At 33.5% G+C, this 57,671-nt stretch carries 54 protein-coding genes and 7 tRNA genes (2 of these 61 running past the window's edge); 35 read left to right on the top strand and 26 right to left on the bottom strand.

Annotated elements, in window-relative coordinates; genetic code table 11:
* The 8 genes from dnaE to QY322_00960 form a co-directional block, all read left to right on the top strand.
* Positions 1–2,845, top strand: partial view of a DNA polymerase III subunit alpha gene (gene dnaE / locus QY322_00995; GenBank protein ID WKZ25867.1) — the 3' portion only. 620 nt of this gene lie to the left of the window's left edge; only the last 2,845 of its 3,465 coding nucleotides appear in the window; the start codon falls outside the window, past its left edge; it ends in the stop codon at positions 2,843–2,845.
* Positions 2,846–3,067 carry a hypothetical protein gene (locus tag QY322_00990; GenBank protein ID WKZ25866.1) on the top strand — a complete coding sequence of 74 codons (222 nt, stop codon included), beginning with the start codon at positions 2,846–2,848 and terminating at the stop codon, positions 3,065–3,067.
* A gap of 106 nt (positions 3,068–3,173) precedes the next feature.
* Complete coding sequence (gene rplS / locus QY322_00985; protein ID WKZ25865.1) at positions 3,174–3,566, top strand: 50S ribosomal protein L19; 393 nt, start codon at positions 3,174–3,176, stop codon at positions 3,564–3,566.
* A gap of 20 nt (positions 3,567–3,586) precedes the next feature.
* On the top strand, positions 3,587–4,123 hold the full coding sequence (ruvC, locus tag QY322_00980; GenBank protein WKZ25864.1) for a crossover junction endodeoxyribonuclease RuvC: 537 nt from the start codon (positions 3,587–3,589) through the stop codon (positions 4,121–4,123).
* A 5-nt stretch (positions 4,124–4,128) separates the two neighbouring features.
* Positions 4,129–4,395, top strand: coding sequence for a hypothetical protein (locus tag QY322_00975; protein ID WKZ25863.1), 267 nt, complete (start codon positions 4,129–4,131; stop codon positions 4,393–4,395).
* Positions 4,334–4,756: a putative metallopeptidase gene (locus QY322_00970; GenBank protein WKZ25862.1), complete on the top strand. Its 423-nt coding sequence runs from the start codon at positions 4,334–4,336 to the stop codon at positions 4,754–4,756. The genes QY322_00975 and QY322_00970 overlap by 62 nt, the downstream gene beginning before the upstream one ends.
* A gap of 10 nt (positions 4,757–4,766) precedes the next feature.
* Positions 4,767–5,336, top strand: a complete 570-nt coding sequence (locus QY322_00965; protein WKZ25861.1) for a hypothetical protein — start codon at positions 4,767–4,769, stop codon at positions 5,334–5,336.
* Between the two features lie 11 nt (positions 5,337–5,347).
* Positions 5,348–7,567 (top strand): hypothetical protein, encoded by a 2,220-nt coding sequence (locus tag QY322_00960; GenBank protein ID WKZ25860.1) that lies wholly within the window; start codon positions 5,348–5,350, stop codon positions 7,565–7,567.
* Between the two features lie 7 nt (positions 7,568–7,574).
* Here QY322_00960 and QY322_00955 read toward each other — a convergent pair whose 3' ends face one another.
* A complete protein-coding gene (locus tag QY322_00955) occupies positions 7,575–8,351 on the bottom strand; it encodes an HAD hydrolase family protein (GenBank protein ID WKZ25859.1) in 777 nt (258 codons plus the stop codon).
* Between the two features lie 37 nt (positions 8,352–8,388).
* Between QY322_00955 and QY322_00950 the strand changes: the two genes are divergently transcribed.
* The 4 genes from QY322_00950 to gpmI are packed head-to-tail and all read left to right on the top strand — an operon-like array spanning position 8,389 to position 14,709.
* Positions 8,389–9,426, top strand: coding sequence for an SIS domain-containing protein (locus QY322_00950; GenBank protein ID WKZ25858.1), 1,038 nt, complete (start codon positions 8,389–8,391; stop codon positions 9,424–9,426).
* A gap of 16 nt (positions 9,427–9,442) precedes the next feature.
* Positions 9,443–11,716 (top strand): phosphoenolpyruvate synthase, encoded by a 2,274-nt coding sequence (gene ppsA / locus QY322_00945; protein WKZ25857.1) that lies wholly within the window; start codon positions 9,443–9,445, stop codon positions 11,714–11,716.
* Between the two features lie 46 nt (positions 11,717–11,762).
* Complete coding sequence (gene eno / locus QY322_00940; GenBank protein ID WKZ25856.1) at positions 11,763–13,043, top strand: phosphopyruvate hydratase; 1,281 nt, start codon at positions 11,763–11,765, stop codon at positions 13,041–13,043.
* A gap of 13 nt (positions 13,044–13,056) precedes the next feature.
* A complete protein-coding gene (gene gpmI / locus QY322_00935; GenBank protein WKZ25855.1) occupies positions 13,057–14,709 on the top strand; it encodes a 2,3-bisphosphoglycerate-independent phosphoglycerate mutase in 1,653 nt (550 codons plus the stop codon).
* A 28-nt stretch (positions 14,710–14,737) separates the two neighbouring features.
* On the opposite strand, the gene lexA is transcribed toward gpmI, so the two are convergent.
* Positions 14,738–15,373, bottom strand: a complete 636-nt coding sequence (gene lexA / locus QY322_00930; protein ID WKZ25854.1) for a transcriptional repressor LexA — start codon at positions 15,371–15,373, stop codon at positions 14,738–14,740.
* Between the two features lie 61 nt (positions 15,374–15,434).
* Between lexA and uvrB the strand changes: the two genes are divergently transcribed.
* Positions 15,435–17,459, top strand: coding sequence for an excinuclease ABC subunit UvrB (gene uvrB, locus QY322_00925; protein WKZ25853.1), 2,025 nt, complete (start codon positions 15,435–15,437; stop codon positions 17,457–17,459).
* Here uvrB and QY322_00920 read toward each other — a convergent pair.
* Positions 17,456–17,716 carry a hypothetical protein gene (locus QY322_00920; protein ID WKZ25852.1) on the bottom strand — a complete coding sequence of 87 codons (261 nt, stop codon included), beginning with the start codon at positions 17,714–17,716 and terminating at the stop codon, positions 17,456–17,458. The two genes, uvrB and QY322_00920, sit on opposite strands and share 4 nt — an antisense overlap.
* An 8-nt stretch (positions 17,717–17,724) precedes the next feature.
* Positions 17,725–18,489 (bottom strand): undecaprenyl-diphosphatase UppP, encoded by a 765-nt coding sequence (gene uppP / locus QY322_00915; protein ID WKZ25851.1) that lies wholly within the window; start codon positions 18,487–18,489, stop codon positions 17,725–17,727.
* A gap of 47 nt (positions 18,490–18,536) precedes the next feature.
* On the opposite strand from uppP, the gene uvrA reads away from it, so the two are divergent.
* The 4 genes from uvrA (at position 18,537) to QY322_00895 (ending at position 25,235) form a co-directional block, all read left to right on the top strand.
* Positions 18,537–21,407 carry an excinuclease ABC subunit UvrA gene (uvrA, locus tag QY322_00910; GenBank protein ID WKZ25850.1) on the top strand — a complete coding sequence of 957 codons (2,871 nt, stop codon included), beginning with the start codon at positions 18,537–18,539 and terminating at the stop codon, positions 21,405–21,407.
* A 167-nt stretch (positions 21,408–21,574) separates the two neighbouring features.
* The gene (locus QY322_00905; GenBank protein WKZ25849.1) at positions 21,575–22,147 is read left to right on the top strand and encodes an NYN domain-containing protein; all 573 of its coding nucleotides are present in this window, start codon (positions 21,575–21,577) and stop codon (positions 22,145–22,147) included.
* The gene (locus tag QY322_00900) at positions 22,144–23,982 is read left to right on the top strand and encodes a transglutaminase-like domain-containing protein (GenBank protein ID WKZ25848.1); all 1,839 of its coding nucleotides are present in this window, start codon (positions 22,144–22,146) and stop codon (positions 23,980–23,982) included. The genes QY322_00905 and QY322_00900 overlap by 4 nt, the downstream gene beginning before the upstream one ends.
* Positions 23,955–25,235: a GIY-YIG nuclease family protein gene (locus QY322_00895; GenBank protein WKZ25847.1), complete on the top strand. Its 1,281-nt coding sequence runs from the start codon at positions 23,955–23,957 to the stop codon at positions 25,233–25,235. Before QY322_00900 ends, QY322_00895 begins: the two co-directional genes overlap by 28 nt.
* Positions 25,236–25,262: 27 nt before the next feature.
* Here the strand turns inward: QY322_00895 and QY322_00890 are convergent, their stop codons facing one another.
* A complete protein-coding gene (locus QY322_00890) occupies positions 25,263–25,508 on the bottom strand; it encodes a hypothetical protein (GenBank protein ID WKZ25846.1) in 246 nt (81 codons plus the stop codon).
* A gap of 221 nt (positions 25,509–25,729) precedes the next feature.
* Between QY322_00890 and secG the strand changes: the two genes are divergently transcribed.
* Positions 25,730–25,936 carry a preprotein translocase subunit SecG gene (gene secG / locus QY322_00885; GenBank protein ID WKZ25845.1) on the top strand — a complete coding sequence of 69 codons (207 nt, stop codon included), beginning with the start codon at positions 25,730–25,732 and terminating at the stop codon, positions 25,934–25,936.
* Positions 25,937–25,949: 13 nt separating this feature from the next.
* Positions 25,950–27,236, top strand: coding sequence for an ABC transporter substrate-binding protein (locus tag QY322_00880; protein ID WKZ25844.1), 1,287 nt, complete (start codon positions 25,950–25,952; stop codon positions 27,234–27,236).
* On the opposite strand, the gene obgE is transcribed toward QY322_00880, so the two are convergent.
* The 6 genes from obgE to QY322_00850 all read right to left on the bottom strand — a co-directional run bounded on the left by obgE (position 27,237) and on the right by QY322_00850 (position 32,707).
* Positions 27,237–28,148 carry a GTPase ObgE gene (gene obgE / locus QY322_00875; GenBank protein ID WKZ25843.1) on the bottom strand — a complete coding sequence of 304 codons (912 nt, stop codon included), beginning with the start codon at positions 28,146–28,148 and terminating at the stop codon, positions 27,237–27,239. It lies immediately after the preceding gene.
* A gap of 13 nt (positions 28,149–28,161) precedes the next feature.
* Positions 28,162–28,827, bottom strand: coding sequence for a hypothetical protein (locus tag QY322_00870; GenBank protein ID WKZ25842.1), 666 nt, complete (start codon positions 28,825–28,827; stop codon positions 28,162–28,164).
* Positions 28,828–28,940: 113 nt separating this feature from the next.
* Complete coding sequence (locus QY322_00865; protein ID WKZ25841.1) at positions 28,941–29,294, bottom strand: GNAT family N-acetyltransferase; 354 nt, start codon at positions 29,292–29,294, stop codon at positions 28,941–28,943.
* 235 nt (positions 29,295–29,529) lie between these two features.
* Positions 29,530–30,873: a glycosyltransferase family 2 protein gene (locus tag QY322_00860; GenBank protein WKZ25840.1), complete on the bottom strand. Its 1,344-nt coding sequence runs from the start codon at positions 30,871–30,873 to the stop codon at positions 29,530–29,532.
* A 2-nt stretch (positions 30,874–30,875) separates the two neighbouring features.
* Complete coding sequence (locus tag QY322_00855; GenBank protein WKZ25839.1) at positions 30,876–31,736, bottom strand: class I SAM-dependent methyltransferase; 861 nt, start codon at positions 31,734–31,736, stop codon at positions 30,876–30,878.
* Complete coding sequence (locus tag QY322_00850; protein WKZ25838.1) at positions 31,733–32,707, bottom strand: NAD-dependent epimerase/dehydratase family protein; 975 nt, start codon at positions 32,705–32,707, stop codon at positions 31,733–31,735. The genes QY322_00855 and QY322_00850 overlap by 4 nt, the downstream gene beginning before the upstream one ends.
* A 25-nt stretch (positions 32,708–32,732) precedes the next feature.
* On the opposite strand from QY322_00850, the gene QY322_00845 reads away from it, so the two are divergent.
* Positions 32,733–33,860, top strand: a complete 1,128-nt coding sequence (locus QY322_00845) for a hypothetical protein (protein WKZ25837.1) — start codon at positions 32,733–32,735, stop codon at positions 33,858–33,860.
* On the opposite strand, the gene QY322_00840 is transcribed toward QY322_00845, so the two are convergent.
* Positions 33,853–35,064: a methyltransferase gene (locus QY322_00840; GenBank protein ID WKZ25836.1), complete on the bottom strand. Its 1,212-nt coding sequence runs from the start codon at positions 35,062–35,064 to the stop codon at positions 33,853–33,855. The genes QY322_00845 and QY322_00840 overlap by 8 nt on opposite strands.
* A 48-nt stretch (positions 35,065–35,112) precedes the next feature.
* Here QY322_00840 and QY322_00835 point away from each other — a divergent pair, with 48 nt between their 5' ends.
* Positions 35,113–36,132 (top strand): hypothetical protein, encoded by a 1,020-nt coding sequence (locus QY322_00835; protein WKZ25835.1) that lies wholly within the window; start codon positions 35,113–35,115, stop codon positions 36,130–36,132.
* Between the two features lie 18 nt (positions 36,133–36,150).
* On the opposite strand, the gene QY322_00830 is transcribed toward QY322_00835, so the two are convergent.
* A tRNA-His gene (locus tag QY322_00830) sits at positions 36,151–36,225 on the bottom strand.
* A 154-nt stretch (positions 36,226–36,379) separates the two neighbouring features.
* On the opposite strand from QY322_00830, the gene QY322_00825 reads away from it, so the two are divergent.
* On the top strand, positions 36,380–37,069 hold the full coding sequence (locus QY322_00825; GenBank protein WKZ25834.1) for a VTT domain-containing protein: 690 nt from the start codon (positions 36,380–36,382) through the stop codon (positions 37,067–37,069).
* 3 nt (positions 37,070–37,072) lie between these two features.
* Here QY322_00825 and QY322_00820 read toward each other — a convergent pair whose 3' ends face one another.
* The 7 genes from QY322_00820 to QY322_00790 form a co-directional block, all read right to left on the bottom strand.
* Positions 37,073–37,828 (bottom strand): hypothetical protein, encoded by a 756-nt coding sequence (locus QY322_00820; protein WKZ25833.1) that lies wholly within the window; start codon positions 37,826–37,828, stop codon positions 37,073–37,075.
* Positions 37,799–37,870 (bottom strand) — tRNA-Gly (locus tag QY322_00815). Before QY322_00815 ends, QY322_00820 begins: the two co-directional genes overlap by 30 nt.
* Before the next feature lie 24 nt (positions 37,871–37,894).
* Positions 37,895–37,967, bottom strand: a tRNA-Pro gene (locus QY322_00810).
* Positions 37,968–37,984: 17 nt separating this feature from the next.
* A tRNA-Leu gene (locus QY322_00805) sits at positions 37,985–38,069 on the bottom strand.
* Between the two features lie 37 nt (positions 38,070–38,106).
* Complete coding sequence (locus QY322_00800) at positions 38,107–39,720, bottom strand: CTP synthase (protein ID WKZ25832.1); 1,614 nt, start codon at positions 39,718–39,720, stop codon at positions 38,107–38,109.
* 52 nt (positions 39,721–39,772) lie between these two features.
* Positions 39,773–39,848 (bottom strand) — tRNA-Arg (locus QY322_00795).
* Positions 39,849–39,858: 10 nt separating this feature from the next.
* Positions 39,859–40,698, bottom strand: a complete 840-nt coding sequence (locus QY322_00790; protein WKZ25831.1) for a KilA-N domain-containing protein — start codon at positions 40,696–40,698, stop codon at positions 39,859–39,861.
* 53 nt (positions 40,699–40,751) lie between these two features.
* Here QY322_00790 and QY322_00785 point away from each other — a divergent pair, with 53 nt between their 5' ends.
* From QY322_00785 to QY322_00765, 5 genes are all read left to right on the top strand, one after another.
* On the top strand, positions 40,752–41,822 hold the full coding sequence (locus tag QY322_00785; GenBank protein WKZ25830.1) for a 50S ribosome-binding GTPase: 1,071 nt from the start codon (positions 40,752–40,754) through the stop codon (positions 41,820–41,822).
* Positions 41,819–42,667 carry a class I SAM-dependent methyltransferase gene (locus tag QY322_00780; protein ID WKZ25829.1) on the top strand — a complete coding sequence of 283 codons (849 nt, stop codon included), beginning with the start codon at positions 41,819–41,821 and terminating at the stop codon, positions 42,665–42,667. The genes QY322_00785 and QY322_00780 overlap by 4 nt, the downstream gene beginning before the upstream one ends.
* A 24-nt stretch (positions 42,668–42,691) precedes the next feature.
* Positions 42,692–42,763: transfer RNA gene (locus QY322_00775), tRNA-Lys, on the top strand.
* 2 nt (positions 42,764–42,765) lie between these two features.
* Positions 42,766–43,479, top strand: coding sequence for a hypothetical protein (locus QY322_00770; GenBank protein WKZ25828.1), 714 nt, complete (start codon positions 42,766–42,768; stop codon positions 43,477–43,479).
* Complete coding sequence (locus tag QY322_00765) at positions 43,440–43,805, top strand: hypothetical protein (GenBank protein ID WKZ25827.1); 366 nt, start codon at positions 43,440–43,442, stop codon at positions 43,803–43,805. Before QY322_00770 ends, QY322_00765 begins: the two co-directional genes overlap by 40 nt.
* Positions 43,806–43,817: 12 nt before the next feature.
* On the opposite strand, the gene QY322_00760 is transcribed toward QY322_00765, so the two are convergent.
* The 3 genes from QY322_00760 to QY322_00750 form a co-directional block, all read right to left on the bottom strand.
* Positions 43,818–45,146 carry a hypothetical protein gene (locus tag QY322_00760; GenBank protein WKZ25826.1) on the bottom strand — a complete coding sequence of 443 codons (1,329 nt, stop codon included), beginning with the start codon at positions 45,144–45,146 and terminating at the stop codon, positions 43,818–43,820.
* A gap of 94 nt (positions 45,147–45,240) precedes the next feature.
* Positions 45,241–45,954, bottom strand: coding sequence for a UMP kinase (gene pyrH, locus QY322_00755; GenBank protein ID WKZ25825.1), 714 nt, complete (start codon positions 45,952–45,954; stop codon positions 45,241–45,243).
* A gap of 60 nt (positions 45,955–46,014) precedes the next feature.
* Positions 46,015–46,086: transfer RNA gene (locus QY322_00750), tRNA-Arg, on the bottom strand.
* 151 nt (positions 46,087–46,237) lie between these two features.
* Between QY322_00750 and QY322_00745 the strand changes: the two genes are divergently transcribed.
* From QY322_00745 to QY322_00715, 7 genes are all read left to right on the top strand, one after another.
* The gene (locus tag QY322_00745; GenBank protein WKZ25824.1) at positions 46,238–47,305 is read left to right on the top strand and encodes a hypothetical protein; all 1,068 of its coding nucleotides are present in this window, start codon (positions 46,238–46,240) and stop codon (positions 47,303–47,305) included.
* Between the two features lies 1 nt (position 47,306).
* Positions 47,307–48,320, top strand: a complete 1,014-nt coding sequence (locus QY322_00740) for an ATP-grasp domain-containing protein (GenBank protein ID WKZ25823.1) — start codon at positions 47,307–47,309, stop codon at positions 48,318–48,320.
* Positions 48,289–48,675 carry an SET domain-containing protein-lysine N-methyltransferase gene (locus tag QY322_00735; GenBank protein WKZ25822.1) on the top strand — a complete coding sequence of 129 codons (387 nt, stop codon included), beginning with the start codon at positions 48,289–48,291 and terminating at the stop codon, positions 48,673–48,675. The genes QY322_00740 and QY322_00735 overlap by 32 nt, the downstream gene beginning before the upstream one ends.
* Positions 48,676–48,996: 321 nt before the next feature.
* Positions 48,997–49,944, top strand: a complete 948-nt coding sequence (locus QY322_00730; protein ID WKZ25821.1) for a DUF5677 domain-containing protein — start codon at positions 48,997–48,999, stop codon at positions 49,942–49,944.
* Positions 49,937–51,211 (top strand): hypothetical protein, encoded by a 1,275-nt coding sequence (locus tag QY322_00725; GenBank protein ID WKZ25820.1) that lies wholly within the window; start codon positions 49,937–49,939, stop codon positions 51,209–51,211. Before QY322_00730 ends, QY322_00725 begins: the two co-directional genes overlap by 8 nt.
* A gap of 821 nt (positions 51,212–52,032) precedes the next feature.
* A complete protein-coding gene (gene lepB / locus QY322_00720; GenBank protein ID WKZ25819.1) occupies positions 52,033–52,875 on the top strand; it encodes a signal peptidase I in 843 nt (280 codons plus the stop codon).
* A gap of 47 nt (positions 52,876–52,922) precedes the next feature.
* Positions 52,923–53,681, top strand: a complete 759-nt coding sequence (locus QY322_00715; GenBank protein ID WKZ25818.1) for a hypothetical protein — start codon at positions 52,923–52,925, stop codon at positions 53,679–53,681.
* On the opposite strand, the gene QY322_00710 is transcribed toward QY322_00715, so the two are convergent.
* Together QY322_00710 and QY322_00705 are read right to left on the bottom strand one after the other, a co-directional pair.
* On the bottom strand, positions 53,674–55,221 hold the full coding sequence (locus tag QY322_00710) for a glycosyltransferase (protein WKZ25817.1): 1,548 nt from the start codon (positions 55,219–55,221) through the stop codon (positions 53,674–53,676). The genes QY322_00715 and QY322_00710 overlap by 8 nt on opposite strands.
* Positions 55,221–56,081, bottom strand: a complete 861-nt coding sequence (locus QY322_00705) for a class I SAM-dependent methyltransferase (protein WKZ25816.1) — start codon at positions 56,079–56,081, stop codon at positions 55,221–55,223. Before QY322_00705 ends, QY322_00710 begins: the two co-directional genes overlap by 1 nt.
* Positions 56,082–56,123: 42 nt before the next feature.
* Between QY322_00705 and QY322_00700 the strand changes: the two genes are divergently transcribed.
* On the top strand, positions 56,124–57,251 hold the full coding sequence (locus QY322_00700) for a hypothetical protein (protein WKZ25815.1): 1,128 nt from the start codon (positions 56,124–56,126) through the stop codon (positions 57,249–57,251).
* A 15-nt stretch (positions 57,252–57,266) separates the two neighbouring features.
* Here QY322_00700 and QY322_00695 read toward each other — a convergent pair whose 3' ends face one another.
* Positions 57,267–57,671, bottom strand: the end of a protein-coding gene (locus QY322_00695; protein ID WKZ25814.1) for a phosphotransferase. 669 nt of this gene lie beyond the right edge of the window; 405 of the gene's 1,074 nt are visible here — the last part of the coding sequence; its start codon lies beyond the right edge, outside the window; the stop codon is at positions 57,267–57,269.

Below are 57,671 nucleotides of genomic sequence, written 5' to 3'. Positions count from 1 at the left end.
ATCTCGTGATTTAGGTATACCCCTTGTTGCTACAAATGATGCCCACTATATCAAAAAGGATGACGCAACTGCCCAAGATGCATTAGTCTGTATTGCAACTGGAAAAAATGTGACAGATGTTAAACGTTTACGATACATTGATAATCCTGACTTCTATATTAAAACTCCTGAAGAAATGCAAGAAGTATTCCCTGACTTACCAGATGCTATTGAAAACACAGTAAAAATTGCCAACAAGTGTAATTTAGAGATTCCAATCGGAAGTTGGTCATTTCCAAAATACGATTTACCCAAAGGAAAAACAGATAGTGAATATTTAGAAGATTTATCTTGGAAGTTTCTTCCAGAACGTGTTGAGATTTTAACTGATGAAGTCAAAGAAAGACTAAAATACGAACTTAGTATTATAAACACTAAAGGCTATGCACCTTACTTCTTGATTGTTTACGATATGGTTAATTGGGCCACCAACAATGGAATTATAACCAACACCAGGGGTTCAGCTGCAGGTTCACTTGTTTCATATGTCTTAGGTATTACAACAGTTAACCCTTTAACCTACAATTTACCGTTTGAGCGTTTTTTAAACCCCTATAGACCATCTCCACCTGATATTGACTTTGACATATCTGATAATAGACGTGATGACGTCATACGCTACATAGCAAAGACCTATGGTGAAGACAAAACCGCCCAAATATGTACTTTTGGGAGAATGCTTGCAAAAGCAGCTGTAAGGGATATTGCGCGAGTATTGGGTTACCCCTATGCAATTGGAGATAAAATAGCAAAATTAATACCCTTGGGGGCTCAAGGATTTCCGATGACAGTAGATAGAGCCCTAAATGAAACACCAGATTTAAAATCATTGTACGACAGTGACTCAGATACTAAAAAAATAATAGATTTAGCCAGAGACATTGAAGGTAACGCCAGACATTTATCTGTTCATGCTGCAGGGGTAGTAGTTTCACCTACCAAATTAACAGATTTCGCTCCAATTCAAAAAGAACCATCTGGGGAAAAAACAATTACACAGTACGAAATGCATGCTTGTGAAGATGTTGGTCTAATTAAATTTGATGTTCTAGGAATTCGTAACTTATCCATTTTAGGTAATGCAATTAAAATTGTTGAGGATTTACGGGGAATTAAGATTGATTTACATAAACTACCAATTGACGGAGCAAAAGATGAAAGTGCCAAAAAAACATATGAAATGCTTTCTCGTGGTGAAACAATGGGAACCTTTCAACTTAATGGATCAGGAATGACCAAGTTCTTAAAAGAACTAAAACCTGAAAGGGTTGAAGATATTATGGCCATGGTGGCTTTGTATCGTCCTGGACCATTAGCTGTAATACCAGAATATATTGCCAGAAAAAATAATCCAAAATTAGTTAAATTTTTAGACCCCAGAATGGAAAAGTTTTTAGATAAATCATATGGATTAATTGTCTATCAGGATGATCTTTTGTTCTGTGCCTTGGAGCTTGCTGGTTACACTTGGGAAGAAACAGATAAATTTAGAAAAGCAGTTGGTAAAAAAATACCTGAAGAAATGGCTGCCCAGAAGGAAAAATTAACCAAAGGAATTATTGCAAATGGCCAAACACAAAAATTTGCAGATGAGTTGTGGAAGCTTTTTGAACCTTTCCAGTCATATGGTTTTAACAAAGCTCACGCCGCATCATATGGCATGGTTGCCTATTACACCTCATATATGAAAGCAAATTATCCCGTTGAATATATGAACGCACTTCTTTCTGCTGAAAGTTCTGACTCTGAAAAAGTAAGTCAAGCTGTTCATGAATGTAGAAGAATGGGAATTATAATTTTAAACCCAGATATTAATGAATCTGATTTAGATTTTTCTATTTCAAAAGATAAAGATTCATTGGAAGAAAAAGCTATAAGATTTGGCTTGTCTGCTATTAAAAATGTAGGTAATATTGCAATTGAAATTATATTAGAAGCCAGGAAAGACGGTCCCTTTTTAAGTTTTATGGATTTTATAAACAGAGTAGATGGTAGAAAAGTAAATAAAAAAGTTTTGGAAAGTTTAATTAAAGTTGGCGCAATGGATAAATTTGGCAAAAGAACTGCACTCTTAAATGCTATGGATGTAATTAAGTCTAAGCTTTCAAAGCCAAAAGACAATAATGGCCAATTTGGTCTTTTTTCTGAAGAAGATGAAACTAAAATATCTGCATTTGTATCTGATTCATCAGTTATAGATAATTCTGTTGATGATTTTTCAGATGAGGAGAGAGAAAATTTTGAGAGAGACCTCTTAGGTTTTTCAATATCTGCAAAACCAATTGTTGAACTACTTGAACCATTAGAAACAGAAATTACACACAAAGTATCAGAAATAGTTCCAGATGAACTTAGGGGTAAGGAAATTAAAATTGGAGTTGTTGTTAAAGAAGTAAGATCAATTTTAACCAAAAAAAATAACTCAGAAATGGCATTTGTTAAAGCAGAAGATACTTCTGGACTAATAGACATAGTAGTTTTCCCCAAACTGTACCAAAATGTCAAAAATCTACTTGTAGATGGAAAAGTGCTCTTAATAACTGGTAAGGCTGATTTAAGAGAGGACGAATTATCATTTTTAGCAGAAAGTATGGTTGAATTTAAAAACGATGGTAGTCATCTAGTTAAAATTCCTGCAGGAACTTCAAAAGAAAAACTTCTCAAATTAAAAAACATTTTTTTAAAAAACACAGGTAACGATGAAGTTAGTTTGTATTTTGAGGCTGATGGAAAAAAAATTAATGTAAAACAGAAAGTAAGTTGGGGTCAGACGTTGGAAGATGAAATTAGAAAAGTTTTTAATTAAATGCCATTTTACGTTAAATATCTTAAAGATGGTGTTACTGTAGTTGAGAAGCTTCAAAAATGTGACTCCCGTAGAACTGCAGCAGGAATGATTACTTCACTCAGAAAAATTTCAGATGGTGGTAGTGTTAGTTTGACATCTGACACTGAAAGAATCACACGATGGTTAGAGGCTTTAGAAAAAGAGAAAGAAATAACACCACAAAGCTCAAAAGAAAGATAGTTTGACAAAATCACTTTGAGAGATAATTAAAAGTTAAAATAGTAAATTTCATTGAGTTTAATAACCTGCGCTTTTCAGCTAGACAATTTTGATATATAATACCCATATGGCATTAAAAATTAAACACAATGAAACAGAGTTTGGAGTTGGAGATAGGATAAAAGTCTTTCAAAGAATTAAAGAAGGTGAAAAAACTCGTGTCGCCTTTTTTGAGGGTATGGTTTTAGGTATTAAAGGTGAAGGCAATGGAAAAACTTTTACAGTCAGAAGAATTGGTGAAGCCACAATTGGAATTGAAAGAATTTTTCCAATTTCTCTTCCAACAATTGAAAAAATTGAAGTTGTTAAAAAAGGAACAAGAGGTGTAAAACAAGCAAAACTTTATTACACCAGAGATAAATCAACAAAAGAAATAGACAAAATTTACTCAAGGAATAATAGAAAAGAATTAGCTAAATCTGCTCCAAAAAAGACTGTCAAAAAATCTTCGAAAAAATAATCCTGCTATACTATTAAAGTATGAAAATACTAGGCATTGATCCAGGAACAGCAACTACTGGTTTTGGTTGTATTGAAGTAACTGATATAACTACAATTTCAGGAAAAGGATTAAAAGTTATTGAGTGGGGCTTAATTGAAACAAGTAAAGATCTTCTAAAAGAGGAAAGATTAGAAATCATATTTGAAAAAACAGTAGATCTTATTAACAAATACAAACCTGACGTTTTTGTTTTTGAAAAAGTTTTTTTTGCAACCAACGCTAAAACAGTAATTGCAGTAGGTCAAGCACAAGGCGCCATTCTATTGGCTGCAAGAAAGACTAAAACTTTTGTGGCAGAATATGCCCCTGGAACTATTAAAAAATTAATTACAGGATCAGGTCGTGCAAATAAAAAAGAGGTTCAGATACACGTTAGAAAGATATTGGGCAATAAGGTTAAAAGCGAAAATAAGAAAAAGACACATTTTGACAATGCGGCTGATGCTTTGGCTATTGCCATGACCCACGCTATGACTATAAACGAAGTAAAATTTATAGATTCTAAAAAGAGTTAAGTAGAATGTTTAAAATAGGTAAAGTAATTAATTATTATGAAAAGATAGGTATCGTCATAATTGAGTTAAGTGGTAATTTAACAGTTGGAGATGAAATTAAGATATATAAAGATGGTCAAGAAGTTTTGTTTCAAAAAATTGATAAGATACTAATTAACCAAAAAAGTGTAGACTTTGCATCTTCCAAAGATGTGGTAGCATTACATTTAAATGAAAAAGTACAAAAAGGGTCAGAAGTCTATAGGAAAGGTCAGTTGGGAGTTAGATCCTGAAATTAGAAAAAGAACAAAAAAATTAATTGAAGTTCTTGACTTAAATTGGTTAACTTTTGATAGAATATTCTTCTATAGATCACAAAATTCAAAAGCACGCGCCTACGCCAGAACTTGGGGATTACCCAACCTTTGGCAAAGGACTTTAAATGTTCCACCTGCATATATGGTTGAAGTTATTTCTGAACATTTTGATAAACTAAGTGAAAAAGAACAGGACAAAGTACTATTACACGAGTTAACACATATCCCTAAAAACTTTTCAGGAGCACTAATACCCCACACTAGACACAAAAAGGGTAGTTTCCATGACAGACTGGAGATCCTGATTGAACAATATCATGCATCTCAAAGATTTTAATTTAAAAAAAATGAAAATTATAGTATTACATGGAAATGATACACAGAAAAGTTATTTAAGACTGACAAAGTTTATTGAAGTTGCTAAAAAACGTAAATGGCAAGTTGTTGACTATAGTCTTACTGAAGTTGAAAATCAGTCACTATTTGATGAAAACAAGTTCTTCATCTTAAAAGATCATAGTCTATTAGATGTGAAAATACTTGATAAGTTAAAAAAATATTCAGGAAACTTAGTAATTTACCATAATGCAAAAATCCCAGCTCCAACTTTAAAAAAAATAAATCCTGACACAGCAGAATTGTTTGAACTACCTGTCATATTATGGAAGTTTTTAGATAGTTTTAACAGTGGAACTGGTTATTCTATTAAGTTGTTTCATGAGTTGCTTAAAACTCAACCAGTAGAATATATACTGGCAATGATTGCTTGGAAGTTAAAAGATAAGTACCGAAGAAATCCCACTCCCGATGTGGGATTATTGATTTCAGAATTAGCAGAAATTGATGTAAAAGCAAAAACTGGAAAAGCTGATTTAGTTCTCTCCCTTGACTTACTATTGGCAAAAAAGATACGATAAATCTTATTTTTATGAAGTTTAGCAAACCCGTAGCCAAAAATGATTTAGAAGGTCATTTTCTTGACCAAGTTGAAAAAGATACACCCCTAAAAGTTAAGGATAATATTTTGATTGATCTTAACAACCGTAATAAATTTGAACTCACACTTTATAAAGATCAATTAAGCGACTTTGATCTTAACACTCCCGGATTAGGCATTCAAAATTGGTTTGAAAGCTATCGTGAAGAAGCGAAGGTGTCTACTGCTGGTATAAGGGGTCTACAAAACCCACTCTACCCTTGGGATACAAGGTACCCGCTTAATTTAGTAGGAGTTGCACTTGCAACGATGGGCAAGGTCTTGGTGGCAATGGATATAAATAATAATAAAGAAAAAATAGTTGCCAGCGAGGTCAGATACAATTCAAAACAGTATGTTGAACTGATTGCTAGAATTCAGTCCGCCTATGGTATAAAGACCTACTTAACAGAGGATTACCAAACAATCCCTATTTTCTTAATTTCTTTTATTATCTTTATGTATGATTTATATGGTGGAGAGTATGTTACCTCGTCACACGCTATGTGTAAGAAAATTGCAACTAAGGATTTAAATACCCAAGGGAGTCAATACATTCCAAGCGAATCTCTTAAGTTTGTTGAGAAAATTGAAAAAATATTAAAAGTAGTTAACAAAAAGGGCAAATATTCAATAAAGTTTTCATCAATCGATGATAAAAATATGGACTTCAAGTTTCTAAAATCGATTAACAATGGGATTGATGACTATATAGAATATTTAAAAAAAGGAGTTGCGACAAATGTAAATATATCGGCAATTAAAACATACAGAAACAGATTAATAATCGATTCTGTTGGCGGAAGTTTAACAAACACTTTTTTACCAGTTCTTAAGTCGTTTGAAATAGACGATAAATTTCAGTTCATTCACTCTGAAGAGGATTCCTTTAATCATGGTGTTGGCAAGATGATAGGAGATGACGGATCTTTTTTTGATTGGGGTTGTGATACGACAATAGTCAATGCTGATTTAAAAACTTCAAAAATTAAAACGCCAGTTATAGAAACTATCAAATACAATGATCTGTTAAAAGACTACCCAATTGGAACTGTTGTTTTAATAACTGACCCCGATGCTGATAGATTAGTTACTGCCGTTGTTGAGTCAGAAGATAAAGTTGAAGTGTTACAAAAACTGGGAGTTGTCTACTCAGTAATTGGAGATAATAGAATTCTTGTATTGTTCACCCCAAACCAGTCATTTTTGATGAACATTGACTTTCAAAAAATGGCTTTAGAAAATGCTAAGTTATGGACTAAATATGATTGGTTTATTTTAAAAACTTCAGCATCACAAAGAAGTTGGGATGAGTGGGCAATAAAAAATAATATACCTGTAATTAACACTCCAGTAGGTTTTAAAGAATTGGCCGATACAATGATAAATATTGAAAGAAAAATTGAGAATTCAGCGGGACAAGATATTTTTATAAATGACGTCTATGGAAAATCTATAAATATTGGGAAAAAACCAAGAATGCTATTTGCTGGTGAAGAGAGTGGTGGCGAAATATTTGGACCACCTGAGTTGATATTAAGTAAAAATGGTAGAATGGCGATTTCTATGCGTGAGAAAAGCGCCGGTGAGGCAATTATTATAACTTCAGCTATGGTGAGTTGTTTGGATGAAAAACACTTAACACTCGTCGACTATTTAGCCAGCATATTTGAAAAGAATAAAATTGTATTTAAGTATGAGATCAGAATCAATCAAAAATACTATAATGAAAGTGAGCCTGATATTAAGATACTACTTCAGGAAAAGGAAAAAGGGATGCAACTTAAAACCAATAATAATTCATACTTTTTAAGCTTGGCACTAGGGCATCGTGACAATTTGATAACAATTGACCAGGTAAGAGAAATATTAAATGAATCATTGCCAGGTTTAATTTTTGATGACTTATCAGATATTATGTTTTGCGGAGATGGTACTTACTTTTTATTTAATAATAAATGTATGGAAGTAAGGCCATCTGGTACTGATGCGGTTAACAAGGCATATTGTTATGGAAAGGATCAATGGGAAAATATTAAATATGCTCAATCAATTGCACAATTTAATGGAACAAGAAATAGACTTCATAAAAAATACATTTCGGACGAGTTTTATAATAACGCAGTGAAGTATAGTTTTCAACTTTACACACAATACAAACAAAGTCAGTAGGGGTAAGTTATTTATCCCCTTTTAATTCCAGGAGCTTATCCATAAGATATTCACCGCCTAGGTGTTCTCCATCTATAAAATAATCTGACTCTAAATGCTCTTTGTCGGTTGTGACACCAATTCCAGCAACGTCAGTCATATCTTTGTCATTGATTCCATTTCCAACCGCTATGGTCTGAGAAATGTCGATTCCAAGTTGCTCGCAAAGTTTCTTAAGTCCAACACCTTTATTAAATCTATACGGTGCTATGTCGTAGGCTTCCCCGTTCCACCAGCAATAAAATTCATTCTTTATATCGTGTTTTTTTACGACTTCATCAACTGCAGGAATTGCTTCAAAGCAGTGGAGTGTAATTAAGAATTGTTTCGGCTCAAATCCTCTTGCTTTATCATTTTCATTAGCTAGTTTTTGCAAATCTACAGTAATTTTTCGAAGAGTTTCAAGTTCATAATCAGTAAATATATCAGTCTGTTTTAATTCTCCGTCTTTAACTGTAAAAATTCCTATTTCTCCAATTACGCTCGCATTGCCCCAAAGCATTTCCTGGAATACTTTTGTTAGATACATAGTGCTTCTTCCACTATTAACTGTTATATGAAAATATTTCTTAAGTTTTATTATTTTTTGGAGTATTTTGTCCTCAAGTGGGGAAGTTTTTACCTTTAGTTCTGTTCCTTTTTCTGAAATCTCAGTACCTTTTTTAATAGTTACGCCATCTACATCAAAACAAACAACTTTTATGTTCTTGACATCATCTTCAGTGAGTTCGCTAATTGGTTTCATTGTGAAAATGATAACATTGGTATATTATTTATTCAATATGGATTTAAATCAAGACTATACAAAATTAGACCCATCAGGAGTTGAAAAAGCACTCCAAATGTTTTCTGATCAGATTCGTGAAACTTTTTCTCAAGCTTCAACTTTAAAATTTGTAATTTCTGATTTTGATAATATCATTGTTTCAGGTATGGGTGGTTCTTCAAATGCGGGTAAAATTGTTCAAGGGCTTTTAGAAAGCAATTATGAAAAACCATTTGTTGTATATAACGACTATGGTCTTCCAGAGTGGGTAAACCAAAAAACATTGGTAATTTTGAATAGTTATTCGGGAAACACTGAAGAAACACTTTCAGGATACCAAGTTGCTAAATCTAGGGGCGCACAGATAATAGGAATTTCAACTGGCGGCAAAATTGGTGAACTGATCACTTCTGGTGAAATTCAGGGTGCAATCATTGACCCCAAAGACACAAATCCCACAGGTTTTCCAAAATCAGGGTTAGGTGTGTCACTTGGTGGGCTTATGGGTGTATTACAAACAATTGGGATTATGCCAAACGCTGGAACAGAAATAGATTCAGCCTTAAAGGAACTTGAAGGAATTCGTACTAATTGGAATGCAAAAGAAATTGCCAAAAAGCTTCACGGTTTCATTCCTGTACTATTTGGTGGCAGACCTTTTATAGGTGCATTAAATGCAGGGCGTAATGCAATGTGTGAAATCAGCAGAAATTTTACAGAATTTTACGATTTCCCTGAAGTTAATCACGTTTTGGTTGAGGCTACGCAGAAGCCTGCATCTGCTTTAAATAAAAAATATTTATTCTTTGAAAGTAAATTTAATCATGAAAGAGTACAACTTCGATACAGAATAACAAAAGATATTTTTGCAGAACAAAATTTAAACACCTTTACATATACATTAAGTACCACTAGTGTGTTATCACAGTCACTTGAACTTGCGCATTACTGCGCTTGGGTTGGTTTTTATATATCTATTCTTGATGATACTGACCCTGGCCCTGAACCTTGGATATTAAAACTTAAATCATCACTTTCTAAAAGTATCAATTAAATGGTATAGTTAAATAATGTCAAGTCTGCCCTTAGTAATTGATTTTAAACACATAGATCGCGATTCACTTTCTTTGGTTGGTGGAAAAGGTGCAAACCTTGGAGAAATGACCAAAGCAGGATTTCCAGTTCCTTCAGGTTTTGCTGTTACTGTCCCTGCCTATGAAATTTTTTTGAAAGATAACGATATTGCTGCAAAAATATATGAAATATTGGGTGTTATTGATGTTGAGGACCCTGCCCAGCTTGAGACAGCCTCTAGAAAAATACAAAAAATAGTAAGTACTGCGCATTTTCCTGAAGCAGTTTTTAAAGAAATTGTAAGAGAATATAAAAAGATATCTGGTGTGTTTAACAAAGCCTTAGTTGCTGTTAGGTCATCTGCTACAGCAGAAGACTTGCCTGGTATGAGTTTTGCAGGTCAACAAGCAACCTTTTTAAACATTAAGGGTGAATCTAATTTACAAGTAGCTGTTCGTGAGTGTTGGGCCTCGCTTTTTACGCCTCGTGCTATATATTACCGTGTTCAAAACAAAATAAAACATGAGAAAGTTGGTATATCTGTAATTGTTCAAAAAATGGTTCAATCTGAAGTTAGTGGAATTATGTTTTCAGTTGACCCAGTTACTAACCAGAAAGACAGGATAATTATTGACGCTGTCTGGGGCTTAGGTGAAATGATAGTTCAGGGAAGTTATATACCAGATCACTATGTAGTACAAAAAGAAACATTTTCAATTCTCTCAAAAGAGTTAAATACTCAAAAAATGCAGTTTATTAAGTCTGGAAATGTCACAAAAGAAATTCTTGTTCCAAATAAACTACAAGATAAAATAAAATTGACTGATAAACAGATTGTTGAATTGGCAAAATTAGCTCAAGGACTACAAGATCATTACTATTTTCCACAAGACATTGAATGGGCTTTGGAAAAAGAAAAACTATACATTGTCCAAACCAGACCAATTACAACCATTGAAAAAACTAAGGCTGTTCATAGTGCAAAAGATAAAGGTCAAGTTGAACAATCAACAGCTCCTATCTTAAAAGGCATACCTGCAAGTCCTGGAGTTGGTACTGGTGTCGTCAAGATATTAAAGTCACCTAAAGAGATTGATAAAATAAAATCTGGAGATATTTTAGTAGCACCTATGACCTCCCCTGACTACGTTCCTGCAATGAAAAAGGCTTCTGCAATTGTCACCAACGAGGGTGGGATGACAAGTCACGCTGCCATAGTTTCAAGAGAAATGGGTATTCCTTGTGTTGTGGGAACAAAAGAAGGAACTAAAATCCTAAAAGATGGTGATTACGTAACTGTTAATGGTGCAAGTGGAGAAATTTTTGCAGGTACAAACACGAGTCAAATAAAAGATGAAGTGAAGACAGAAATTAAAAAAACTTCCAGTAAAAACATCAAGACCGCAACCAAGCTCTATGTTAACCTTGCAGAACCAGATAGAGCGCAAGAGGTTTCAAAAATGGATGTAGATGGAATTGGACTTCTTAGGGCTGAGTTTATGATTGCAGATATTGGTATGCATCCTAAAGAGGCCATAAAAAGAAAGGTTCAACATAAGTTTGTTGATAAAATGGTTCTTAAGTTAACTGAGTTTTGTAAAAGTTTTTACCCTAGACAAGTTGTTTACCGTGCTACAGATTTTAAAACCAACGAATATAGGAGTTTAGAAGGTGGTAAACACTGGGAACCAGTTGAGGCTAACCCAATGCTTGGCTACAGGGGCGCCTTTAGATACATATCTGACCCTGAAGTTTTTAGCTTAGAGTTAAGAGCCTTAAAAGAAGTTAGACAAAAATATCCAAATCTCCAAATTATGATTCCTTTTGTTAGAAGTCCTGATGAACTAAGAAGAGTCAGAAGACTCGTACAAGCCGAAGGGTTATTTGATGATCCTAGTTTTAAATTTTGGATGATGGTTGAACTGCCTGTCAACATCATAATGTTAGATGAGTTTATAAAAGTAGGAATAGATGGTATTTCTATTGGTAGTAATGATTTGACAATGTTAATCCAAGGTACAGACCGTGACAATTCTACAGTTGCTACCGCATTTAATGAAATGAGCCCTGAGGTATTGTGGGCTATTAAAAAAGCTATCAAGACTTGTAATAAATATGGTGTTACCTCTTCTATTTGTGGTCAAGCTGCAAGTACCTATAACGATATGATTGAAATATTAGTTAAGGCTGGTATAACATCTATATCAGTAAATCCTGACGCCGTTACAAGGGTCAGGGGTATGATTCATTCTGCAGAACAAAAAATATAATATATATAATATAAAGCGGAGCTTGTGATAAATTAATAAAAATAAAATGAGTGTCATTAAAAGAATTTGGTCAAGAGAAATATTAGACAGTAGAGGTATTCCTACAGTTGAATGTTATTGTCTACTTGATGATGGAAGATTTGCAACAGCTTCTGTTCCTGCAGGTACTTCCATGGGTTCACATGAAGCCCTAGAACTTCGTGACGCAGATCCAGCTAGGTACCACGGTGATGGAGTTTTGAAGGCTTGTGAAAATATTAATACCATCTTGGGCCCAGCTATTGTTGGTATGGATTCAACCAAGCAAGCAGAGATTGATCAAAAACTAGTAGGTCTAGATGGAACAGAAAATAAATCAAAGTATGGTGGGAACTCAATTCTTGCAGTTTCTGAAGTGGTTTGTAAGGTTGCAGCATTGTCACAGAGTAAATCCCTTTATACTTGGATAAATGATCTAGGTGTAGAAAGAGGTTTAAAAAAGGGGGTAAAAACTCCAACTCCACTTCTTAATATGATTAATGGAGGTTTACACGGAGCAGGAAACCTTGACTTCCAAGAATTTTGGATGATACCCGCAACAAACAAGAACTTTAGAGAAGGTCTTCAGATGGGTGCTGAAATATATAAAACAATTGGCGATAACTTAGCTCGACGCGGTGCTATACATTCTGTTGGTCACGAAGGTGGTTATGCCCCCAATTTATTTACTAATGCAGACGCTTTTGAAGTTTTTGTAGAATCAGTTCGTCAAACCAACTATTCTCTGGGTCGCGATGTCTTTTTAGGTTTAGATATTGCAGCCAACAGTTTTTACAAAGATGGTGACTACACTATTCGTGATAGATCCTCGACTTTAAGTGACGACCAATTACTTGATTATTACAAAGAGTTAATTAATACCTACCATTTGGCAATTTTAGAAGATCCATTTCAAGAAGATGCTTGGAACTCATGGAAAAAAATAAATGCAGAGCTATCTGGAACTGCAATTATAGTGGGTGACGATATCTTAGTGACAAATCCAAAAAGATTGCAGAAGGCAATTGATGAAAAAGCTTGTAACGGAGCTGTTATTAAACCCAATCAGATAGGAACTGTTTCAGAAACACTACAAGTTGTTAAAATGGCAAAAGACGCTGGTTGGAAAGTAATAACCTCACATAGAAGTGGAGAAACCAACGATACTTTTATAGCAGATTTCGCTGTTGGTATAGCTTCAGACTATGCAAAATTTGGAGCCCCTGCAAGGGGTGAGCGTATCGCTAAATATAATCGTTTGACTGCAATCGAAATAGAACTTGAATACTTCCAAAATAAAAATAAATGATATCAGTTACGTTATGAAACCTAGTACCAATCCAAAATTTGTAATATTGGCAGTTCTTGATGGCTGGGGTATATCAGCACCATCAGCAGGAAATGCTATATCAATGGCCAATACTGTTAATATCAACCGATTTGCTGCTGGCTATCCACATACTCAATTAAGTGCCTCAGGTGAGTCAGTAGGTTTACCGCGTGGAGAGGCTGGAAACACTGAAACAGGCCATCTTAATTTGGGTGCAGGAAGAATTGTCTATCAGGATTTAATGAGAATAAATATGTCAATTGCTGATGGAACATTTTTTAGTAATCAGGTACTTTTGTCAGCTATAAAACATGCCAAAGATAATAATTCCAATTTACACCTGATGGGCTTAGTTGGTGCCGGAGGAGTACACTCAAATCTAGAACATTTATTTGCTTTAGTTCAACTGTGTAGTAGAAACAAATTTGATAGAGTTTTCTTACATTTATTTACTGATGGTCGTGATTCACCACCAACTGCCGCCAAAATCTACATTGAACAGATCAAAGAAGCCTGCATAAGAGAGAACGTGGGAAGAATCGCCTCCATAATGGGTAGATATTGGGCAATGGATAGAGATCATAGATGGGAGAGAACAGAAAAAGCATATCTTGCATTAACTAAAGGTCAAGGAAATCTAGTTAAGTCCTGCATTGAGGCGGTTGATATGTCTTATGAGAATGGTAAAACAGATGAATTTATTGAACCTTCTGTGGTTACCGATAACCAAGGAAACCCCCTAACTACAATTAAAGAAAATGATGCTGTTATTTTTTACAATTTCAGGGTTGACAGACCTAGACAGTTATCAAGAGCTTTTGTTTATGCTGATTTTAACAAGGCTGAAAATGTCCAGTCTTTTGACCCTTATTTGGTTAAATACAAACATAAACATACAAACGGAAACCTGCCAGAAATTCATACCTTTGCAAGAGATGAAAAAATTAAAAATTTATATTTTGCGACTATGACAGAATATGAAAAGCCATTAATTGAAGAAGGTGCAAAAGCTGCGTTTGCACCTGAAAATGTTGATATGCCATTAGGACGAGTTATATCTGAAAACGGATATAAACAATTGAGGGCTTGCGAAAGTGAAAAGGAAAGGTTTGTAACCTTTTACTTTAATGGTCAGCAAGAAATACCCATGGAAATGGAAGAGAGGTTAATTGTCCCATCACCTAAGGTGGCAACATATGATTTAAAGCCGGAAATGAGCTCTTACGAGCTAACAGACGCCATTTTAAATAAAATCAAGGGAACAAATGATTATAAGTTTATTTTAGTTAATTACGCTGCTCCTGATATGGTAGGTCATACAGGAAATATAGGTTCAGCTGTTAAAGCCTGTGAATCTGTAGATGAATGCATTGGAAGACTTGCAAACTTTTGTTTGGCTTACGATGGAGCATTAGTTATAACAGCAGACCATGGAAACTGCGAACAGATGATTGACGCACAGTCGGGTCAAGTATCAACAGAACACAGTACAAATCCCGTGCCGTTAATTATTGTTTCCAAAGAATTTATGGGTAGGGGACAAGTATTACCTTCAGGTGTTTTGGCTGATGTTGCCCCTACTGTTCTAGCTCTTCTTGGAATTGGCATACCAACACAAATGAGTGGAAGAAATTTATTACAGTAGAATTTAAAGAATATTAGTATTAGGAAGTTTAAACTCTACCGTATTTTCTAATTAAACCTACAACTTTACCCTGTATCGTAACTTCTTTAGCAAATATTGGAGCCATTGCTGAGTTTGCAGGTTCAAGTCTTATCCTTGTTGCTTCTTTAAAGTATCTCTTTAGGGTTGCCATACCAGTTTTTAAAAGTGCTACAACTATTTCACCATTATTTGCTGTCTCAACTTGTTCACAGATTACAAAATCACCGTCATCTATATGATCTTCAATCATAGATTGACCCCGTACCTGAAGTACATAAACTCTTTTGCCTGATTTCATAAAAGATGGTGGAATTGAGATGTGGGCATTTGGATCTGTCATTGTTTCAATAGGCTGACCAGCTGCAATAAAACCTAGTATTGGTACTGTCACACCCTCATTATTTATATTAATTGGGATCGTGAGCTCCATTTTGCGAAGTCTTCCTGATGTTCTTTTAAGTAACCCCTTTTCAACCAAACTTTCAACATGCTCATGGACTGTAGCCAGTGACCTTACGCCAATTGCATCTGCTATTGATCTTAAAGTTGGAGCAAAACCACTTGCTTCCACGGTTTGTCTTATAAAATCTAAAATCTGGGCCTGTCTTTTGTAAACTACTGGTGCTGTTCTATTTGGTGCCATAGTATGAATATACAAACATAAACCGAATGCGTCAAGTACATCTTTTTGATACAATATAGAAATGAATTTTAAATTAGTTTCAAAAAATATACCTATTCTTGAGCAGCAAAAGGCAATTGACAAATTGGTGGACAACATTAATAAAGATGTTAAATACCAAACTCTTTTAGGTGTTACTGGATCAGGGAAAACAATGACTGCTGCTTGTGTAATTGAAAAGTTACAAAAACCAACACTTATAATCTCCCACAACAAAACATTGGCAGCACAACTATATCAGGAGATGAGAGATTTATTTCCTGACAATGCAGTTTCATATTTTGTTTCCTACTATGACTATTACCAACCAGAAAGTTATATTCCTTCGACTGACACATACATAGAAAAGGACTCTGCAATTAATGAATTAATCGATAAACTAAGACTTGCAGCTACAACAAATTTGTTGACTAGAAAGGATGTAATAGTAGTTGCTTCTGTGTCGTGTATATATAACATTGGCTCACCCAATGAGTATGGTAAGTTTGCCTTTGAGTTTGTTGCTGGAATGAAAGTAACCCGTGACCAAATAATTGATAGGCTTTTGGACTTACAATATGAAAGATCAGAATTTGGTTTTAATAGGGGCACTTTTAGAATTAGAGGTGAAACAATTGATGTTTATCCAGCATATTCAGATGATGCAGTTAGAATTGAGTTAGACGATGTAAAAATAAAAAAAGTTAGTTCTATTCATTCTGTTACGGGAGCCTTGGTTAGCATTCATAACTTACCATTTACTCTTTATCCAGCAAAGCACTTTATTACTGATCCTAAGACTCATAATTTGGCCTTTGACCAAATTAAAACTGACTTAAACCAAAGAGCTAATAGTCTTAAAAAGGAGAAAAAGCTACTTGAGGCACAAAGATTATCACAAAGAGTTAAATATGACCTAGAAATGATTAAAGAGGTTGGATATGTAAAAGGTATTGAGAACTATTCAAGATATTTTGATGGTAGAAAGCCTGGAGATGCTCCATTTTCGCTTCTTGATTATTTTTCTGTTAATTCTTCAAAATTTGGACACGACGACTGGCTAGTAGTTGTTGATGAAAGCCATATAACATTTCCTCAGATAAGGGGAATGTTCGCAGGCGACTTCTCAAGAAAATCAACACTAGTTGATTATGGTTTTAGACTTCCATCAAGCTTTGACAACAGACCACTTAAATTTGATGAGTTTATGAGAAAGATCCCTAACTTTATAGCTCTCAGTGCAACACCAAATGATTGGGAACTTTCACTTTCTGAAGGCAATATTGTAGAACAACTAGTTCGTCCTACAGGTATACCAGACCCAATAGTAACAATTAAGCCAACTACTGATCAAATTAAAGATGTTATTGAAGAAATTAAAAATGAAACAAAAAACAAAAGGAGAGTTTTGGTAACTACACTAACTAAAAAAACTGCTGAGGACTTATCCAATTATCTTGAAGAACAAGGCATGAAAGTTGCCTATTTGCATTCTGATGTACACACATTAGACAGAACAGACATCTTAGACAATCTAAGAAGGGGTACATATGACGTCCTAGTTGGTATTAATCTCTTAAGAGAGGGTCTAGATCTTCCAGAGGTTGGTTTAGTTGCTATTTTAGATGCAGATAAAGAAGGTTTCTTGAGAAGCCAAACTAGTCTAATACAAACAATGGGAAGGGCTGCAAGACATATTGAGGGACGAGTTATTATGTACGCTGATAAAATTACAGGCTCAATGCAAAGAGCTCTTGATGAAGTAAAAAGAAGACGAGAATACCAGCTTGAAATGAATAAAAAGTATGGAATAACTCCAAAATCAATAGTTAAGCCCTTAAGAGAAAAATTAATTGAAAAACAAGATGATTCAAATGTTGAAAAAGCATTAGGTTTTGGTCTTGAAACCTTTGCACATTTATCAGAAATAGAAACCGAAAGTTTAACTCCAATGGATAAAAAGAGATTAATTAAAAACCTGCAAAAAGAAATGGTAATAGCTGCCAAAAACTTAAATTTTGAACTGGCTGCAGAGATTAGGGATAGGGTAAAAAACTTGAATAATTAACTATTAAGTCTTTGAGCCAATTTGTCAGCGTCGTTTACCATCTCTACATAATCTAACGCACCAGCTTTTATGATGGTCGTAGCTTCGTCTGGGTACGCCGCATGAGCAATAACAACAAAAGGTTTCTTTGCTTCCCGATATTCTTTTTTACCGACAATTGCGACGTTTTCAGGGAGATTAGATTTTTCAACCGCTGAAGCTATAACCTGTCTATCAGTTCCCTGAAAATACATTGATATTGTAAATCGTTCTGTCATGGCTTGAATTATATAACTAAAAACATAAAAATCAAGGCAAGGACTATTCTATACCAGCCAAATATTTTAAAATTATGGTTTTGAACATATTTTAATAACCATCTAACTGCAATATAAGCAGTTAAAAAACTTAAAATAAATCCAATTACAAGTGTTGTCAGGTTACCATTGGTCCAAACAGATACATCTGTTCTAACTACATCTAAAACACTAGCACCTAACATTGTAGGAATTGCTAGAAAAAATGAAAATTCTGTAGCGTTCTTTCTATTCATTCCCACAATCATACCTCCAAAAATAGTTGCAAAAGCACGAGAAACTCCGGGAATCATTGAAAAAATCTGAAACAAACCAATTAATAAGTAGTGCATATTATTTAAAGACTTATTATCTTTGGGTTTTATAAAATTTTCAAATAGAAGCATTACAATACCTCCTGCAAGTAGGCTTGAGACAACAACCATTGAATTGCCAATTAAGTAATCTTTAATAAAGTCATAAAAAAGTAATCCAAAAACAACAGATGGTAAAAATGCTAATAGTATATTTTTGTATAACTTCCAATTAAGACTTAAGACCAACTTTTTAAAATAAATTACAACAACTGCCAAAATTGCACCTAGTTGGATAATAATTTGAAAAGATTTAACAAATTCAGTTTGGGCAATATCTAATAGTTTTGCGGTTAAAATTAAATGTCCTGTTGAAGAAATAGGCAGGAATTCAGTAATTCCTTCTACAATTGATAAGGCTATCGTCTGAAATAAGTTCATACTGTATAATTGTAACATCCTTTGCGTTTGCAGAGGAAGTTTGACGTATGAATGACTATATATCAATAAAGGGTGCAAGACAACACAATTTACGAGGTGTTGACCTTGATATTCCTAAAAACAAGTTAACTGTTTTAACTGGAGTTTCTGGTAGTGGTAAGTCTTCTTTTGCCTTTGACACCTTGTATGCAGAAGGACAAAGAAGATATGTAGAAAGCCTGTCTACTTATGCCAGGCAATTTTTAGGTATTATGGAAAAGCCAGATGTTGATTCAATAACTGGGTTGTCTCCAGCAATTTCAATTGATCAAAAAACTACTTCCAGAAATCCAAGGTCAACAGTTGGAACAGTTACAGAAATATATGACTATTTAAGACTTCTGTTTGCAAGGATTGGACATCCTCACTGTCCAAATTGTAAAAATGAAATATCAATGCAAACACTTGAAGAAATTGTAAATAAAATTATGGCTAACAAAGGAAAATTCTATCTTTTGGCACCTGTGATAACTGATAGAAAGGGAGAGTTTAGTAGTTTATTTGATAATTTGATATCTAAAGGATATGCCAGAGTTAGGATTGATGGAGTTTATAAAGAATTGCAGGATGACTTTACACTAATTAAAACAAACAAACACAGTATAGACGTGGTAATTGATAAGGTAGTTATAGATAAAAAGGATAATAACACTTTAAAATCAAGACTTTTTGATTCAGTATCTCAAGCCTTGAGGTTGGCTGATGGGTTTGTAATACTTTCTGAAATCAAAGATGCATCTTTTGCAATTCCTGATTATCCTGAAAACTATGTAGACCATTTATACTCAGAAAAGTTTTCTTGTCCTAAATGCAACATCTCATTACCTGAGATTGAACCTAGAAGTTTTTCATTCAATTCTCCTCATGGAGCCTGTCCAGCTTGTACAGGACTTGGGAAGTTAAAAAAAGTAGAACCTAATCTAGTTTTTTCTGAAGAGTTGTCGATTATGGAAGGTGGGATACTTCCTTTCTCGTCTATGTTTGATCATGAGACTTGGTATGCAAAGACTGTTGTAGCTATGTGTGAAAAGAATAAAATCAATGCACACACTCCAATTAAACACTTAAATCAAAAAGAAAAAGATCTACTTTTGTATGGTACTAAAGATGATTTGTATCAAGTTAATGGAAAAAACAAATGGGGTAAGGATACAACGATATGGCAAAAATATGAAGGAATTGTTGGAAGCATTGAGAGAAGGTACAAGGAAACTGACTCGGATTATATTAAAAATGAATTTGAAAAGTATATGAGAGAAATGGTTTGTCTAAGTTGTAATGGAACAAGACTTAAAAAAGAAAGTTTGTCTGTCACGATTGATAACAAAAACATTGCAGAGTTTACAAGTTATTCAGTAGGTTTCTTATATCAATATATCAACACTTTAATAAAAGAAAAGATTATAAATGAAAGAGAAATTCAAATTGGAAAACTAATTATTGAAGAAATTATAGGTAGACTTAACTTTCTAAAATCTGTAGGACTTGAATATCTAACCTTGGACAGAATGGCAGGTTCTCTTTCAGGTGGTGAGGCTCAGAGGATACGCCTTGCTAGCCAAATTGGTTCAGGCTTAACTGGAGTTTTGTATGTTTTGGACGAACCCACAATAGGACTTCACCAAAAAGACAATCAGAAACTTATAGATACCTTAAAGCATTTAAAAAATCTTGGTAATACTGTTGTTGTTGTTGAACACGATGAAGAGATGATGAAACAAGCAGATTACTTAGCAGATTTTGGACCACTGGCTGGAAAACTTGGTGGAAAACTAGTCGCTTCAGGAACCTTGCAAGATATCATTAGAAGTAATGATTCACTAACAGGTAAATATCTATCAGGAAAAAAGAAAATTTCTGCAATGTCCTTGCCCAGCGTTTTAGTTAATGTTGCACACGGAAATTTTAAAATATTTGGTGCTTCACATAATAATCTAAAAAAAACAGATGTTGATTTCCCATTAGGTAAGTTTATTTGTATTACTGGAGTTTCAGGATCTGGTAAATCCACATTACTTGTAGATACTGTCTATCCAATATTGCAACAACACTTCAACCCATTCTTTAAGGACCATGTCGGGGAACATGAGAGAGTAGAAGGATTGGACAATATAGATAAAGCAATACTAATAGACCAATCACCAATAGGCAGAACTCCTAGAAGCAACCCCGCAACTTATACTGGAATATTTGACCCTGTTCGAGATGTTTTTGCGTTAACAAGAGAGGCTAAAGTATTAGGTTACAAAAAAGGACAATTTTCATTTAATTTGAAAGGTGGTAGGTGTGAAGCCTGTGAAGGACAAGGGCAAACAAAAATTGAAATGCAGTTTATGCCAGACATTTGGGTTAATTGTGAAGTTTGTAAAGGTAAAAGGTATAACTCTCAAACTTTGGAAATTACATACAAGGGTAAAAACATTTCTGATGTCTTAAACTTAACAGTATCTGAAGCCAAAGAGTTTTTTTCAGTACACCCTAAAATATATGAAAAACTTGAAACATTAGAGGACGTGGGCCTAGGATATATAGAGTTAGGTCAACCTGCAACTCAACTTTCAGGTGGTGAAGCCCAAAGAGTAAAATTAGCAACAGAATTATCAAAAAGGCAAACAGGAAAAACTTTTTACATTTTAGATGAACCAACAACTGGACTTCATTTTGCGGATGTAGAAAAGTTACTTAAAGTTTTAAGACTATTAGTTGCAAAAGGAAACACTGTTTGTGTGATAGAGCATAATATTGATGTTATTAAAAATTCAGATTGGGTAATAGATTTAGGGCCAGAAGGTGGAGATAATGGGGGTAAAATAATAGCAGTAGGAACTCCAAAGGATATAAAAAGAAATAGTAATTCAGTAACAGGTAAATATTTGTAACATTTATATTAACGCGATGACTTAACTATAGGTTTTGTCAAGTTAGGTTAGATTGACAAGATATCGTTGTCATTGTTATAATACATTCATAAACACCTCAGCCTGTGTCGCAAGACCCGCTGAGGTTTTTTATTGCCAAACCCTTATAATTGAGACATAATAAGTTTATGAATAGAACAGTTATTTTTATTGATGGAGAGAATTTTTTTTATAAAATAAAAAAAATAGTAGAATCTTCAAAAATTAAACACAAAAAAGACATTTCTAAAATAAGTATAGACTCGATTTTAAAAGAAGTATTAGACAAATATAATGTCGATTCCAAAAAGTATTATGTTGCAAAGCTACATATACATCCAAAAACTAAGGAGAAATCACAGAAGTTAATTAATATTCAAAGATCATTGTTTAATAATCTTAAAAAGGAAAATTATGATGTAGTTATTTTTGGTAATGTAAGGGGGCAAGATGTTAATGGAAAAATCATTTTTAAAGAAAAAGGTGTTGACGTTAAAATTGCTGTTGATTTAGTTTCGTACGCATATAACAAAAAGGTAAAAACTGCTATTCTTTGTAGCTCTGATTCAGATTTACAACCTGCAGTATATGAACTCAAGAAACTTAAGGTGAAAACCGTTTACATTGGGTTTCAAAGCGAGCCAAATAAAGGATTAATCTATACTACTGATACAAACATTTTAATTTCAGATGAAACCATACTTCAAGCTATTAAATTATGAAAAGGGTATCTACATTTATTATTTTTTTGCTTTTTCTATTTGCTGTTCACACCTTCCTATTTTCTCGCCCTGTTAAGGCTGCTGGTGAATTTGTAACTGATTTTGATGTTACTTATAAAGTTAAAAATAGTGGAGTTACTGAAGTTGTAAATAAAGTAACTTTAACTAATGTTTTTAGTAATTTATATGCTACTTCATATTCCATAGTATTAGACAGCATAACTCCACAAAACATTAGGGCCTATGATGTAAATGGCCCACTAACAGTTAATAAAACTCAAAACGCCAATACAACATCAATTGAAGTTGTTTTTAGTGATTCAGTTGTTGGAAAGGATAAATCAAGAACTTTTTGGGTAGCCTTTGATGAAAGCTCATTTGCCATAAGAACAGGAGAAGTTTGGGAAATATCAATTCCTAGACTTGCTGAAAATGCTGATTTTTCAAGTTATTTTATAAACTTAGAAATTCCTGAAAGTTTAGGTCAAGAAGCATACATTTCTCCAAAACCAAGAAGTTCAGTTAAAGAAGGAGAACTACTTAAATATAGATTTAATAAAGATGATGTCTCAAGATCTGGTATTACTGCAGGTTTTGGACAGTTCCAAGTATTTAGTTTTAATTTAAACTACCACTTGGAGAATCCATTGGCTCGTGAGTCACAAACTGAAATTACACTCCCTCCGGACACAGCATTTCAAAAAATATACTATACAAACATAACTCCAAGACCAGTTAGTATGTATGTAGATAGTGATGGCAACTGGATTGCAAAATATACGCTAAAGGCACGTGAGAGAATTGATGTAAATGCCGTGGGTTATGTACAAATATTTGCAACCCAAAGACCATATCCCAGGCCAACACAATTGTCATTAGAAGAAAACCTGACTGAACAAACATACTGGGAAACCTCAAATCCTGAAATAGTTAAACTTGCCAGTACCTTAAAAACACCAAAACAAATATATGACTATGTAACTAATCATCTTAAATATGATTATGCCAGAGTTAGACCAAATGTAGAAAGACTAGGGGCTGTTTCTGCATTACAGAACCCCACACAAGCAATTTGTATGGAATTTACAGACCTTTTTGTTGCAATTTCAAGAGCCGCTGGAATACCTGCAAGAGAGATTAATGGCTTTGCATACACTGAAAACCCAGAAATCCAACCTCTTTCACTTGTTAATGATGTCTTGCATGCTTGGCCTGAATATTACGATTATGAAAAAAAATCATGGATACCTGTTGATCCAACATGGGGGTCAACTACAGGTGGTGTTGATTACTTTAATAAGCTTGATTTAAGACACTTTACTTTTGTAATACACGGAAAAAGTTCTATTAAACCATATCCAGCAGGATCATATAAACTTGGAGCAAATCCACAGAAAGATGTTTTTGTATCATTTGGCACACTACCACAGGAAAGAAACTCTGTTGTCAATGTCACTGCAAACCTTGACCGTTGGATACCATTAGTTGCAAACAGTTTAAATTTAAATATTGAAAACCCTGGACCTACTGCAATTTATAACATTAATCCCAAGGTCTATTTTGATAATTATGAAAGACCAGAAAATTCAACCCTTAATGTTTTACTTCCATTTCAAGTATATAATACACATATCACAATCCCGTTTTCATTTTTAGGAGCTAAGACTCCTGAAATTGTTAAAGTTTTAGTTGACGGAGAAAGTGTTACGGTTGCCACAAATAAAAAACAGGTTGTAATATATAATCTGTTGTTTGTATTTTTCATAATTATTTTAATACTTGTAACAATATTATTCAGATTTAAAAAATGGAAATTTCCAAAAAAGAATTCTTAAAACTTCCCCAAACACCAGGGGTATATATTTTTTGGAAAAAAAGCACCACATCTAGTGGAGATGCTCCTATTTATATTGGTAAGTCTTCAAACCTAAAGTCACGCCTTAACAGTTATCTAAATATTACTTTGGGGGTTAAGACTAAATTAATGGTACAAGAAGCTACTAAGGTAACCTACATTAAAGTAACTTCAGATTTTGAATCATTGTTATTAGAGTCATCATTAATTAAAAAACATAAGCCAAAATATAATATTGTCCTAAAGGATGATAAGCACCCACTTTATATTCTAATTACAAAAGAAGAATTTCCAAGAATACTAACATCAAGAAAATCTGGTGACTATGGCCCGTTTCCAAGTTCTTACAATGTAAAATATATATTGAGGGTGGTAAGAAAAATATTTCCATTTTCGGACCACAAGATAGGTAAAAAGCCTTGTCTTTACTCACATTTGGGTTTGTGTAGCCCTTGTCCAAACGAGATAGTTAGTACTGAGGCAGAAGTAGATAGAAAAGAACTGACCAAAAAGTATAGGCAAAACATTAAAAACATAAAACTAATTTTAGGTAGAAAATTTAATATTGTTAGAAACTCGCTCGAAAAAGAAATGAAAAAATATTCTCGAGATATGGACTTTGAAAAAGCAATGACTCTTCGCGATAAGATCAAGATCCTAGATTATATTACTCAGGAACGAATCAAGACTGAGAAATTTATTGAAAATCCAAACCTAGTTGAAGACATAAGATTAATGGAAATCAACAGCTTAAAAGAACTTCTAAATTCAAATGGAATAAGAATAACCAAGTTAAAAAGAATTGAGTGCTATGACATCTCTCACTTGCAAGGTGTCTTTACTACTGCGTCTATGGTTGTACTAACAGAAGGTGAGAATCATAACTCTGAATACAGGCATTTTAAAGTTAGACAGCCTAAAGGGCAAAGTGACTATGATTCTATGAGAGAAATTGCAAAAAGAAGAATTAAAAACCTTGATAAATGGGATAAGCCTGACTTGATAATTGTTGATGGGGGATTGGGTCAAGTAAAAGTTTTCCATGAGGCATGTAAAATACTTGGCATACCTGTAGTCGGTATTGCTAAAAACCCCGATAGATTGGTATTTGTAAATGGAGTTAAAGTTAGACTTAAAGGCCTGAACTTAAACATAACAGCCAGAGTTAGGGATGAGGCCCATCGTTTTGCCAGAAGGTTGCATCATAAACTCTTGACAGATAGTTTTAATTAGACAATACTTAATTTATTAAGTAAAAACTTAACTATATAAAGTGAAAAGAATACTGCGCCATTTTGTAATTGATACCGTTTCCATATTTTTGGTATCTTCAGTTGTTGTTGGATTAGTCTTTGAAAATGGTATTGAAACACTTCTCTTAACTGGTTTGGGTCTAACCGTTGCTTCATTGATTGCAAAACCAATAATTAATTTGCTTCTTCTTCCTGTAAATATGATTACCTTTGGACTATTTAGGTGGGTATCTGCTGTAACTGTTTTGTACATAGTGACTTTGGTGGTACCCGGCTTTAGGATAGAGAACTTTTTATTTTCAGGTTTTACAAGTGTCTGGATAGACATTCCTGTTGTCTATTTTGTTAGCTTTTGGGCTTACCTGGCTTTTTCATTCCTTCATTCTGTAATTTCATCTTTTATATACTGGCTAATTCGTTAAGAGTCTTTTTCAAACTAACTTTACAATTGTTTTTTTGGTATAATTCAAATATATGAAAGAGTTAGTACAAATAATACAGTCTATTAGTGCAATTTTGTTAATAATATTTGTTTTACTTCAGGTTAGGGGTGGGGGATTTTCAAGAAGCTCAAACTCAGCATCATTTACAAGGCGTGGTGTTGAAAGACTGGTATATAGGCTTACATTTGTAGTAGCTGGTCTATTCTTAATTATGTCTGCGATATCACTTTTTATGTAGTTTTAAACTAATTATGTCACCTCGATATATTTTCAGGTTAATTCAAGCCTTTTTTAAAAGGTTTAAGGCAATAATTTTTTTAGGCTTTGTCTTTGGAATTATTGTTTTTCTTTTTCTATCATTCCTACTACCTAGTATGATATCCGAGAAGCAGAAAATAGGTATTGCTGGACGCTACACCGTAGATAACCTGCCCCCAGTTATTGCAACTAAAATTTCTGACGGTTTAACAAAAACTGATGAGAATGGTAATGTAATTCCATCAATTGCCAAATCATGGCAAACAACAGATGGTGGAAAAACATGGATATTTACACTTGATGAAAATGTCACCTGGCAAGATGAGAAGAAAGTATTAGCCTCTGAAATTAAATATGAATTTAATGACGCCCAAGTTAGTGTTGTTGATGAACAAACTATAGTGTTTAGCCTTGATAGCCAGTTTACTGCCTTTCCTGTTATCGTAAGTAAACCAGTCTTTAAAAAGGGCTTGTTGGGTACAGGGGAATGGGAGGTTAAAGACGTATCTTTAGCTGGTGGCTATGTACAAAATATTACTTTGCAAAACAAGGAGAAAGACAGACTTGTTTACAAGTTTTTCCCCTCTGAAGAGAGATTGATTTTAGGTTTTAAGTTGGGAGAAATAGACATAATTGAAAGAATCAACGACGTTTCAAGTTTTGAGGGCTGGAAAACAATAGAAATAGACAAAAATACAAGCTTTGACAACTTTGTGGGAATATTTTTAAATACAGATAACGAAAAGTTAGCAGAGAAAGCTGTTAGACAGGCTCTAAATTATGCCATAGATAAAGACCAGTATGAAAATCGTGCATTGGGGCCCATATCACCCTTTTCTTGGGGTTATAATCCACAGGTCAAACCCTATATAAAAGACGCAACCAAGGTTGAAGAAATTAAAGGAATAAATTTGAAAATTTCAGTTCTACCAAATCTTTATAGAATTGCTGAAAGTATATCCAAAGAATGGCAAGACCATGGGGCAAACACTGAAGTTGAGATAGTCACAACTATACCTGAAAATTATGAAGTTTTTCTTGCAACTGTTGATATACCCAAAGATCCTGATCAATATAGCCTTTGGCACTCAACACAGTCAGAAACCAACATCTCAAAGTTTAAGAATGTAAGAGTTGACAAACTATTGGAAGACGGTAGAACCGAACTAGACCAAGAAACAAGAAAAAAACTATATCTTGATTTCCAGAGATTTTTGGTTGAAGAAGTGCCTGCAATTTTTCTTTACTATCCAGAATACTACAAAGTAACAAGAAAGTAACTAGTTTAATAGTTTTTTTAGTTTATTGAGACTCTCGATATCATAGACAGACATAGATATACCTTTTTTGAACTTTTTCTTTTCGTCTACTAAATCAGACTTTGTTAATAGAATGATTTCTTTCTTTTTAAGCATTTCTTCATTAAATTTAGATAATTCATTACGTACAATCTCATAATCTTTTTTATAGTCGTCAGACGTTGAGTCTATGCAGTGGATCAAGACATCTACTTTTTCAATATGTTTTAAGAATTTAATACCAAGTCCTTTACCATCAGAGGCACCTTCAATAAGTCCAGGAATATCAGCAATTACTTTTCCATTAACTACACCTAAATTTGGTGAAAGAGTGGTAAATGCATAATTCCCAACCTTTGCATTTGAATTTGTTAGTTCATTTAAGAGACTACTTTTACCAGAATTGGGTAGTCCAATCAATCCAAAATTGGCAATTAATTTAAGGTCTAATGTTAGATTTAGTATTTCGCCTTTAAAACCCTTTTGTGCTTTCAAGGGGGTAGTGTTTCTGGAGCTTCTAAATTCCCAATTCCCCTTTCCACCATCACCTCCATTTAGTAGTTTTATTTTTTGAGTAGAGTCCTTAATTTCTAAAACAACTTTGTTTGTATCCCTGTTTACTAGTGATGTCCCAATGGGTAAGGTAAGAACTAAGTCATTTCCTTTTCCGCCACTTTTAATATTGTTCCCACCAAGAATTCCATCATTTGCTGAGAAGAAGTCTTTTTGGCTAAATTGGTTTAGCAGTGTTAAATCTGAAGAACCTTGAACATACAAGTCTCCACCACGACCACCATTACCACCATCAGGACCACGGCCAATCTTTTTAAAAGATACACGACCATTACCACCATCTCCAGCCTTAAATGTAACATCAACTTTATCTAGAAGCATATTAAGTAGTATATCAGTATTTGATTGTTTCAGGTACAGAGCCTTGAAGATGAAAGTCACCTGATCTAAAATTTGCCTTTTCTAAATCTACTCCACCTATTTGGTTTAGTCGTCTAGTTACCATATCAGATACAGCCGTACTTGTCATATTTGTGATATTAGATGGAACTGTAACTTTTCCAACCTTAAAAACTTCAGGGGCAATAACTAGTGTGCTGTTATCCATATTTCCGGTGGCTTTTAAATAAAAAGGTAAATCGCCTGAAACATATTTAATATACTTTTTACCTGTTTCAATGTCTGAATCAGAGTAACCCAAGTCCTTAGCTAAATTTACAGCAGTTTCAATTTTTAAATATCCTGAAGCTTCACCTGTGCCATCTGGATGGAATTTTATTTGTACATTTTTAAGTGGAAAGTTTTTATCTCTTTCTTCCCATACTGCAAAAATAGAAGTTATTTCTTGGCTAGTCAAGTAAACATCTAAATCAATTTTGCCACTATCATTTGACTGGCCATACATTTCTTCAAAAGCATAAACTAAAGATTTGTCAGCTTTAACTTCTAAATCAACAGTTTTTGAAAAATAGTTAGACAAAACAGGCATAAAACCTAAGTATGTAATAACTATTACAACCAAAAAAATTATTATAAATAATCCAATTAAAAACTTTTTCATAATTTAATTATACACCTTATGGGTGGCTTAACAAAAACACCTAGAACCGTTTTTAGAAGTGACGATTATGAAATAGATTATTTAAAAAATATCTTAAAACAATTCATTAAATACTAATTACTTAATTTCTTAATAAAACCTATCCCGTTAAAACTATAATTATTAGCAAGAAGTAACTTAGAAAGAGTGAATGTATCTCCGAAATCACATGGAGCGAATCTCATAAATGTATACTTTGCCTTTTTGTCTATCGACCACTCTTCTATTTTTGCTACAAGATTTGTACCAATTTTATTGCGTCTATAAGAAGGTAGCACTTGTAAGTTTTCTATAACTGCTACAGAGTTAAAGTAAATAACAACCATGGCTTTCCCTGCAACTTCGCCAAGTAAACCGTTGACTTGAAGCGTTGCCAGATTATTATCACTATAAACAATATCGGGATAACTGTTTGATATTTCTACCATAAAAATACTTTCGAATCGTTTTTGAATAAAATACGTTCAAAAATAGGGTTATTTTTAAATTTTGTTCAACTAATAACCCGTCAGGGTGGTCTAAGAGGTGTTGTTTGCACCGATGACCTCCATAGTATAACTAACAACCTCGATTATACAAGGAAGTCTGTATTAATGAAACAGTTATCTCAACATTATCAATATGTAATAGCTCTAAATAACTTTTACAAACGATAGAAAAGTGTCATATCTTTTTAAGACACCTATTATGATATTTTAAAGCAATTTTATTAGAATCCTCTTTTGCTAACGCTATTTCAAAGCATCTAAGAGCTATCTCATAAAACTCTTGTTCGTAAAAGAGTGTACCTTGTTTTATGTAGAATTCTGGCGTTTGATTCCAATAACTAGTATCTTTGCTAGTATCTGTTTTTTCAAGATTATTTATGCGATCTGTGATTTTGCGATATTGACCAACTGCTAGCAATGTATCTATGTTTAGATGTTTAGGTAAAATATTATTTGCATTTTTGCTTTTTGGTAATATCTTAGATGAAGGCTTCTTGTTTATCTGCTCTATAATTCGATTTTTTGATTTATCTAACCAATTTATGTAATCATTTGTTTGACTTGTTTCAATCAATTTATAAAATAAACGTCGATTACTTAGATATTCATTGCGTTTGTTTCCTGTTCTGGATGAATGACTGATATGTAATCCAGTAGCTGAATACACAGGTAAGACAAATTTACCTACAGAGATTGCCTTTGATACTAAATATCCATCAGTACAACCATATCCAATTAATCTTTCATCATATCCACCAATTTGATAATAGGTTTTTTTAGGAAGACTAAATAGTGCACCAAAAACCAGGTCAGAGAGTAACCAAGGATCATCATTGTTACGCATCCACAAACCATTTAAATTGCCTAGGTCCTTAAAATGGTTACTTGCTAAGCACATATTATTTGGATGACCAGAAGATGAAAAAGCAATTCTTTCATCAGTTAATAAAGTAGGATATTTATGAAGTCCAAAACGTCTGATATTTACAGGATTAACTCGAGGATCATCTTTAGATACTTCTGAACGAAATCCAGCAAGCAGAATGTTTGGAAATAATTGGTGTCTTATCATTAGCTGTTCAATCGTATAGTAGGAAAGAATCATATCTGCGTCACAAGAAATTATAATTTCATTTTGAGCAACAGAAATGCCAGTATTCAACGCTTGTGCCTGACCTGCATGTTTTTGTTTTATAACAACTAGATTTAGTGAGTATTTATTATTTTTGATAATTTCTAATGTTTTATCATCAGATCCGTCATCGATAAAAATAATCTGTAATTTATTTGGATATTTAATATTAAAACTACTTTGTTCGATCGAAACAAGACATGAAAGAATTGATGATTCAACATTTTTTCCAGGAATGACAATTGAGGCAGTCATATTTTTATCTAGTTTTATGGCAGGTGGAGTAGAAAATGGATCTAATAATTCTGATTTAGTAAGTTTTAAATATTTCTTTTCAAGTAAACTGTAATCGTTATCCTTCTTACTAAGTGCCTCCTTTTGATTCATTGTTATTTACTTTTTTCAAGAACCCAAACTATTGCAATAGGCAATCCTTTTAATGCAAGAGACATTGTTTTAGAGCTAAGTGCAGATAGTTTCTGTAAGGTTTTAATTTCTTTCAATCCTATTTTAGGTTCGTAGCATTCAATAATTTTCAAAGAAGATTTATTAAAAGCTTCAATATAGGAACTATGCCAAATAACATTATCTTTAATAAAACCCCATCCTGATTTTTTGTTGTGAAACTCTGCATGTGCACCTAGCGCAACCATCCACGGATGAACACTTGAGATAACCATATGGCCTCCAGGCCGTAAGACTCGAGAAAACCCATCTATAGACTTTTCTAAATTCTTTACATAATGAATTGCTAAACCTGAGACAACTAAATCAAAGTTATTATCTTCAAAAGTTAGATTACTTATATCGCCTTGAACAAACTGTATCTGTTTACTTTTTTGTCTAGCAAGTTCTATCATATCCATAGATATATCAATGCCAGTAACAGAATGGCCAAGTGAATCAAGATAGAGACTGTATCTTCCAGTTCCACATCCTAAATCAAGTACTTTTCCTTGGAGATATTTTTTCAGTATTTTTTTAACGATTGGTTCTTCAACCTGTATCAAGATGTTATCTTCAGTATCATATGTTTTGGACCATATTTTGTAGCCGGATTTGATGTCATATTGAACCGCTTTTGTTTTTGCATCAACTATTTCTAGTGTATTAGGCAGTTTCATAACAAGAGATGAGATCTCGTCAAATATGGGTATTGTTGAGGAATCCTCACCAATTAGCCAATTCCTCAATAATGCTAATCCAGCGTAACCTAAAGCACTTTGTTTCGAATAGTTAATGTTTGTCATTTCCAATTATCTGGAACTAATTTATTATTAATTTCAAGCTTGGTGTATTTATATTCCTGCTGACCTTGTGTTTTTGCCCATTCCCATGTTGTTTTAAGTGCCTCAATGATATTTGTGTTCTTATAATCAAAATTATTATTTTGTAATTTGTGATCTAGGATAACAGAACCAATCTCTTTTGGACGTAATGGTAAATATTTTGGAGTCAACGATGTCTTTGAAATTTCACGAACCATATCTGAAAGTTCCTGAAGGGAATAACTTGTATCTGACCCTACATTAAATGTCATATCGGCTACATTCTTAAAACCACATTGGTAGATAACATCAGCGACATCTTTTGAATAAGAAAAACAACGTTTCATTTCGCCTTTGCCATAAATTGTATACTGTTCATTTCTTAAAATATTATTCATAAAAAGTGTAACTACATTTCTATATGGATCGTTCATTCGTTGCCGTGGTCCAAAAACATTATGAGGCCTGACAATAACAAATTCAAAACCATGAGCTTGACTCATTACTTTAAGAAAGTTTTCATTCGTCAATTTACTAATGCCATAAATATCTTGTGGATTTGGTATATCAGTTTCTTTAAACGGAGATTCTATATTCCCATAAACTGCAGCACTTGAAGCAAAAATAACTCTTTTTAGATTACTTGAGTTTAAGGAAGGTACCAGAGTATTTAAAAAAACATCAATATTATCTTTTGTTACCTTAATTGGAGAAAAAAGTGATTTGATTTCAGACGCGTCTGCAGCTAGTGCATAGACTATTTCAGGAGCTATTGATTCAATTACTTCTTTTGATTTATAGGTATCTTTAAGATCAATATAGTAGTTCTTGCACTTAAGATTTTCATTTCTTGAGGAGCTTGAAATTCCATATACATCATGGCCATGAGACAACAACAAGTCCACTAGATCAGACCCTATCAACCCAGAATGTCCTGTTACTAAACATTTCATATTTATTAGTATATAATCTTATACCATGAAGAGGATCGTTTTTACAGCCCAAGACTTTGCTTTTGGCTCTATTGGACCTTTATTATATCTTGCAGATGAATTCAGAGGCAATAAGGAGTTTGAATTGATCTTTGTAGGCTTCGGTACATCACTTCAGCTAGCTAAAAAATTTCCTTTTAACAAAATTTATGAGCTTGATACAGAAGACCCTAAAAATATGCCAAAACTTGAAGAAATTATATCTAAAGCTGACGCAGTTGTTAGTTGCACAGATATTCCAAGTATAAAAGCTGCTAAAAAGTTTAATAAAATTACAATCTGGGAAGATGTTTTGTTTTGGTTTTGGCCAACTATTTCAGAGGAACTTTTCGATGTAGATTTGTATATCCGTGAGCGTGCATTTGACGCAAGTGCTAACGAGAAAAAGTATGGTGATAAGATTAAAAATCTTCTAACTGTTGGACCCATTATGGCTAAATTTAACAAATTATCTAGAAAGAAGCAGGCAATTATTTCATTTGGTGGAGCACAGGCAACACACGTATATCAGGTTGGAAAGGACACTAATTTTCCTTTCGTGATGACAGATATTTTATCTAAAAATGTTGATTGGTCTGATTTTGAACGTGTGATTTTAGTAACAAGCGAAAAAGTTATAGAACAGCTTAAAAACAGATTCCCAAATAGCCCATTTGAGTATACTACTCTAGCTCATGATAAATTCGCTGAAGAAATGTCCCAATCTGAGGTGATACTTATAACACCGGGTTTAATAACAACTCAAGGAGCATTCTTTAGCGAAACACCTGTAATTTTTCTTCCCCCATCAAATGATAGCCAATATTTACAGCTGGATGGATTTCGCGATTTAGGTCTGGCTGAATCTTCAGTATCCTTAAATGATTTTTTTCCGAAACTTGATTTATTACATCTTCCAGGAGAAGAAAGTACTAGATTAGTGATGAAACAATTAAGACTTTTGGAAAAATCTGAAGATATACAAAACAAAATAGGATCAAAGCTTAATGATCTTGTACAAAATAGAAATAAGTGGTCCAACGAAACTGTAAAAAAGGGCAAGGATTACATTGATTCACTGGGGGGAAATGGAACTGATTTAGTGATAGAAAAAATAAAAGAACTCTTTAAATAGTTTTTTTCTCAAATGATAAGAAGCTTTCTCCTCTATATTTAGCTCTTTTTAGTATTGATATTCTTTTATCCCTTTTAACTAGTTTTTCAATCTGAGTGGTTATATTAGAAGTTGATTCTAAATAGGCTCTACCATTTTTGGAAAGTTGATCCAAAACTTGTTTTATCAAAAATTGATTGACATCTCTCCCTTCTTTTTTGTCTATTATTGCAATAAAACAATCGATATTCTGGCTGTTAATAGTAAGATCTACTTGATGCTTTAAAATAATCTTTTCTTCTGGAAGTCCGTTTAGTTTTAAATTTCTTGATGTTGTTACTAAAGACTGTAGATTTCGGTCAATTAATGTCAATATTTGCAAATTAGATATTGATGAAACAGCAACAGGTATATGCCCTTGATGTATATTATAAATTGCACAATTTTGAATGTCATTACCTTTTATATTTTCTAGATTATTTAATAACATCTGTGTATTGTGGCCAATTTCATCAAATTCAGGAAGGTTATAAGTTGTTTTTAATTTTAAAGTTTTACCTAAAAAATTAAATGAATATTCATCTCTATCATAAAGACCTGTATTAAAACTTTGAGGACATTTCCCTGTATTTAGATTTGAATCTAATATGAATTTATAATGAAATACTGTGTGTCCATTCCATGATTTTTTCAAGATAATTTCAATATTTGGATCTGATAGTATTTTTTCTACATCATCTAAAATTGCATCAACAACAACAATTGCTACTAATCCTTTTTCTCTCAAAAAATATTTAGCATCTAGTAACATGTGTGATAGCACATTAAATCCAACTTTTGCAGGAATATTTGACATTATCAGATCAAAATCTTTTGTTTCAATACTGTCATATCCAAGACTTCCATAAATCTCTGGAATAGATAGATTGTTTAATTCTGCATTTAAACCTGAATATTTAATAGCGAGTGCATCTCTATCTGTCATATGGATTTCGCTGTTTGGCATCAATGCCTTTAGGGTGATCCCAATTGGTCCATATCCACAGCCTAAATCTAATACTTTCTTATAATTTAATTTATCTAATAAGAAGGTTCTTAATAATCTTTGTGTACCAAGGTCGATGATATGAGAACTAAATAGGGGTTGAGAAACTTTAAACTTAAGTTTTGTATTTTTAAAATCAAAGTTTATTGTTTTTTTGTAATATGAGTCTAATATATCCATATATTTCAGTCTAATTGATATAGTATAATCGATTTTTAGATAAAATAAATGAAAATATCTTTTGTAGGTAACTATCAGTATAGTTGCGGCTCAAGTAACGCCCTGTTGGGCTATATAAAAGCTGGTAAACTTCTTGGGTACGATGTCAGAGTATCCGAATTTGGTTATATAGACGAAACTATAAGAAAAATTATACCAGTAGCCCCAAGATCTTGGAACGTCGACATCTTAGTCATAGTTTATGAATCATACCCCTTCCTGTCTGAAGTGGATTTAGATCAAATTATAAAACATATTCCAAGATCAAAAATATTGATAATTGATCCTGATGGCAAATATCATGAGCCATGTGTATTCGAAGATGATACCAACCATTCAACTTCTGACTCTTATGAATACTGGACAAAATTATATGATAGTTTGTCTGATAAAGTTCTACAGCCAACTTTAGATAAAATTACAAAAAATAATATTTATAAGTTTATATATTTTGGTATTGATAATAACCAGTTTGAAAGCATTAAGAAGGATTTTGATTTACTTTATGTTGGAAATAATTGGCATAGATGGGACGATATTTATAATTTAACTAATTCTATAAGTTCAATCAGAAGACAACTTAAAAAAGTTGCTGTCATGGGAAATTATTGGGATGGAAATAATATGAAAGGATATGAAAAAGTTACAAATTCAGATCCAGATTTTCTTAAAGTAAATAACATTGAAATTATTAAACCAGCACCATACGGCAGAGTAGAAACGTCGATGAGTAGAGCATTAACCAATCCAATATTTGTAAGGCCAATACTTAATAAGTTAAAACTTGTAACCCCGAGAATGTTTGAAACATTCGCTGCTAATACTGTACCGGTTATACCCGAATATTTTTCTCATGCGGTTGAACTTTATGGTGACACTGTAAAAGAATTGGTTTTATCTAATGAAAATATATTAATGATATTACAAGATTATAAAAAATATTTGGATATTAGTAGAGGTATACGAAATAAATTAATGACCGAACACTCCTATCAAGTTAGATTAAAAGAACTAATTAAATTTGTTTAAACTACAATTTAGTTATTGGGTGGTTGAGGAGATTTGAACTCCCGGCCTCTTCCTCCACAGGGAAGCGCTCTAAACCAACTGAGCTACAACCACCATTTATTGAAAACTCTCTTATTTTACTATTTTATAGTAAATATATCTATGGTAAGCACGATGTAGGGTTTTTCTTTATGCTAAACATATAGTGATCTAGCCTTAGATGACTATATTATTTTTAATTTCGTTTGTGTAAACTGTTAAATGTTAAATGAAAATATTAATTGATTGGTTGGTAAATATAGCTGATGGGGTCCCTGTTGAATGGTTTGTATTCATTGGTGCATTAATAGAAGAGATTATAGCTCCTATACCATCTCCATTAGTTATGATGCTTGGTGGGTCTATTGCAGCGGGTCAAGAGAGAAGTCTGTTGTTTATCTTGTATTTGGCTTTGATTGGAGCCTTTAGTAAAACAATAGGCAGTGCAGTAATTTATATCATTTCAGACAAACTCGAGGATGTAGTAATTGATAAATTTGGTAAGTTTTTAGGAGTAAGTCATTCTGATACAGAAGGCTTAGGTAGATTTTTAAGCAAAGGCTCAAAAGATGATATAGCAATCTTTTTAATGAGAGCACTCCCCATAATGCCAACTGCACCTGTATCAATTATCGCAGGACTTATAAAAACTGACTTTAAAGCATATATCAGAAGTACATTTTTAGGCCTTATTGTCAGAAACTCAATTTATCTTTATTTAGGTTTTACCAGTCTTGATGCACTAGAGTCACTAAGTGAAGGTTTTGATAGTATGGAAAAGATAGGCTATGCATTCTTAATTATTTTTGCACTTGGTTTTCTTTACTGGATTTATAAAAAGAAAAGACAAGGTTCTGCTATAGACATGCTTGAAAAAATGCTCTCCAGATTTAAAAAAGATATTCAAAAAAAGATTTAGAATTTATTTACAAGAACAATTTATTATACTCGGTGAAGAATAGGAATAGTCTAGACCTATTGTAAAAGAAATTTTAGCATTCGATTTTGAGGGAAGAATAAATTTATTATAAGAGTCTAGATATCCATCCATAGATTCCAATGAACGTTTTTCGTCATACCCGCGTTCAGTAGTATTTACCATATGTCGAAGTTGAATTTTTGTTTCCTGGTCGGCGTCTAAAAAAATTCCAAATGAGGGTATGGGAAGATTTAGTTGAGAATATAAAGCACAAGCACCTTCTATTATAATTAAATTAGAAGGAAATATTTTACCAACACTGTTATGTTTTCCAGTGACATGGTTGTAAACGATATCATCAACACTGTTACCTGACGACAACTCTTTAACAGCCTGTTGAAGCAATTCAAAACGTAAAACCGCTGGATCATCCCCGTTTGGGAGGCCTCTTTTTTTTCGTTCCTCACGATCGGGCATAACACGATCGGTATGAATTAAGGACGCATAGGGAAATTTAGATAATATATTTGTTGCCAGACTTGATTTTCCTAGTGATCCAAAACCAGATATACGCACAGCAATAGAGCCTCCATTATTTATAGAAAATGAAATTATTTCAGTTTTTATTGTTTCAGTGGCACATTCCATTGTATGTGTAAGCAGTACTTTTTCACCTAATTCTGGAGCAGAAACAATTCCTAATTTTTTTACACAGTGCTCAGCCATCTGAGCGGGTAAGGGGAGTCGAACCCCCATCATCTGTTTGGAAAACAGATATAATAGCCGCTATACGATACCCGCAATTTTCTTAGTTATCTTTCTGTGTCGGGGTGGCGAGATTCGAACTCACGGCCTCTGCTTCCCAAAAGCAGCGCTCTACCAACTGAGCCACACCCCGTTTTCACTAACTCCTTGTGCCGGGGAGAGGACTCGAACCTCCACGAAGTATTAGCTCCGCGGGCTCTTAAGGCCCGTGTGTCTACCATTCCACCACCCCGGCAGGGCAAATGTTATTATAACATTGGAGATGTTTAATTTCATACCACCTGCGTAGATTTTAGAAAATCTATAAAAATGGGGTGTGGAGAAAGTGGTCTACTTTTGTATTCTGGGTGAAACTGAGTACCTACAAAAAATTTATGATTTGGTAGTTCTACTGCTTCAACTAGCTTTCCATCGGGGCTGGTTCCTGAAAAAACCATACCTGCTTTTTCAAATTCCTTTTTATACTTATTGTTAAATTCATATCTATGTCTATGTCTTTCATGAACTATTGATTTATTTGAATAAGCTTTTGCCAATTTAGTTCCCTTGATTACTCTACATGGGTATGAACCCAACCTGATGGTTCCTCCAAATTGGTGGTTTTTGATTAATTCTTTTTGATAATCCATAGTATGGATGACGGGGTATTTAGTATCAGGATCAGCCTCTTCCGTATTCGCACCTTTAAACTTTAAAACATTTCTTGCAAACTCAATTACTGCCATTTGCATTCCAAAACAAAGACCTAGGTAAGGAATATTATTTTCTCTTGCATATTTGATTGCATCTATTTTTCCATCAATACCTCTTTTACCCCAACCTTGTGGAATAATAATGCCATCAAGTTTGGAGTAGTCATTATTTTTACTTTCTGCATCAAACCAAACCAGATTAGGTTGTAGTTTTAATGTCCAACCTGCGTGCTTTAGAGCTTCCACAACACAGACATAACTATCTGTTAAAACATAATTACCTGTTTTTTGATATTTACCAATTATTCCAATGTTTACCTGTTTTTTTAAAGTGTTAATGTTTTTAACTAAATTTACCCAGTCTTTAAGGTCTTTCTTCTTGTAGCTTTTTACACGAGACAACTTGAGGCGTTTTATTATTTTCTGGGCAAACTTCTGTTTATCTAAAACGAGGGGTACCTCGTAAATACTGTCTACGTCTGGGGCTGCAATTATGTTTTCAATATGTAGACCGCTAGACAATGCAATTTTTTCCTTTCTTTTCTCATCTACTGCCAATTCTGACCTGCAAACAATATAGTCTGGCATTAGACCCAAAGAGTTTAAGACAGAAACTGATTGTTGTAAGGGCTTAGATTTTAACTCTCCTATAGATGGTGGAGCAGGGAGGTATCCAACATGAACTAATATAATGTCGTCAGGATTTGTAAGTTTAAGTCGTCTTACAGATTCAAAAAAAAGTAAACCCTCGTATTCACCAGCAGTACCCCCAAGTTCTATAAGTACAACATCTGCATTATTAGATTCTCCTGCCTTGTACCATTTTTTAATAATTTCAGGGGGAATGTGGTGGTATGGTTCAACACATTTACCAGCATAGTCAAGTTGTCTTTCTTTTTCTAAAATTAATTTATATATCTGTCCATTTGTGGTGTAGTTAGCTTTACCTAAATTTATATTAAGAAATCTTTCATAATGACCTAGGTCTTGATCAGTTTCCAGTCCGTCATCTGTTACAAAAACCTCACCATGTTCAATTGGGTTCATTGTTCCAGCATCTACATTTAAATACATATCGCATTTCATTGCAGTTACTTTAATACCCGATGCTTTAAGGAGAAGTCCTATAGAGGCTGAAGTTATACCTTTACCAAGGCCTGACAAAACACCACCAGATATTATTACAAACTTCACGCTTTACAATATATCACGAGATGATGGTAAATGGTCAAGAGGAAATAATTTGTGCACCCGGAGGGATTTGAACCCCCAAAACCTCTTCGTCCGAAGCGAAGCGCTCTATCCAGTTGAGCTACGGGTGCAATTTTCGAATTATACCTTTTTTTGATCTAATTTTCTTAATGTTTGATTATTTAAAAGTGACTTGAGTTGAATAATTGCAATCTCGTTTAGTTTAATTAATCTTTCTTTTTGATTTAATCCAGATCGAATTAACTCTGCATTTATACTTTCCAAATTAGAAATTACTACAAGTTGCTCTACTGTCGAATAATCTCTAATATTTCCTTCTTTGTTTGGATTTTTAGTCCTCCAATCTTGTGCTGTTATTCCAAACAGCGCAATATTTAAAACATCTGCTTCATTCGCATATATTATGCTAGCAATTTTATTTGAAAGTTTAACAGGGATGATATGTTTCTTAATTGCGTCTGTATGTATTTTATAATTAACCTTTGCAAGTATTCGTTTAGTATTCCATCCTGAAATTATTTTTTCATTTTCAATTGTTTTTAATCTCTGAAATTCCTTTATTAAATAAAATCTAAACTCGGAGCTTATCCATGAAGCAAATTCAAAAGCAATATCCTTATGTGCATATGTGCCTCCACCATATTTGCCAGACTTTGATTTTATGCCTATGGCATTGGTTTTAAATATCCATTTTTGAGGAGAAAGTGTAAATGAATTACTTCCGGACATATTTTTAAAGGCATCGAATTCGACCCCTTTAAAATTTGAATTGTTTAATCTCTCCCATATACCTAGAAACTCAATTGTATTGTAATTCCTCATCCAGTTCTGGACAACAGATTTTGGTTCTGTTCTGTTTTTATAACGAGCAATATCTGTTAACGAAATATAATCCTCATTACTTATTTGAGAAAAACTGATTGAGATGTTTTTTACTATAATTTTTGTCTGTCTTTTCATAAATTATGTAATCAATTCATTATACAGCTGATCTCGGGTATAATATAGTTCATATGGCAGATATCGCAGCACAAATAGAAGAAATTGAGGCAACACTTAGGAAAACTCCACACCATAAGGCAACAAATGGTTTCATAGGGGCCATGAGAGCCAAGATAGCGAGGTTAAAAGACAAAGAGGTAGAAACAACAGCAAAAAGTAAGGGAAGTGGCGGTGGGGGTTATGCAGTTAAAAAACAAGGCGATGCAACAATAGTTTTAATTGGGCCACCATCTGCTGGTAAGTCCACTCTTATCAACTTGTTAACAAATGCAAAAAGTAAAATTGCAGCCTATGCCTTTACAACAGTTTCTGTAATTCCAGGAATGCTTAAATTTCGAGATGGTTATATTCAAATACTTGATGTTCCGGGGTTAATTGAAGGTGCTTCAATTGGAAAAGGTAGAGGTAAGGAAGTTTTGTCAGTTGCTCGAGGTGCTGATCTTTTGGTGGTTATGACAGATCCAGACAGGCTTGATTTTTTTGATCATCTATCAAAAGAGCTTGAAAAGGCAGGGATTAGAATTAACAAAAAAGCACCAGATGTCAGAATTGAAAAAGAAATTTCCGGAGGGTTATCAATAGTTTCAAATTTAAAACAAGATTTTAATTTAGATGACATTAAAGGTATTGCGTATGAATTTGGAGTTAAAAATGGAAGAATTTCTATTAAAGAAAAAGTTACAATGGATCAAATTATAGATAGCTTTTCCCAAAGAATTGTATATAAAAATGCAATATTTGTTGTTAACAAGTCAGATACACATATCGGTCACAAATATGAAGACCTAATTTATATTTCAGCTGATAAAAATATTGGTGTTAATAAACTTAAAGAAATTATTTGGCAAAATTTAAAACTTGTAACTATTTATCTAGTTGAGAAAACAGAGAAACCTAACACAAATAACCCAGTAATTATGAAGGAAAATGATACACTTGAGGATGTAGCTCGTGGGATTGGGTCTGAGTTTTTAGCAGGTACTACATTAGCAAAAATATGGGGCAATGGGGCAAAGTTTGACGGTCAAGAAATGCCTTTAACGACCAAGGTAGTTGATGGAATGATGGTTAGGTTTTTATGATGCTCAAACATTTTAGAAAAAATATGGATTATAAATTACTAGATACAGGAAACAAAAGAAGACTTGAAAAATTTGGCAACTACATTGTTGACCGACCTGACCCTGAAGTTATGTGGTCCAAAGGTTTAAGTGAAGAAGAATGGAAAAAGGCAGACGCTGTTTTTGATGGTATATGGAGAATTAAAAATAAATTTCCTAAAAACTGGCAAATCAACTACGGAGATTTAAAATTAAACTTAAAACTTACACCATTTAAACATACAGGTATTTTCCCTGAACAACAATTTGAGTGGGAAATTATGAAAAAACATATTACTAACTCCAAATCACAACCAAACATACTTAGTTTATTTGGTTATACAGGAGTAGCTAGTTTAGTAGCCCTTTCAAGTGGAGCTAAGGTTACACATGTAGATGGATCAAAACCTGCAATTACTTGGTTTAGAGAGAACCAAACAACTTCAAATTTGATTGATAAACCATGCAGACTAATTTTAGATGATTGTCAGAAATTTGTAGAAAGAGAAGTTAAACGAGGTAACAAGTATGACGGTATAGTTATGGATCCACCAGTCTATGGCCATGGTCCAAACGGAGAAGTCTGGAACTTTACAAAGGATTTTCCAAAACTACTAGATAATGTCACAAAGATTTTAACTGATAATCCACTTTTTCTTATTATCAACGCCTATGCAGTGTCAACTTCTCCTGTAACCATAGAAAATATGTTAAGAGAGAAATTAGCAAAATTTAAAGGTTTAATATCTTCAGGAGAACTGTTTTTAGAGGAAGAATCTTTAAACAGAAAACTAACAACAGGTATTTGGGTAGCATGGCAGAAATGATGCTATAATACAAATAAATTTAAAGGGCCAATAGCTCAGCGGTAGAGCAGATCCCTCTTAAGGATAAGGTCGATGGTTCGAATCCATCTTGGCTCACTATGGCAGATAGCATTGGAGAACCAAAATCAAAATTCTCTCGTAGAGATTTTTTAAGTATAATGAAATTTGGCGTTGGTGCAGCTATTGCTGTAAGTGCTGGAGTAGAATTAAGTAGTGACCCACATTTTGTTAACGCTTTAAAAGTAACGAAAGAGCTGACTGAAGCCCAATTAAGTAAAGACCCCGAGAGAGTTTATGAATCAAGAAAGTTAGCGATGGTTTGGCTTTTTGCTGAGACAGCAATTAAATATAGTGACAAAATGGGTTTAGGTAAAGCAGGGATGACAATGGATCACTATTTATATGGTGATGGAAAACCTCTGGATATTTCCTTTGTATTCGAAAAAATAACTGAAATGTCACCAGAAAGTTTTGTAAGTAAATTGATATCCTCTGCAATTAACAATTCTCAAAATAATACTGTAGATAAGGTTACAGTCGAAAAAGATTATATGTTTACTAAAAGAGCACTTAGGGACTTAAAAAGCGCAGAAGGGCTCAAGACAGCTTTGGATGCAGAATCGATTATTTCATGGAGAGAATTGCGTTATGCTTTCGGTGGTGCTAAATATGAACTTCATGCTCCGGAAGCATTTATTGAATCGGTTGAACAATACAGTCAACGTGTTGTTTTGGAACAAGGAGTTGAAATAGTTATTACTGACAGATACGATTGGGAAAAGATTGGCAAATATTTCTTCCCAACAAGGTAAGTGAAGTTGCAGAACATGTTTCGGAACCACTATTAGATAAATTTTACGAATCTAGAGATCTGGTCGAGCAAACAATTAGAGAATTAGGACTTAGCGACACAGATTCTGATAGAATTATGGAAATATATTCGGATGATAGTAGAATGATAACAATGTCTAAAATTGCACCAAGCGTCTATGGTTTTGTTGCCGAAACCAACATCTCCTTGATTAATCAGCCAGATTTGGTGGAAAAAGATTTCAACTTATTAAAAAAGATTGGAGCAGCAGACTACGATATGAAGGGATATATACATTTACCCAATCGTTTGGAATTTACAGTGTAGGATTGATTTTTATTAAAACCCTATTATTTTTCCACTATATACATCATCTATTTTTTTACCCTTTACAAAAAAACCTAACCTTGCTTCTTGTCCAAATCCTTTGTTTTGGATGTGTAGTGTATAAACAACAAGTCCAGTAGAGAAGGGCTCAATTGGCGAAAATTTAGTATTAGAAATTTTTATATCAAGTAGTGAACCAAACCCATCTAGTGGTTCATTGATTACGTGTGCATCTGACTGCTTCCATATTGCTTGACCAGTATTTCTTGCAACAAATAATCCTTTTTGATCTCTACCTGCAAACATTAAGGGGTTTAAGAAGCTTAAAATAACATTACCTTCTATTCTTTGGATTGGATTCCCTTTCTTTTTCTGTATCATCTGCATGGTTTCATAAATAGGGTAGTAGCTACCATCTTTATTCTTCCAACTAAATTGATAGAATGGTTCTTGTTGGTAATTTAAAATAAATGGAATAACAGCAACAACTTTTTCATCTTTAGACCAAACTTGCTCAAAGGCATATTTTAATTTTTCCGCAATTAAGGTGACATTCTTATCATTTCTCACCCAACCAGTTTCTGTAATAAAGATCGGTAGATCTTTCGTTACGCGTAAAAATTGGAGATATTCTAACTCCCATTCATAACCTCTAATTGTTCTTCTGCCAGTAGCTTTTTCAGATCCTGAGAATGCTGGATTTGGGTATGAATGTGAATTCCAGCCATCTACGTAGTTGAATATATCAGGATTTGCTTTAACCATTCTCTCAAGAAAAATTCTTTGGTCCATAGTGTTTTTACCATTTGGAGCATCTTGATCAAAACCAGCATTTAATACAAAATAATCATTAGAGCTATTTTTTAGTTTTACAGAAAACTCCTTTAAATAGACTGCATATTCTTCAGGTGATATTTTCCCTCCCCACTCTTTTGCATGATTTGGTTCATTGCCAATTATTAGATATCTGTTCTCGGTAACCCAGTTTAAAGAGTCAAAAAATGAAACCCAGTTGTCAATCTCATCAAGTTTAGGAATTTCCCAGTTACTACCATCGAAATTAGATGCAATTCTAATTATTGGTATTAGGTTATCTCTTCGGCAATCATCTAAAAACTTTTGCCAGACTTCTTTGTTTCTTTCTTTTTCAGTAATTACAACTTTTACATAACCCCAGTCTCCACCATTAAAATTTACTAAATTTTTAACATCTCCAATATCAGAGTGATTGATAATTCCCATTCCATATATATTGTTGGGAACAGACAAGGGATTATACGCAAGAGTTTTTGTAGGAAATAAAAACATAAAAAACAGCAAGAGGTATACAATTTTTTTCATCGAACATTCATTGTACATTAAATTGTAGCAAGCCAGTAGATTTATCACTGCAAAAACCCCGACCGTAAGGTCGTGGGTTCTTCATTAACTATTTTTATTTATGAATTAGTGTACCAATAGAATAATCACCCTTGATGACTTTGGGAAGTTCATGGAGGTTCTTTACGTCAAATACAAAAATTGGTATTTGCGATTCTTCACACATAGCAAAAGCGGTTTGGTCTAAAATTTTTAGATTTTTATTAATGGCTTCACGATAAGTTAGGCTTTTGTACTTTTTTGCATTTCTATTTTTGTTTGGATCAGAATCATAAACTCCGTCAATAGTGCTTGCTTTAAAAATAATGTCACAATTAATCTCGTTTGCGTATTGGGCCACTGCAGAATCTGTAGAAAAATAAGGTTTTCCAAGTCCACCAGCAATAATCACAAGCCTGTTCTCATCTAAATGATGCCTAGCCTTATTCTTAATATATGGTTCTGCGAATTGGTGAATGTCAATTGCTGTCATGAGGCGTGCATTAATTGCTCCGTGACGTACTAAAGCCTCTCTTAAAAGAATTCCATTTGAGATTGTAGCAAGCATTCCAACTGCATCAGCCTCTGACCTATCTACTGATGTATTTGCCTCTCTTCCTCTAAAAATATTGCCACCACCAACAACAATTCCTATCTGAACCTTAGCTTCTTCTTGAATCTTTAAGATTTGCTTAGCTACAAAATCATATCTTTCAAAACTTATATTTTGTAACTCTTTTTCAAAAAGCTCTCCTGTAAGCTTGAGCATTATTCGCTTAATTCGTTTCATTTGAGTTATTTTAAGATTGTAAGTTGAAGTGGAACAAGTGTCAAGAAAAGTGTCACAGTGTGCGACTACTAGGAATCGAACCTAGAATTGCTCCTTAGAAGGGAGTCGGTATATCCATTTACCTATAGTCGCGAAACTTGTTTCGCAAATAAACAAACTTTAGTTTGTCATAGTCGCAAATTAAAACTTAAGGTTTATAATTTGTTGGTTAAAATGACCAATCTGTTTACTACTTGTATATTCTATCAAAATATATATAAATATTCATACATCATTTAATAAAATGAAAGATATAGTTAATTCTCCTAACACCAGAAGCCTAATTGCTAAACACAATCAGAATGGTGGAAAGCTTCCCAAAAAAGTTGCAATTATATACACAGATGCAAAGAGAGAATATTACTACACCGTAGAAGAATTCTATACAGTAGATGGTTCTGACAAAGAAGCCTACGCTTTTGGACCATTTCTTAAGTCCCTTGGTGTTGACGTTTGTTATATAAAAGGGGACTCTGATATTGCCAAGAACCTACAAAAAGAAAAACCAGATATGGCAATTAATTTGGTTACAACAGTTAAAGGTTATGACTATCTGGGCGCAACTATCCCTGCGACACTTGAACTTCTTGAAATCCCATATACTGGTGCTGATATTCTAGGTTTTTCTCTAGGGTGCAACAAGTATTTGATATATGCACTTTTGTCACAACATGGCATACCAGTACCCCCTTTTCAATTAATGACATCTGCCAAAACACCTCTAGACCCGTCTTTAAAGTTTCCCTTGATTTTAAAACTTAATGAAGAACACAGTAATGTAGAAATAACTAGAAAATCTGTTGTAGAAAATGAAAAAGATTTAAGACGTCAATTAAAGTATCTATTAAATAAGTATTATGAACAGGACGTACTGGTCTCAGAATTTATTGATGGACGAGAATTTGCAATTTTTACTTTTGAATCTGTAAACAAAAAAGTATATTCAATAGAAAGAAAAATTAAACTTCCAAACAACAAAACAGGACATGAATTTTTAGACTATGATCTTTGTTGGATGTATGAACCTTCAGAATATAAAAAATATTTAAAGTATGAAAAATATCATGATCCTTTACTTGATGCTTTAGTTAAAAAAGCCTTTAAAATTGCCAGAATGTCAGACTATGGCAAATTTGATGTAAGAATGGACAGAATGGGAAAATACTATTTCATTGATGCCAATGCAAATTGTCATTTTGGTCCACCAAGTTGGGAATGTGAAATGACTAAAACCTTAGAGGATTATGGTGTTCCGTTTAAAACACTGCTTAAAAGAATGCTTCAAAATACAATGAGGGAATGGGGATATTAAGATGACTGATCAAGAAAAAATAAGATTACCTAAAAAAGTTGCAATTGTGTATTCTGATGTAAAAAGAGAATATTTTAAAACTGAAGAGGAATATGTGTCTGAAGAAGGTGCAGACATCTATGCTAATGATATTGCAAAATATGCCCTAAATATGGGGATTGATGTTGTCTGCCTCCCTTGCGATGAAAGTATTGCTGCTAACTTAAAAAAATACAATCCATCGATGATATTAAATTTAGTAGATAGTGTAAGAGGAGAGTCAACACTTGGGGCCTCAGTTATTGGACTATATGAGATTCTAAATATTCCGTATACTGGTTCTGGCACTCTTGGTTGGTCAATTGGTACAAACAAATATTTAATGTATAAACTGCTTGAGTCTGGTGGTGTACCAGTACCAAATCATCAACTTTTTACTTCTCATACAGAAAGTATAGATCACAATTTGAGATACCCTTTGTTTCCAAAATTAAATCACGAACATAGTAGTATTGGTGTTGACGAGGATAGTATTTGCAGGAATGAGAAACAATTAAGAAACAAACTAAAATATTTAATTGATAAATTTAGGCAACCAATTTTAGTTGACGAGTTTATAGCTGGAATTGAAGTTACTGCATCTGTTCTTGACGGTTCCAATACAAAAGTCTACTGTGTACAAAGAAAAACGAACAACGACACAGAAGGTGATGTTGTTACTTTTAATAAAAAATGGAAAAATTGGAAAACTATTGAGTATATTAAATATGAACAAGACAATTTAAAAGAATATGTTAGAAAAACGTTTGATATTTTAAAAATGTCAGACTATGCAAGAATAGACTTAAGAATTGATGCATCGGGAAGAATTTACGTAATTGACCCTAATTGTAACCCTTTTTTTGGTCCGACCAAAGAAACCCACGCAACATATTCAATAATTCTTGATATGTATGGTGTTGACTTTACCGAAACATTAAAAAGGATATTTATTAACACAATTGATGATGCAAAAAATAACGATCAAACAATCTGAAACAATCAATGGTAGTGGTGTATTCTCAAAAGAAAACATTAAAAAAGGTGAGATAATAGAAATTGCCCCACTTATTTTATTACCTATTAAAGATTTTAAACATATCAAAAAAACTAATCTTTATTACTATTACTTTGAATATACAAATAAACACTTTGTCATAGCTCTAGGAACTGCAAGTTTATATAACCATTCCTATTCACCAAACGCAAGATATTTATATGATTACAAAAACAAGAAATTGATAATTAAAGCTATTAAAAATATAAAAAGTAATTCTGAAATATTTATAAACTACAATTACTATCCAAACAGTAAAAAACCACTAGGGGATTGGTTTAAAAAGGATTTGTGAGCTGGTAACCGTAATTGGCTCGAACCTGTTTAGCCAGGACGAGTATATCAAACAATATCTACTCGATCCCGATTTATCTCTTATTTCCAAAATTAAAATCGGTCTTCACTACTATATTACAGCTCAGGCTGAGTTAATTTTACAACTTACAGTTTTCAAAGGCTACTTGAAGGAAATCAATTCGTTTCTATATATGGAGGTATTCGGTAAAGATCGCAGAGATCAAAAAACATGCTAGGACGTCAAAATATTATTCAGTACACGCAATCTAGTACACGGTGACCGTTGACAAGTAAATACAAAGAGTGTATTATTTTTAATATGCGATACTATAACACTCGAGACCTTGCGAAGATACTTGGCTATAACGATGATTCTTACATCCGTAGATTAATAGGTGAAGGAAAGTTAAAGGCCGAAAAAAAGGGACGTGAGTGGGTCGTTAGCGAAGAAGATGCGTCTAACTATCGTACAAAAAATGTTATAAGCACTTCCTACAAAGATCTCTTTAGCTTTAACCATCAACTCAAGTTACTGGTAGATGATTATCTCGAAAGGGAAATTCGAAACATAGGACCAAAAGATGCTCTTGTTGCATTCACTTTGGCAAAATCCTATAAAACACATTCAGCTATCATGGCTCTTTGCGAAGGAGGATACGGCGAAGATGCCTCAATCTTGAACAGAACAATATTTGAACTTTTAATTACACTTTTATATATCCTAAAAGACCCTACTGATGAACGAGCATACCGTTATTACGGTTTTGATTGGATATTGAGAGAGAAAATGTTTAATTATGCAGAACAAAAACCAGAACTATTACTTCAACTCGAGCAACGTGCTTTAAAACCAAAAAATGGAGACGTCTCTATTTCTGAAGTTAAAAAAATGGCAAAACAAGTCCAAGATAAATACAAATACAAGGGCTACAACTGGTCTGACAAGTCATTGGGAGAAATGGCAGAAGAGGTTAATCGGAGTGGCCAATATAAAACAATGTACCGTCTCAGCTCTCAACATACACATTCCCATGCGCGAGTGATGAATGATTATGTAAAACAAACTGAAAATGGTTTCACTAATTTTGCAGGTATCTCTGATAATTGGGTCGAAGAAGATCTTGTTATGGCTTTTGATTTCTTTAGTAGTATATTTGCTTCGGCAAGTGATCATTATGGATGGAAGGCTGAAAAGGAGCTCAAACCTCTTTTCGATAAATTTTTAAAAACAATGTCAAATGTTAACAAAGAAGTAAAAAATGTTTGATAAAATCATGACAGATTCTATTAACAAACACACTACAGTATTGGTCCCGCTAGAAGTTTGGCCTTTCAGTTCTCCTTATCTGGCTAAAGCTAAAAAACATGTTGATCTTGGACTTCTTGCAGAATCTCTAATTTATTACGATCAAGTTTTATTTAACATCAATACTGTAGAAGAATTCGAAGAATTACTTGAGTGGTTTTCTTCACAAGGAAAGTTGGATTTATTTTTCAGCTTATTGAGGGAAAGAACTCTCCGTCCCTTTTACTACCACTTCATGACAAGTGCAATAAATAATCAAGGTACTTTTTCGATTTGGAACATTAACACTCCGCAAGAAAACAATCAAAGTGACTTCATCAGATTGATAGTTTATAGAAGCAATCTGGCAAAATTCATGAATTCACGAAAAAGGGCACAACTATATAGAATTATTGAAGAAAATTTGATTAATGAAATGGCCGAAGGTTACGACCCTCCAGTTGAAAACTCAAGACTGGCTCTAAAACAAACTGAGAGAATAAATTTACTCACCCAAGCTTATGTAGATCATATTTTCAAAAACTTCCAACCAGGAATAAAGCCACCTGAAATTCACTCGACTATTCTAAATTCAGAAAGTGATCAATTCACGATTAATTATAATTACGACTTTAAAAAGTTGGATGAGTTGTTAGGTTTACCCGGTTATTTCAGAGGAGAAATGCCTGCAATAGGTGAGGCACATTCCAATAATCTGATATGGACATCATCGAAATATGGGTGGGATTTGTATTTGGGTGATGTTATGAGTACTGTCGTTGGTAATAAACTTTTTGAAGTAGATCAAAGTACAAATAAACCTCAAAAAGTGATTAGCAAGCTCACGGAAAAAGTCGAATACCCAAATATACGTGAGTTAGTTAACCAAGGCATCATTGATATTGATTTAGTAATGAAAGTCAGAAGTAATAGTTCAAAGTTTAGAAAATGGCTTCAGCAAGAATCGGAAAGGGACAGAGATGAGATTGTGGAGTATCACCAAGAAGTAACAAAAGCTTCTGGAATAACAAAATTTACTTCTTCTACACTCAAGTTATTTGGAAATTTATTACAATATGGACCACCATTCTATGCTGCGATTGATCCTACTCCATTGACTGGAGTAATTGTGGCTGGTGCAAATATAGGTGGGTCATTTACCAAGAGCATTGGAGAAACCATAGGAAAAGACTGGAAACCATTGGTTTTCGGTGATTGGGTTATAAAAGAAGTAAGTAAGAAAAAATAATTTGGTCCGACTCCGGTAACCGGTAAACTTTTTTCCAGGCTAAAGATAAACCGTTAAAAATAGTGGCTAGAACTCGGGAAAATGCTGATTTCTTGAGGAAAATTGGGAAAAACGCAAAACCATTTCGCTATGGAGCGACTTTTCCAAACCGCTCTGACTTGGTTTCGCCAACATGTATAGTTTAACATCTTTGTTTGCATTCTCCAAGAAGAGGGGTTAAAGGGGAAATGAATTGGAGAATGCTCGTGTTGCTCGCTCAGCTCCGCTTCGCGGAGCTTCGCTAACCCAATCGTGTGTGCGCTCCAGGCCTCCACTCGCTTCGCTCGTTTCGGCCTTCCGCTTACCCACTTTAAGGAAAAGGGGTTATTTGTAGAGTCAGACACTTGCGAGTGTCTGACGGTGCCCTTGCGGTATACCGCAGAGACCTTTATAAAATCCGCAATCGTGTCGTATTATAGGGCATATTGCGGAGTTGCGGTACTGCGGTTGCGGATGCGGTCACCGCAAGTTCACATATGAACACAAAAACTAAACAAGACCTATTTTTAAAGGATTTCTAATGTGTCATTTCAGTCGCAATTTGCCTTAACAGGCAACTACCCAAGTGCTAGAAAACAACTCCAAAAGTGCCTTCGGCACAGCACTTGGTTAGAACACAAAAACAACAAAACCATTGCTCCTGAAATATTCCCTGTCGGGAATCCTGCCCAACACAAAACACCCCAAAGCTTACAGGGGTGGTTGGCCTTTGGCCAATGTGCATGGGCAGGAGAACAATAAAAGAGATTAACAACTTATAACCAAAAGAGTAAACTGAAATTATGAAGAAAATCGAAAAGATTTTTCTAGATATTCTTAAACATGGTGGGATAGGCATCGTACTATTGATAGGTTTATATTTTATATCGGGCTTTGATAATGGTGATGTTATGGGAAATTCAATGAATCCTTACTTTAGTAATCGTGATAGTTACTCTTCAGTTAGAAGACTAGTGTCTTATAATCGTTGCGATGTTGTCACTTTTGATGGTAGTAAATATGATTCAAGTGTTGAGAACGCTGATTTTGTTAAAAGAATAATTGGACTACCAAATGAAAAGGTAACGATAGTTAATTCAAAAATTTATATTAATGACAAAATAGTTAGCGAAAATGGATTTTTAGACATAAGTGCACACGAAAATGATAACCAATCAGTAGTTTTAGATAATGATGAATATTTTGTTCTAGGGGACAATCGGTTAAATTCAAATGATTCAAGATCGTTTGGTCCTGTAAATAAAAGAGATTTATCAAAAGTTATATCAAAGCAAGGAAAATCAGAATGTTTATCTGCCTATGAATTAATTGGGGTTGTCTCATCTGCTAATATTAAGGATATCTTGATAATTTCAATTGTAGCATTAGTAATTTTAATTACTTTGATATTTATATCACTTTACAATCCAGAGTTGACTAAAAAAGTCTTTATATTTAAATACCTAGCTACTATTGTAAAAATTTTAGTATCAACTGTTATTTTGTGGCTTACCTTAATGTTAGGATTAACAATTTTATTAAGATTATTAGTTTTGCTTAAATTAACACCAGCTCAAAATAATTGGGGTAATGTAAATGAAATAATTGAGGATCGTGAAACTGAATTTAAAAAGTTTGATAAATGATTGTAGTTTGCCTTTCAAAGTACTAATATTTAATTAGAGGTAAAAACATGGAGGATGATATTTTAAGTCAAATTAAAAGTGAGAATGCAAAGAAACAAGTTAGAGGTAGTGGTGGTAAGTTTGTTGCAAAAGATGATCCAACAAAACTACCGCCAATATCTGTATCAGTTAACAACCCAACTTCAGTAAATACAACTAACCCTCCTGATCTTGTTAATTTAAAAGTAACTAATCCACTTGTATATATTAAGTATTGGTGGAGAAGAATAATGGCAAATGAAGGAATTGATATGAGATTTAGAATGAAACCTCTTACAGTCTTTGGAGTTGCATTAATTGCTTTTTCACTTGCCTTTGGTTTAGGTGGCGTAGTTCTTCCAACTTTCTTTCCTTGGATAAAATTTAATAATTCTATAGTCACAACTCCCACAAACACGCCAACTCCTGAATTATTAAAAGATACAGCCTTAAAAGGAACATTAACAAAAACAAATACTAATCCTGTTAAATTTTATTTAATCACCACATCAACAGAAGCTGTTACTTTAGAAATACCAGTTGGTTTTAATCTTTCTACTCTAGTTGGAAAAAGAATACTTGCAGTTGGTACATATGATTCTAAAAACAAAGTGTTAGAAGTAGAAGATATCCAAGATCTAGAAGTACTTTCAACAACACCAGTACCAATCCCAACAACAACTCCAACACCAAAGCCTACAGAAACTCCCGTTCCTACAGTTGCACCGACTCCAATTCCAACAGTAGAATCAACAACAACTCCAACTGGAATTCCTATATCTAACTAATTTTTTGTAGTTTTTGAAGACATCTGTCGTGATAATCCAAAGCAATACTATTAGATGGCTGTTTAGCTAAAGCGATCCCAAAGCATCTAATTGCTATCTTGTAAAAATTTTGATTATAAAAAAGTGTTCCTTGTTTTATATAAAATTCTGGATTGTTATTCCAATAACTAATATCTTCATTAACTTCAATAGTTTGGAGATATCTTTCTAAAGTTTTTCCAGCATCAGAAAATTTCTCTATTGCTACCTGAGATTGAAATAAACCAAGTAGGTAGTCATTTGATTTTTCTGATAATTTATTAAAAATATCAACTGCCTCATTGTAATTTTCCGTACCTAAATATGCATGACCTAAATTTAAAAGTAGCTTCTCATCCGATGTATCTTTAGGTATATGATCTATTACCTTGTTAAATTGACCAATGGCTAATAATGTATCGATTTCTAAGTTTCTAGGAACATTCGTTTTAATGGAAGCGTCATTATTTGATATTCTAATAAGTGCAGGTTTCTTGTGTATTTGCTCAATAATATGATCTTTTGGTTTATCTATCCAATTCATAAAGTCATTTGTTTCGGTCTCTTCTATCAGTTTGTAAAACATACGTCGATTATTTAAGTATTCACTAAATTTATCTTCTGTCCTCGATGAGTGACTAATGTGTAATCCTGTAGCAGAGTAGACAGGCAAGATGAATTTTCCTAAAGAAATAGCCTTTGAGGCTACATAACCATCAGCACAACCATAACCAATGAATCGTTCCTCAAATCCACCTATTTCATTGTAAGTTTCTTTTGGAAGGCTAAAAAGTGCACCAAAAACTAGATCAGAAACTAACCAAGGATCATTAGTATTACGCATCCAGAGCCCATTTAAGTGCCCTAAATCTTTATAATGATTACTTGCTAAGCACATATTGTTCGGATAACCTGATGATGAAAATACTATCCTCTCATCAGTTGTCAGAGTCGGATATCTGTGTAATCCCAAATGCCTTATATTTTTAGGATCAACTCGTGGGTCGTCCTTAGATACTTCTGAACGAAATCCTGCTAACAAGACATTTGGAAACAGCTGGTGCCTTATCATTAACTGTTCAATTGTGTAATAAGAAAGAATCATGTCTGCATCACAAGAAATAATAATTTTATTTTTAGCAATAGAAATTGCAGTATTAAGTGCACGTGATTGGCCTGAATGTTTTTGCTTTATTACAACAAGATTCAATGCAAGATCATTATTATTAATAATTTCCCATGTTCTATCATTTGAGCCATCATCAATAAATATAACTTCTAATTTTTCTGGATACTTAATATTGAAGCTACTTTGCTCAATTGCCACAAGACAGGCAAGAATCGATGGCTCAACATTCTTTCCAGGAATTATGATTGTAGCTGTCATATCCTCATTGATCTTTATATCTGGCGGAACAGAAAATGGATCTAGTAATTCTGATCTTGTGAGTTTCAAATACTCTTTTTCAAGTGATGAGTAATCGTTACTTTTTTGGGTGAGTGCTTCTTTGTGTTTCATCATTATTTATTTTTTTTAAGAACCCAAATTATAGCAACTGGTAATCCCTTTAATGCTGATGATAATGTTTTAGGACTGAGTATTGACCATTTTTGTAAAGTTTTAATATGGCTAGATTCTATTTTAGGTTCATAACAATGTACAATTTGCAACGATGCTTTATTAAACGCTTCAATGTATGAACTGTGCCATAAGATACTGTCTCTAATAAAGCCCCATCCAGATTTCTTATCATGGAACTCGGCATGCACTCCTAATGCAACCATCCAAGGATGAATGCTAGAGATAATTAGTTTTCCACCAGGCTTTAAAACTCTTGAGTATTCTTTTATTGTTTCCTCTAAATTTTTTACATAGTGTATCGCTAAACCTGAAATAGCAAAGTCGAATTCATTATCATTAAATGGAAGCTTTCTCATGTCTCCTTGAAGGAATTTAACCTTTTTGTTTTTTGATCGAGCTATGTTTATCATATCTTCAGAGATATCAATTCCAGTAACAGAATGGCCAAGTGAATTAAGATATAGGCTATATCTTCCAGTTCCACATCCTAGATCAACTACTTTTCCTGTCGGATATTTTTCTAATAATTTCTTGACAATTGGTTCTTCAATCTCAATTAATATGTTTTCTTCGGTATCGTATATTTTGGACCATATTTTATAACCAGATTCGATATTATGTTCAACTGCCTTTGTTTTTATATCTGTTACTTCTAGTGTGTCGGCTTGGTTTTCTGCGAGATTCGATATTTCATTAAATATCGAAGTAATTGAAGAACTTTTGCCGATTAGCCAGTTTCGGAGCAAAGCTAAACCAGCATAACCTAAAGCGCTTTGCTTAGAATAATTAATAGTTTTCATAAGTTAAACATTTTGTGCCTGATAGTAGTATAATACTACATCATGATGAAGATTGTTTTTACAGCTCAAGATTTTGCCTTCGGTTCAGTGGGTCCATTACTATATCTTATTGAAGAATTTAGAAATACTAAAGATTTTGAATTAATTTTTGTAGGTTTTGGAACATCGCTTCAATTGGCTAGAAAATTTCCCTTTAATGAAGTTTATGAACTTGATATAGAAGATCCTAAAAATCTATCCAAGCTTGAAGATATTATATCTAAATGTGACGCAGTAGTTAGTTGTATGGACCTTGCAAGTATAAAAATTGCTAAGAAGCATAACAAAATTACTATATATGAGGACGTTTTGTTCTGGTTTTGGCCATCCATTTCAGATGAACTTTTTGATGTTGACCTTTATATTCGTGAACGAACATTTTATTCCAGTGCAAATGACAATCTTTATGTCGACAAGATTAAAAACCTATTAACTGTCGGTCCAATTATGGCCAAATCTAAAAAATTACCTAGAAAAAAACAAGCATTCATTTCGTTTGGAGGTGCGCAAGCAACCCATGTGTACAAAGTTGGAAAGGATACCAATTTCCCCTTTGTAATGACAGATATTCTTTCAAAATATGTTGATTGGTCAGATTTTGAACGTGTGATTCTTGCAACAAATGAAAAAACAGTTGAAGAACTTAAAAAAAGATTCGCAAATACACCTTTTGAGTTTACTACTCTTGCACATGACAAATTTGTAAGTGAGATGTCCCAATCTGAAGTTATACTTATCACCCCAGGTCTGATAACTGCAAGGGGTGCATTTTACACTGAAACGCCTGTAGTTTATTTGCCACCATCAAACGACAGTCAATATATACAATTAGATGGTTTTAATGGTCTTGGTTTAGCAAAAGCATCAGTCCATCTTAAAGAGTTTTTCCCTGAACTTAATTTACTTCATCTTCCAGGGGAGGAAAGTATGAGACTGGTACTTGAACAACTACGACTTTTAGAAAAATCTGAAGATGTTCAGCGTAAAATTGGTTTAGAACTTAATGATCTTGTAAAAAATAGAAATGAATGGTCCAATGAAATGGTGAAAAAAGGTAAGGATTATATAGATTCGTTGGGTGGTAATGGAGTAGATCTTGCAATAGAAAAAATAAAAGAACTTCTTAAATAGATATTTTGTCAACTTCTATTTTTCGTTACCTGTTATTAGCTTCTGTAAGGTGTCGATACTCCAATTAAACGATATATCGTCTGGATTAAATAAAGATGTGTCTTTTTTGTCTTCATACATGATTGATTGAGGTAAATGTATAATTCGACAAGTTTGTAATAGCCATTCAAAATCTTTTTTCGATCTTAGTAAACTTTTTGCATATAAAGACATCTCAGAATATCCACTAAGAAATGATTCTACATTGGACTGAATTTCATCGGTATTTCCGTTTGTAATATAACTCCAATCATAGATACCAGTCATGATTGCTCGACCTAGTCCTTCAATAATTGGATGTCCAATTTGAATTGCTTCAATATCCATTAATGTTGTTACATGTTTTGTGCCCTGAATCTTTATGTGTAAATTGGTTGGAGA

It is taken from the genome of bacterium, from assembly GCA_030583725.1.
In the GTDB taxonomy this organism is placed as follows: Bacteria; Patescibacteriota; Microgenomatia; order UBA8517; family UBA8517; genus JAUYMM01.
This window is presented reverse-complemented; position numbering and strand designations above follow the sequence as displayed.

Excerpts from the sequence above, each read along its gene's own strand:
- QY322_00990 (WKZ25866.1), top strand. The coding sequence starts at position 2,846 with ATGCCATTTTACGTTAAATATCTTAAAGATGGTGTTACTGTAGTTGAG.
- rplS (WKZ25865.1), top strand. The coding sequence starts at position 3,174 with ATGGCATTAAAAATTAAACACAATGAAACAGAGTTTGGAGTTGGAGAT.
- ruvC (WKZ25864.1), top strand. The coding sequence starts at position 3,587 with ATGAAAATACTAGGCATTGATCCAGGAACAGCAACTACTGGTTTTGGT.
- QY322_00975 (WKZ25863.1), top strand. The coding sequence starts at position 4,129 with ATGTTTAAAATAGGTAAAGTAATTAATTATTATGAAAAGATAGGTATC.
- QY322_00970 (WKZ25862.1), top strand. The coding sequence starts at position 4,334 with ATGAAAAAGTACAAAAAGGGTCAGAAGTCTATAGGAAAGGTCAGTTGG.
- QY322_00965 (WKZ25861.1), top strand. The coding sequence starts at position 4,767 with ATGAAAATTATAGTATTACATGGAAATGATACACAGAAAAGTTATTTA.
- QY322_00960 (WKZ25860.1), top strand. The coding sequence starts at position 5,348 with ATGAAGTTTAGCAAACCCGTAGCCAAAAATGATTTAGAAGGTCATTTT.
- QY322_00955 (WKZ25859.1), bottom strand. The coding sequence starts at position 8,351 with ATGAAACCAATTAGCGAACTCACTGAAGATGATGTCAAGAACATAAAA.
- QY322_00950 (WKZ25858.1), top strand. The coding sequence starts at position 8,389 with ATGGATTTAAATCAAGACTATACAAAATTAGACCCATCAGGAGTTGAA.
- ppsA (WKZ25857.1), top strand. The coding sequence starts at position 9,443 with ATGTCAAGTCTGCCCTTAGTAATTGATTTTAAACACATAGATCGCGAT.
- eno (WKZ25856.1), top strand. The coding sequence starts at position 11,763 with ATGAGTGTCATTAAAAGAATTTGGTCAAGAGAAATATTAGACAGTAGA.
- gpmI (WKZ25855.1), top strand. The coding sequence starts at position 13,057 with ATGAAACCTAGTACCAATCCAAAATTTGTAATATTGGCAGTTCTTGAT.
- lexA (WKZ25854.1), bottom strand. The coding sequence starts at position 15,373 with ATGGCACCAAATAGAACAGCACCAGTAGTTTACAAAAGACAGGCCCAG.
- uvrB (WKZ25853.1), top strand. The coding sequence starts at position 15,435 with ATGAATTTTAAATTAGTTTCAAAAAATATACCTATTCTTGAGCAGCAA.
- QY322_00920 (WKZ25852.1), bottom strand. The coding sequence starts at position 17,716 with ATGACAGAACGATTTACAATATCAATGTATTTTCAGGGAACTGATAGA.
- uppP (WKZ25851.1), bottom strand. The coding sequence starts at position 18,489 with ATGAACTTATTTCAGACGATAGCCTTATCAATTGTAGAAGGAATTACT.
- uvrA (WKZ25850.1), top strand. The coding sequence starts at position 18,537 with ATGAATGACTATATATCAATAAAGGGTGCAAGACAACACAATTTACGA.
- QY322_00905 (WKZ25849.1), top strand. The coding sequence starts at position 21,575 with ATGAATAGAACAGTTATTTTTATTGATGGAGAGAATTTTTTTTATAAA.
- QY322_00900 (WKZ25848.1), top strand. The coding sequence starts at position 22,144 with ATGAAAAGGGTATCTACATTTATTATTTTTTTGCTTTTTCTATTTGCT.
- QY322_00895 (WKZ25847.1), top strand. The coding sequence starts at position 23,955 with ATGGAAATTTCCAAAAAAGAATTCTTAAAACTTCCCCAAACACCAGGG.
- QY322_00890 (WKZ25846.1), bottom strand. The coding sequence starts at position 25,508 with ATGTACAAAACAGTTACAGCAGATACCCACCTAAATAGTCCAAAGGTA.
- secG (WKZ25845.1), top strand. The coding sequence starts at position 25,730 with ATGAAAGAGTTAGTACAAATAATACAGTCTATTAGTGCAATTTTGTTA.
- QY322_00880 (WKZ25844.1), top strand. The coding sequence starts at position 25,950 with ATGTCACCTCGATATATTTTCAGGTTAATTCAAGCCTTTTTTAAAAGG.
- obgE (WKZ25843.1), bottom strand. The coding sequence starts at position 28,148 with ATGCTTCTAGATAAAGTTGATGTTACATTTAAGGCTGGAGATGGTGGT.
- QY322_00870 (WKZ25842.1), bottom strand. The coding sequence starts at position 28,827 with ATGAAAAAGTTTTTAATTGGATTATTTATAATAATTTTTTTGGTTGTA.
- QY322_00865 (WKZ25841.1), bottom strand. The coding sequence starts at position 29,294 with ATGGTAGAAATATCAAACAGTTATCCCGATATTGTTTATAGTGATAAT.
- QY322_00860 (WKZ25840.1), bottom strand. The coding sequence starts at position 30,873 with ATGAATCAAAAGGAGGCACTTAGTAAGAAGGATAACGATTACAGTTTA.
- QY322_00855 (WKZ25839.1), bottom strand. The coding sequence starts at position 31,736 with ATGACAAACATTAACTATTCGAAACAAAGTGCTTTAGGTTACGCTGGA.
- QY322_00850 (WKZ25838.1), bottom strand. The coding sequence starts at position 32,707 with ATGAAATGTTTAGTAACAGGACATTCTGGGTTGATAGGGTCTGATCTA.
- QY322_00845 (WKZ25837.1), top strand. The coding sequence starts at position 32,733 with ATGAAGAGGATCGTTTTTACAGCCCAAGACTTTGCTTTTGGCTCTATT.
- QY322_00840 (WKZ25836.1), bottom strand. The coding sequence starts at position 35,064 with ATGGATATATTAGACTCATATTACAAAAAAACAATAAACTTTGATTTT.
- QY322_00835 (WKZ25835.1), top strand. The coding sequence starts at position 35,113 with ATGAAAATATCTTTTGTAGGTAACTATCAGTATAGTTGCGGCTCAAGT.
- QY322_00825 (WKZ25834.1), top strand. The coding sequence starts at position 36,380 with ATGAAAATATTAATTGATTGGTTGGTAAATATAGCTGATGGGGTCCCT.
- QY322_00820 (WKZ25833.1), bottom strand. The coding sequence starts at position 37,828 with ATGATGGGGGTTCGACTCCCCTTACCCGCTCAGATGGCTGAGCACTGT.
- QY322_00790 (WKZ25831.1), bottom strand. The coding sequence starts at position 40,698 with ATGAAAAGACAGACAAAAATTATAGTAAAAAACATCTCAATCAGTTTT.
- QY322_00785 (WKZ25830.1), top strand. The coding sequence starts at position 40,752 with ATGGCAGATATCGCAGCACAAATAGAAGAAATTGAGGCAACACTTAGG.
- QY322_00780 (WKZ25829.1), top strand. The coding sequence starts at position 41,819 with ATGATGCTCAAACATTTTAGAAAAAATATGGATTATAAATTACTAGAT.
- QY322_00770 (WKZ25828.1), top strand. The coding sequence starts at position 42,766 with ATGGCAGATAGCATTGGAGAACCAAAATCAAAATTCTCTCGTAGAGAT.
- QY322_00760 (WKZ25826.1), bottom strand. The coding sequence starts at position 45,146 with ATGAAAAAAATTGTATACCTCTTGCTGTTTTTTATGTTTTTATTTCCT.
- pyrH (WKZ25825.1), bottom strand. The coding sequence starts at position 45,954 with ATGAAACGAATTAAGCGAATAATGCTCAAGCTTACAGGAGAGCTTTTT.
- QY322_00745 (WKZ25824.1), top strand. The coding sequence starts at position 46,238 with ATGAAAGATATAGTTAATTCTCCTAACACCAGAAGCCTAATTGCTAAA.
- QY322_00740 (WKZ25823.1), top strand. The coding sequence starts at position 47,307 with ATGACTGATCAAGAAAAAATAAGATTACCTAAAAAAGTTGCAATTGTG.
- QY322_00735 (WKZ25822.1), top strand. The coding sequence starts at position 48,289 with ATGATGCAAAAAATAACGATCAAACAATCTGAAACAATCAATGGTAGT.
- QY322_00730 (WKZ25821.1), top strand. The coding sequence starts at position 48,997 with ATGCGATACTATAACACTCGAGACCTTGCGAAGATACTTGGCTATAAC.
- QY322_00725 (WKZ25820.1), top strand. The coding sequence starts at position 49,937 with ATGTTTGATAAAATCATGACAGATTCTATTAACAAACACACTACAGTA.
- lepB (WKZ25819.1), top strand. The coding sequence starts at position 52,033 with ATGAAGAAAATCGAAAAGATTTTTCTAGATATTCTTAAACATGGTGGG.
- QY322_00715 (WKZ25818.1), top strand. The coding sequence starts at position 52,923 with ATGGAGGATGATATTTTAAGTCAAATTAAAAGTGAGAATGCAAAGAAA.
- QY322_00710 (WKZ25817.1), bottom strand. The coding sequence starts at position 55,221 with ATGATGAAACACAAAGAAGCACTCACCCAAAAAAGTAACGATTACTCA.
- QY322_00705 (WKZ25816.1), bottom strand. The coding sequence starts at position 56,081 with ATGAAAACTATTAATTATTCTAAGCAAAGCGCTTTAGGTTATGCTGGT.
- QY322_00700 (WKZ25815.1), top strand. The coding sequence starts at position 56,124 with ATGATGAAGATTGTTTTTACAGCTCAAGATTTTGCCTTCGGTTCAGTG.